The 56176-nt window shown below is 65.2% G+C and carries 60 protein-coding genes and 1 tRNA gene (2 of these 61 cut by a window edge); 42 read left to right on the plus strand and 19 right to left on the minus strand.

The window, feature by feature from the left end; translation table 11 throughout:
* From EV580_RS06105 to EV580_RS06115, 4 genes are all read left to right on the plus strand, one after another.
* Nucleotides 1-219, plus strand: partial view of a PaaI family thioesterase gene (locus EV580_RS06105; protein WP_047333248.1) — the final stretch only. 303 nt of this gene lie to the left of the window's left edge; 219 of the gene's 522 nt are visible here — the last part of the coding sequence; the start codon falls outside the window, past its left edge; its stop codon occupies nucleotides 217-219.
* Between the two features lie 112 nt (nucleotides 220-331).
* Nucleotides 332-643 carry a TetR/AcrR family transcriptional regulator gene (locus EV580_RS34175; protein WP_225509265.1) on the plus strand — a complete coding sequence of 104 codons (312 nt, stop codon included), beginning with the start codon at nucleotides 332-334 and terminating at the stop codon, nucleotides 641-643.
* Nucleotides 579-863, plus strand: coding sequence for a hypothetical protein (locus EV580_RS34180; RefSeq protein ID WP_225509175.1), 285 nt, complete (start codon nucleotides 579-581; stop codon nucleotides 861-863). The genes EV580_RS34175 and EV580_RS34180 overlap by 65 nt, the downstream gene beginning before the upstream one ends.
* 165 nt (nucleotides 864-1028) lie before the next feature.
* A complete protein-coding gene (locus tag EV580_RS06115) occupies nucleotides 1029-1571 on the plus strand; it encodes an HD domain-containing protein (RefSeq protein ID WP_036339723.1) in 543 nt (180 codons plus the stop codon).
* Between the two features lie 16 nt (nucleotides 1572-1587).
* Here EV580_RS06115 and EV580_RS06120 read toward each other — a convergent pair whose 3' ends face one another.
* Together EV580_RS06120 and EV580_RS06125 are read right to left on the minus strand one after the other, a co-directional pair.
* A complete protein-coding gene (locus EV580_RS06120) occupies nucleotides 1588-2058 on the minus strand; it encodes an NUDIX hydrolase (RefSeq protein WP_036339726.1) in 471 nt (156 codons plus the stop codon).
* Nucleotides 2059-2078: 20 nt separating this feature from the next.
* On the minus strand, nucleotides 2079-2798 hold the full coding sequence (locus EV580_RS06125) for a helix-turn-helix domain-containing protein (protein WP_047329669.1): 720 nt from the start codon (nucleotides 2796-2798) through the stop codon (nucleotides 2079-2081).
* Nucleotides 2799-3041: 243 nt separating this feature from the next.
* Between EV580_RS06125 and EV580_RS06130 the strand changes: the two genes are divergently transcribed.
* The 5 genes from EV580_RS06130 (at nucleotide 3042) to EV580_RS06150 (ending at nucleotide 8050) form a co-directional block, all read left to right on the plus strand.
* Nucleotides 3042-3425 (plus strand): hypothetical protein, encoded by a 384-nt coding sequence (locus tag EV580_RS06130; protein ID WP_036339731.1) that lies wholly within the window; start codon nucleotides 3042-3044, stop codon nucleotides 3423-3425.
* Between the two features lie 12 nt (nucleotides 3426-3437).
* Complete coding sequence (locus EV580_RS06135; protein ID WP_225933664.1) at nucleotides 3438-4964, plus strand: FtsK/SpoIIIE domain-containing protein; 1527 nt, start codon at nucleotides 3438-3440, stop codon at nucleotides 4962-4964.
* Nucleotides 4965-5044: 80 nt separating this feature from the next.
* The gene (locus tag EV580_RS06140; protein ID WP_168214926.1) at nucleotides 5045-6442 is read left to right on the plus strand and encodes a replication initiator; all 1398 of its coding nucleotides are present in this window, start codon (nucleotides 5045-5047) and stop codon (nucleotides 6440-6442) included.
* A gap of 151 nt (nucleotides 6443-6593) precedes the next feature.
* Nucleotides 6594-6785 carry an excisionase family DNA-binding protein gene (locus EV580_RS34465; RefSeq protein ID WP_036339733.1) on the plus strand — a complete coding sequence of 64 codons (192 nt, stop codon included), beginning with the start codon at nucleotides 6594-6596 and terminating at the stop codon, nucleotides 6783-6785.
* Nucleotides 6785-8050, plus strand: a complete 1266-nt coding sequence (locus EV580_RS06150; protein WP_036345900.1) for a tyrosine-type recombinase/integrase — start codon at nucleotides 6785-6787, stop codon at nucleotides 8048-8050. Before EV580_RS34465 ends, EV580_RS06150 begins: the two co-directional genes overlap by 1 nt.
* A 128-nt stretch (nucleotides 8051-8178) precedes the next feature.
* On the opposite strand, the gene EV580_RS06155 is transcribed toward EV580_RS06150, so the two are convergent.
* From EV580_RS06155 to pgm, 7 genes are all read right to left on the minus strand, one after another.
* Complete coding sequence (locus EV580_RS06155) at nucleotides 8179-8649, minus strand: hypothetical protein (RefSeq protein WP_125477408.1); 471 nt, start codon at nucleotides 8647-8649, stop codon at nucleotides 8179-8181.
* Nucleotides 8553-8939, minus strand: a complete 387-nt coding sequence (locus tag EV580_RS34470; protein ID WP_036339737.1) for an ATP-binding protein — start codon at nucleotides 8937-8939, stop codon at nucleotides 8553-8555. The genes EV580_RS06155 and EV580_RS34470 overlap by 97 nt, the downstream gene beginning before the upstream one ends.
* Nucleotides 8923-9474, minus strand: coding sequence for an ABC-three component system middle component 2 (locus EV580_RS06165; RefSeq protein WP_051659897.1), 552 nt, complete (start codon nucleotides 9472-9474; stop codon nucleotides 8923-8925). The genes EV580_RS34470 and EV580_RS06165 overlap by 17 nt, the downstream gene beginning before the upstream one ends.
* Nucleotides 9467-10465, minus strand: a complete 999-nt coding sequence (locus EV580_RS06170) for an ABC-three component system protein (RefSeq protein ID WP_051659898.1) — start codon at nucleotides 10463-10465, stop codon at nucleotides 9467-9469. Before EV580_RS06170 ends, EV580_RS06165 begins: the two co-directional genes overlap by 8 nt.
* A 497-nt stretch (nucleotides 10466-10962) precedes the next feature.
* A tRNA-Ala gene (locus tag EV580_RS06175) sits at nucleotides 10963-11038 on the minus strand.
* A 52-nt stretch (nucleotides 11039-11090) separates the two neighbouring features.
* A complete protein-coding gene (locus tag EV580_RS06180) occupies nucleotides 11091-12353 on the minus strand; it encodes an MFS transporter (protein WP_133690183.1) in 1263 nt (420 codons plus the stop codon).
* Nucleotides 12350-13984, minus strand: a complete 1635-nt coding sequence (gene pgm / locus EV580_RS06185; RefSeq protein WP_133690184.1) for a phosphoglucomutase (alpha-D-glucose-1,6-bisphosphate-dependent) — start codon at nucleotides 13982-13984, stop codon at nucleotides 12350-12352. The genes EV580_RS06180 and pgm overlap by 4 nt, the downstream gene beginning before the upstream one ends.
* Nucleotides 13985-14052: 68 nt before the next feature.
* Between pgm and crcB (EV580_RS06190) the strand changes: the two genes are divergently transcribed.
* From crcB (EV580_RS06190) to EV580_RS06200, 3 genes are read left to right on the plus strand one after another with little or no spacing between them, the layout of a single operon-like run.
* Nucleotides 14053-14451, plus strand: a complete 399-nt coding sequence (crcB, locus tag EV580_RS06190) for a fluoride efflux transporter CrcB (RefSeq protein ID WP_133690185.1) — start codon at nucleotides 14053-14055, stop codon at nucleotides 14449-14451.
* Entirely contained in the window at nucleotides 14448-14813 is a 366-nt protein-coding gene (gene crcB, locus EV580_RS06195) for a fluoride efflux transporter CrcB (protein WP_133690186.1), read from the plus strand. The genes crcB (EV580_RS06190) and crcB (EV580_RS06195) overlap by 4 nt, the downstream gene beginning before the upstream one ends.
* Nucleotides 14810-15871 carry a DUF190 domain-containing protein gene (locus tag EV580_RS06200; protein WP_133690187.1) on the plus strand — a complete coding sequence of 354 codons (1062 nt, stop codon included), beginning with the start codon at nucleotides 14810-14812 and terminating at the stop codon, nucleotides 15869-15871. The genes crcB (EV580_RS06195) and EV580_RS06200 overlap by 4 nt, the downstream gene beginning before the upstream one ends.
* Here the strand turns inward: EV580_RS06200 and EV580_RS06205 are convergent, their stop codons facing one another.
* Genes EV580_RS06205 through EV580_RS06215 form a run of 3 tightly spaced genes read right to left on the minus strand, consistent with a single transcriptional unit; the run spans nucleotide 15872 to nucleotide 17521 of the window.
* Entirely contained in the window at nucleotides 15872-16204 is a 333-nt protein-coding gene (locus EV580_RS06205) for a cupin domain-containing protein (protein WP_133690188.1), read from the minus strand. It abuts the gene before it with no gap.
* A 15-nt stretch (nucleotides 16205-16219) separates the two neighbouring features.
* Nucleotides 16220-16603, minus strand: a complete 384-nt coding sequence (locus EV580_RS06210; RefSeq protein ID WP_133691063.1) for a hypothetical protein — start codon at nucleotides 16601-16603, stop codon at nucleotides 16220-16222.
* A 60-nt stretch (nucleotides 16604-16663) separates the two neighbouring features.
* Complete coding sequence (locus EV580_RS06215; RefSeq protein ID WP_133691064.1) at nucleotides 16664-17521, minus strand: LLM class F420-dependent oxidoreductase; 858 nt, start codon at nucleotides 17519-17521, stop codon at nucleotides 16664-16666.
* A gap of 34 nt (nucleotides 17522-17555) precedes the next feature.
* Between EV580_RS06215 and EV580_RS06220 the strand changes: the two genes are divergently transcribed.
* Complete coding sequence (locus EV580_RS06220; protein WP_133690189.1) at nucleotides 17556-17747, plus strand: hypothetical protein; 192 nt, start codon at nucleotides 17556-17558, stop codon at nucleotides 17745-17747.
* On the opposite strand, the gene EV580_RS06225 is transcribed toward EV580_RS06220, so the two are convergent.
* Nucleotides 17744-18088 carry a hypothetical protein gene (locus tag EV580_RS06225; RefSeq protein ID WP_133690190.1) on the minus strand — a complete coding sequence of 115 codons (345 nt, stop codon included), beginning with the start codon at nucleotides 18086-18088 and terminating at the stop codon, nucleotides 17744-17746. The genes EV580_RS06220 and EV580_RS06225 overlap by 4 nt on opposite strands.
* Nucleotides 18089-18136: 48 nt before the next feature.
* On the opposite strand from EV580_RS06225, the gene EV580_RS06230 reads away from it, so the two are divergent.
* The 13 genes from EV580_RS06230 (at nucleotide 18137) to EV580_RS06290 (ending at nucleotide 32268) form a co-directional block, all read left to right on the plus strand.
* Nucleotides 18137-18637: a hypothetical protein gene (locus EV580_RS06230; protein WP_133690191.1), complete on the plus strand. Its 501-nt coding sequence runs from the start codon at nucleotides 18137-18139 to the stop codon at nucleotides 18635-18637.
* Between the two features lie 110 nt (nucleotides 18638-18747).
* Nucleotides 18748-19956, plus strand: coding sequence for a PP2C family protein-serine/threonine phosphatase (locus EV580_RS06235; protein WP_133690192.1), 1209 nt, complete (start codon nucleotides 18748-18750; stop codon nucleotides 19954-19956).
* Nucleotides 19956-21545 (plus strand): sensor histidine kinase, encoded by a 1590-nt coding sequence (locus EV580_RS06240; protein WP_133690193.1) that lies wholly within the window; start codon nucleotides 19956-19958, stop codon nucleotides 21543-21545. The genes EV580_RS06235 and EV580_RS06240 overlap by 1 nt, the downstream gene beginning before the upstream one ends.
* Nucleotides 21542-21991: a response regulator gene (locus EV580_RS06245; protein WP_133690194.1), complete on the plus strand. Its 450-nt coding sequence runs from the start codon at nucleotides 21542-21544 to the stop codon at nucleotides 21989-21991. Before EV580_RS06240 ends, EV580_RS06245 begins: the two co-directional genes overlap by 4 nt.
* A 345-nt stretch (nucleotides 21992-22336) precedes the next feature.
* Entirely contained in the window at nucleotides 22337-23050 is a 714-nt protein-coding gene (locus tag EV580_RS06250; RefSeq protein WP_133691065.1) for an MlaE family ABC transporter permease, read from the plus strand.
* Between the two features lie 10 nt (nucleotides 23051-23060).
* Complete coding sequence (locus tag EV580_RS06255) at nucleotides 23061-23915, plus strand: ABC transporter permease (protein ID WP_133690195.1); 855 nt, start codon at nucleotides 23061-23063, stop codon at nucleotides 23913-23915.
* A gap of 2 nt (nucleotides 23916-23917) precedes the next feature.
* A complete protein-coding gene (locus EV580_RS06260; RefSeq protein ID WP_133690196.1) occupies nucleotides 23918-25306 on the plus strand; it encodes an MCE family protein in 1389 nt (462 codons plus the stop codon).
* Nucleotides 25303-26331, plus strand: a complete 1029-nt coding sequence (locus EV580_RS06265; RefSeq protein ID WP_133690197.1) for an MCE family protein — start codon at nucleotides 25303-25305, stop codon at nucleotides 26329-26331. Before EV580_RS06260 ends, EV580_RS06265 begins: the two co-directional genes overlap by 4 nt.
* Complete coding sequence (locus tag EV580_RS06270) at nucleotides 26316-27629, plus strand: MCE family protein (protein WP_133690198.1); 1314 nt, start codon at nucleotides 26316-26318, stop codon at nucleotides 27627-27629. Before EV580_RS06265 ends, EV580_RS06270 begins: the two co-directional genes overlap by 16 nt.
* Complete coding sequence (locus EV580_RS06275) at nucleotides 27626-28945, plus strand: MCE family protein (RefSeq protein ID WP_133690199.1); 1320 nt, start codon at nucleotides 27626-27628, stop codon at nucleotides 28943-28945. Before EV580_RS06270 ends, EV580_RS06275 begins: the two co-directional genes overlap by 4 nt.
* A complete protein-coding gene (locus EV580_RS06280; protein ID WP_133690200.1) occupies nucleotides 28942-30087 on the plus strand; it encodes a virulence factor Mce family protein in 1146 nt (381 codons plus the stop codon). The genes EV580_RS06275 and EV580_RS06280 overlap by 4 nt, the downstream gene beginning before the upstream one ends.
* Nucleotide 30088: 1 nt before the next feature.
* Nucleotides 30089-31558, plus strand: coding sequence for an MCE family protein (locus EV580_RS06285; protein WP_133690201.1), 1470 nt, complete (start codon nucleotides 30089-30091; stop codon nucleotides 31556-31558).
* A gap of 95 nt (nucleotides 31559-31653) precedes the next feature.
* On the plus strand, nucleotides 31654-32268 hold the full coding sequence (locus tag EV580_RS06290; RefSeq protein WP_133690202.1) for a TetR/AcrR family transcriptional regulator: 615 nt from the start codon (nucleotides 31654-31656) through the stop codon (nucleotides 32266-32268).
* Here EV580_RS06290 and EV580_RS06295 read toward each other — a convergent pair.
* Entirely contained in the window at nucleotides 32200-33054 is an 855-nt protein-coding gene (locus EV580_RS06295) for a hypothetical protein (RefSeq protein ID WP_133690203.1), read from the minus strand. The two genes, EV580_RS06290 and EV580_RS06295, sit on opposite strands and share 69 nt — an antisense overlap.
* Nucleotides 33055-33193: 139 nt before the next feature.
* On the opposite strand from EV580_RS06295, the gene EV580_RS06300 reads away from it, so the two are divergent.
* On the plus strand, nucleotides 33194-34237 hold the full coding sequence (locus EV580_RS06300) for an LLM class F420-dependent oxidoreductase (RefSeq protein WP_133690204.1): 1044 nt from the start codon (nucleotides 33194-33196) through the stop codon (nucleotides 34235-34237).
* On the opposite strand, the gene EV580_RS06305 is transcribed toward EV580_RS06300, so the two are convergent.
* Nucleotides 34228-35472 (minus strand): acyl-CoA dehydrogenase family protein, encoded by a 1245-nt coding sequence (locus tag EV580_RS06305; protein ID WP_133690205.1) that lies wholly within the window; start codon nucleotides 35470-35472, stop codon nucleotides 34228-34230. The genes EV580_RS06300 and EV580_RS06305 overlap by 10 nt on opposite strands.
* 217 nt (nucleotides 35473-35689) lie before the next feature.
* Here EV580_RS06305 and EV580_RS06310 point away from each other — a divergent pair, with 217 nt between their 5' ends.
* Genes EV580_RS06310 through EV580_RS06330 form a run of 5 tightly spaced genes read left to right on the plus strand, consistent with a single transcriptional unit; the run spans nucleotide 35690 to nucleotide 40183 of the window.
* Nucleotides 35690-36142, plus strand: coding sequence for a ketosteroid isomerase-related protein (locus tag EV580_RS06310; RefSeq protein WP_133690206.1), 453 nt, complete (start codon nucleotides 35690-35692; stop codon nucleotides 36140-36142).
* Nucleotides 36143-36156: 14 nt separating this feature from the next.
* Nucleotides 36157-36660, plus strand: a complete 504-nt coding sequence (locus tag EV580_RS06315; RefSeq protein WP_133690207.1) for a ketosteroid isomerase-related protein — start codon at nucleotides 36157-36159, stop codon at nucleotides 36658-36660.
* Nucleotides 36661-36677: 17 nt separating this feature from the next.
* Nucleotides 36678-38249 carry an AMP-binding protein gene (locus EV580_RS06320; RefSeq protein ID WP_133691066.1) on the plus strand — a complete coding sequence of 524 codons (1572 nt, stop codon included), beginning with the start codon at nucleotides 36678-36680 and terminating at the stop codon, nucleotides 38247-38249.
* Between the two features lie 15 nt (nucleotides 38250-38264).
* Nucleotides 38265-39767 carry an aldehyde dehydrogenase family protein gene (locus EV580_RS06325; protein WP_133690208.1) on the plus strand — a complete coding sequence of 501 codons (1503 nt, stop codon included), beginning with the start codon at nucleotides 38265-38267 and terminating at the stop codon, nucleotides 39765-39767.
* Nucleotides 39764-40183 carry a hypothetical protein gene (locus EV580_RS06330; RefSeq protein ID WP_133690209.1) on the plus strand — a complete coding sequence of 140 codons (420 nt, stop codon included), beginning with the start codon at nucleotides 39764-39766 and terminating at the stop codon, nucleotides 40181-40183. Before EV580_RS06325 ends, EV580_RS06330 begins: the two co-directional genes overlap by 4 nt.
* A gap of 5 nt (nucleotides 40184-40188) precedes the next feature.
* Here EV580_RS06330 and EV580_RS06335 read toward each other — a convergent pair whose 3' ends face one another.
* The gene (locus EV580_RS06335; protein ID WP_133690210.1) at nucleotides 40189-41358 is read right to left on the minus strand and encodes a helix-turn-helix transcriptional regulator; all 1170 of its coding nucleotides are present in this window, start codon (nucleotides 41356-41358) and stop codon (nucleotides 40189-40191) included.
* A complete protein-coding gene (locus tag EV580_RS34045; RefSeq protein ID WP_286171468.1) occupies nucleotides 41355-42329 on the minus strand; it encodes a LuxR C-terminal-related transcriptional regulator in 975 nt (324 codons plus the stop codon). Before EV580_RS34045 ends, EV580_RS06335 begins: the two co-directional genes overlap by 4 nt.
* 254 nt (nucleotides 42330-42583) lie before the next feature.
* On the opposite strand from EV580_RS34045, the gene EV580_RS06345 reads away from it, so the two are divergent.
* From EV580_RS06345 to EV580_RS06380, 8 genes are all read left to right on the plus strand, one after another.
* Nucleotides 42584-43519 (plus strand): NAD(P)H-dependent flavin oxidoreductase, encoded by a 936-nt coding sequence (locus tag EV580_RS06345; RefSeq protein WP_133690211.1) that lies wholly within the window; start codon nucleotides 42584-42586, stop codon nucleotides 43517-43519.
* Nucleotides 43520-43678: 159 nt separating this feature from the next.
* On the plus strand, nucleotides 43679-45277 hold the full coding sequence (locus tag EV580_RS06350; RefSeq protein WP_133690212.1) for an acyl-CoA carboxylase subunit beta: 1599 nt from the start codon (nucleotides 43679-43681) through the stop codon (nucleotides 45275-45277).
* A gap of 5 nt (nucleotides 45278-45282) precedes the next feature.
* Nucleotides 45283-47265 (plus strand): acetyl/propionyl/methylcrotonyl-CoA carboxylase subunit alpha, encoded by a 1983-nt coding sequence (locus EV580_RS06355; RefSeq protein ID WP_133690213.1) that lies wholly within the window; start codon nucleotides 45283-45285, stop codon nucleotides 47263-47265.
* A complete protein-coding gene (locus EV580_RS06360) occupies nucleotides 47262-48020 on the plus strand; it encodes an enoyl-CoA hydratase/isomerase family protein (RefSeq protein WP_133690214.1) in 759 nt (252 codons plus the stop codon). Before EV580_RS06355 ends, EV580_RS06360 begins: the two co-directional genes overlap by 4 nt.
* A complete protein-coding gene (locus tag EV580_RS06365; RefSeq protein ID WP_133690215.1) occupies nucleotides 48020-48805 on the plus strand; it encodes a TIGR03084 family metal-binding protein in 786 nt (261 codons plus the stop codon). The genes EV580_RS06360 and EV580_RS06365 overlap by 1 nt, the downstream gene beginning before the upstream one ends.
* Nucleotides 48802-50559 (plus strand): acyclic terpene utilization AtuA family protein, encoded by a 1758-nt coding sequence (locus tag EV580_RS06370; RefSeq protein ID WP_133690216.1) that lies wholly within the window; start codon nucleotides 48802-48804, stop codon nucleotides 50557-50559. The genes EV580_RS06365 and EV580_RS06370 overlap by 4 nt, the downstream gene beginning before the upstream one ends.
* Entirely contained in the window at nucleotides 50559-51695 is a 1137-nt protein-coding gene (locus EV580_RS06375) for an acyl-CoA dehydrogenase family protein (RefSeq protein WP_133690217.1), read from the plus strand. Before EV580_RS06370 ends, EV580_RS06375 begins: the two co-directional genes overlap by 1 nt.
* Nucleotides 51696-51702: 7 nt before the next feature.
* Nucleotides 51703-52743: an LLM class F420-dependent oxidoreductase gene (locus EV580_RS06380; protein ID WP_133690218.1), complete on the plus strand. Its 1041-nt coding sequence runs from the start codon at nucleotides 51703-51705 to the stop codon at nucleotides 52741-52743.
* A 1-nt stretch (nucleotide 52744) separates the two neighbouring features.
* Here the strand turns inward: EV580_RS06380 and EV580_RS06385 are convergent, their stop codons facing one another.
* On the minus strand, nucleotides 52745-53599 hold the full coding sequence (locus EV580_RS06385; protein WP_166654594.1) for an extracellular catalytic domain type 1 short-chain-length polyhydroxyalkanoate depolymerase: 855 nt from the start codon (nucleotides 53597-53599) through the stop codon (nucleotides 52745-52747).
* 39 nt (nucleotides 53600-53638) lie between these two features.
* Nucleotides 53639-54097, minus strand: a complete 459-nt coding sequence (locus EV580_RS06390) for a hypothetical protein (protein ID WP_133690220.1) — start codon at nucleotides 54095-54097, stop codon at nucleotides 53639-53641.
* A 172-nt stretch (nucleotides 54098-54269) separates the two neighbouring features.
* On the opposite strand from EV580_RS06390, the gene EV580_RS06395 reads away from it, so the two are divergent.
* Together EV580_RS06395 and EV580_RS06400 are read left to right on the plus strand one after the other, a co-directional pair.
* On the plus strand, nucleotides 54270-55664 hold the full coding sequence (locus EV580_RS06395) for a glycoside hydrolase family 183 protein (protein ID WP_286171470.1): 1395 nt from the start codon (nucleotides 54270-54272) through the stop codon (nucleotides 55662-55664).
* A gap of 47 nt (nucleotides 55665-55711) precedes the next feature.
* Nucleotides 55712-56176, plus strand: partial view of an ANTAR domain-containing response regulator gene (locus tag EV580_RS06400; protein WP_133690221.1) — the 5' portion only. It continues 363 nt past the right edge of the window; only the first 465 of its 828 coding nucleotides appear in the window; its start codon is at nucleotides 55712-55714; the stop codon falls past the right edge of the window.

The following is a 56176-nucleotide window of genomic DNA, read 5'->3' on the forward strand; positions in this document are numbered from 1 at the left end:
AGGATTACTGCCCAGATCACCGGCCGCCAAGGACGTGCTCTTCACGTCAGCGGAACGGGAGTCAGTCACGATGGCATCACCCGGTTCACCGCCAGCGCAGTCTTCGTGACGGTGGGTGTCGATCATTTCGCTGCGCACGGCGACGTGAGCGGATTCGAGGACCTGTTTGATCGGCTAGCCGGCGCGCTTCACCAACCAATTGGTGATCACAGCGTCTGAGCGTGGCGTTGGCAGCATGGCTTCGAAGTTGAGGCAGCATCGCCCCGATAGGGCGGCCGACCTTGGCGGTGTCGACACGTACCGCCGTAACAGTGCAGTAGATGCCGCGATGATGCTGGCAGTTAGCGGCGGTTACGAGGCTGTGCACGTTCGCGCGGTGGCCGCGCAGGTCGGAATCGGCGTCAGCACGCTGTACCGGTACTTCCCCTCCAAGATCCACCTCTTGGTGTCGGCGTTGACCCGCGAGTTCCAAGAGTTTGGAAACAGCCGCGATTGGACCGTCACCGCGTCGACACCGCGCGAACGCCTTCGCTTGCTCGTCGACTGCCTGCACACCGAATGGCAACCAAGACCCGCGCTTGACCGAGGCGGTGACGCGCGCCTTCGTCCTCGCCGACCACACCGCCGCCGCAGCCACCGATGAAGCGATCGACGTCATTGAAGGTCTGCTGGCAAGGACTTTGAGCGGCGGCGAGCCCACGGTCAGAGACCAGCGACTAGCGGGGCTGATCGCTGATGTGTGGCTTGCCAATTTGGCGGCGTTCAGCAGTGGGCGAATATCGGGTGAAGTCGCTCGGGATCGAATCGATAGGGCCATCGACCGCTTTGTGGACGCCACTCATGGCGATCCCGAAGTGGGCTGAGAACCTGTTCTTGATAACAGTAGAGAAAGTTCTCACAGCCTCGATCCGATAGGCATTTTTCGGTCCGTGGTGGCGGACGGGAGCGCCAGCGGACGGGAGCCGCCGCGGCGTGGATCTTTCGCCCAAATCGCGTCGGTGCTGTGTCGGGCACATTCGTAGACTTGCATCGTGGTGACGGACGCGGCACGTGCACGGGCGATCGCCGAGGAGCGACTGGCCGATCTGCCGCATCGGTGGGCCCATGTCTGCGGAGTCGCGGCGACGGCGGAGCGATTGGTCGTCGGCTTGGGCGCCATGGATGCCGACGCGGTGGTGGCTGCCGCGTGGCTTCACGATGTTGGCTATGCGCCGTCAGTTCGATCGACTGGTTTCCACCCCGTCGACGGCGCAGTGTTCGTCCGCGACGAGGGCTTTCCCGCAGTGGTGGTCTCGCTGGTGGCCTATCACACGGGCGCGGTGTTCGAGGCGCGGGAGCGCGGCCTCTTAGACGCGCTGGCCGAGTTCACGGCACCTCCGTCGTTGTTACTAGACGTGCTGACGTGCGCGGACTTGACCACTGGCCCGCAGGGCTCGCCTGTGCGAGCTGAAGATCGAGTCACGGAGATCCTGTCGCGTTACCCCGATGGGGATCCTGTGCATCGTGCGATCGAGCGGGCGGCGCCGAGCCTGTTGGCGGCGGCAGCACGAGTTAGTGCCTCCGCCGGCTAGAGACGACCTTGCCGGGCTACCCGAGGTATGGGCTGTCGCGGCGTTGAAGGTAGTGCTGAATGCGCAGCCGCATCGAGGGGTGGACGTCCAAAGATGCAAGTTCGCCTGGTGACGTCCAGGCGATGTCGGTGCTTTCCGAGTCGACTCGCAACTGTCCACCGAGCAGCCGGGTGGTGAAGCACAGCGAGAACTGTTGACGGACTTCACCGTCGGCGTAGGCCATAACGTGGCGAGGATTGGTGTAGACGCCGATGAGTCCGCTGATCTCGACGTCGAGACCGGTTTCCTCTTTCACTTCACGAACCGCCGCGTCGACGATGGATTCGCCCAATTCCATTGCGCCACCCGGCAATGCCCAAAGGTTATTGTCGCGGCGGCGAATTAGCACGATGCGATCATGTGAATCGGTGACGACGGCGGTAGTGGAGGGCACCACACTGTTTGCGGCTGGCGCGTGGGGATCGTTGTAGTAGTCGGTCCGGGCCATACGGTTCTCCAATCGGCAGGTCAGGCGTGCGTGGGTAATGGTTGGGCGGTGTTCCACACCCGTTCGAAAGAGAGTTGGTGATCGCGCCACAGCTCGGGCGCGTCGTCACGTCGAATAAAGAGGACGGGATTGTCGCTGGCGGGAGCACCGTATAGGTGCGGGTTGGCAATCAGGGTGTTGTCCGCGCGGAACATCGACGTGTACAGCGGTGTGGCGTGTGTGCGCACCTCCAAGCCTGGGGCGTCGGCGAGTGAAGCCAATCGTGCGAGTGTGATCTGGCAGCGAGCTGCTAGAACTGAGCCAATCGTCTCCTCTTCCCCGCGTTGGCTTACCGCAGCGCAATCGGGATCACCCACGATGAAGCGAATGGCGACTCCGCGTTCGGCCGCGACTGCGAGCGTTGAGCAGAACCTGGGAATGCCGTCGAAGAGGAAGGTGCCCCCGTAGACCAGGATGTCGATCTGCTCGGCGGCGCCGCCGAACAGTTGGGTCCACACGGCGACAGGGACGTCCGCGCGGCTTCGGTACACACTGACCGCGACCGTGCCGGTACCAGGTGGGCGCAGGGTGGGAAAGATGTCTGGCCACAGCGTCTGCGGATCACAGCCCAGTGCGTCGGCGGTGGCGCGCGCGTTGACCGCCTGGGGCAGTGATTCACCCCTGACCCAGCGGCCCACCGTCTTGACGTCGACACCGGCGGCTGTTGCGAGTCTGGCTTCGCTGAAACCCTTTTCACTCATTCGCGTCGTCAGTGCGTGGTTAGGAACAGGTAGCTTCTCGATCTGCTCATGCTAGGAGCGCGGTGCCAGCGTTAGCGACGCCCAAAGCACAAAAGTTGGCGCGCGATTGTCGTCCGAGTGTCCGCGTTGTCCAGGCGTCTGTCCGCTTTGTCTAACTGATGCCCTGGGAATGTCCGAGTTGTCCGCCTGAACTGGTGGTCGCGGCCGAGCGGTCGCGAGAAAACAGCAGGAAGGACAGTTGGAATGAAACTACGTATTAACACCGGCGGTGTGTCATTTGTGTGCACGCGGGCACCCGAACAGCGGATCGCGTTTGACACCGGCCAGCCGAAGCTGGATCGCGAGACGGGTCTGCCGCTGTGGCAGGTCCAGGTGATGGCGCTGGACTCCACGGGCGGCGACGTCATCACCGTGACGGTTGCCGGCGACCCGAATGTGACGGTCGGGCAGCCGATCCACATCGAGGGCTTGGTTGCCCTGCCGTGGAGCCAGGACAGTCGCAGCGGAGTCGCGTTCCGCGCTGAAGCGATCCGCGCTTCAGGTGCACCACTGGCGGGAGTCGTTGCCGCACCTCGGAATGCGTCACCGAGCGGCGTACCCGGCGGCACGAGCAAGCCGGCCGCCTGACCCTTTCGTCGAGTGGGCGCAGCACCGCAACACCAAGAGACGGTGGTGCTGCGCCCGCTCGGCCGAAGCCTCTCCTTACCCCGATCCCGCAAGCCTGCCGGAAGGTCTGCCATGCCTGGCCACCCACGAGCTCACCGCTCCAACCGCTCTCTTCCGAACCACTCGGACTCCGATGACATTGCCCTCCGTGCAGCCACGGCGCTTGGCAAAGCGACTGCTGCGCTGGTATGGGCGTCGGTGTTGTTTCCGATGATCAGCATTCCGGCCATCACAAGCGTCTGGATGGCCGTCACTTGCGGTCCCTTGGTCGGCCTCTTGGCGGCGATCTGGTCGGCTCTCGCATTGTTCAGCTGGTTTCTGTTATCCCCCCAAACGTTCCGTCAGTGGGTGACGGTACGTCTGCGGGTCCAGTGGCGCACATGGGGTATCTATCGAGGCCGATGGGCCACGGTCTGCACGCTGTGTGGCCTGACCGCCGGTCTCGACGGTCACGTCATGGTGCCGATTCTGCGTTCGGTGACGATCGGTGTCACGAGCGACGTTCTCGAGGTACGCATCCTCACGGGCCAGTCGTTGGCCGACTGGCAATCCCGAGGTGACGCGTTAGCCGAAGCGCTGAGCGCCCAGCGGGTGACCATTCGCTCGACCCGACCGGGCTCGATCCGCATCACCGCCCATCACGGCGATCCGCTGACGACACCCATCCAACTTCCTCGTCCGGCCAGGGGCACCACACCGGACCTGTCCCGCCTGTGGGTGGGGCTCACCGAGGCCGGTGAGCGTTGGCGCCTACCGCTACTGGGACAGCACATCTTGGTCGCAGGCGCGACCGGCTCGGGCAAGGGCTCGGTGCTTTGGTCAATCATTGCCGCCGTCGGCCCCGCCGTGCGGGCGGGCTGCGCACGCCTCGTCGTCGTAGATCCCAAGGGAGGGATGGAGTTCGGGCGCGGACAAGTGTTGTTCACCTCGCTCGCCCATGACAACGGTGAACAGACACTCGCTGCGCTGCGGGCGGTTGTCGCGGTGATGCAGAAACGTGCGCAACGGCTGCGGGGGAAGACTCGGCTTCACACTCCGAGTGTCTCCGCACCACTGATTGTATTGATTATCGACGAAATCGCCTCGCTGACTGCCTATCTCGGGGACCGCAGAACACGCGCCGAGGTTGAGCAGCTGCTGGGGCTGCTGCTGTCCCAGGGCCGCGCAGTCGGTATCTCGGTGGTCGCCGCGGTACAGGACCCGTCTAAAGATGTTTTGCCCATCCGGCAGCTCTTCTCCATCCGGGTCGGGCTGCGCATGAGTGAAGCCACCCAGACCGCGATGGTGCTCGGAGCCGCCGCCCGAGAAGCCGGCGCCTTGTGTGATGGAATCTCCACCGGTACTCCCGGTGTCGGTTACGTCTGCACTGACGGCAACGCTGAACCGTTGCGAGTTCGGGCCTTCCACGTCACCGATTCCGCCATTGATGATCTCGTCGCTCGCTTTGCCCCCACAAGAGCGCATCCTCGGACCGCCGAGACTGAAGGTCGCCAGTCGTGACCACTGCTGCGCTGGGCATTGCGGTTTCGACACTGCCAGGCCTTCCGGCCGGTACCGACACCATCGGCGTGGTGGCGCAGATGGTGCGTCGCGCCGCCTCCCGCGACTTCGAGACCTGGTGGAATAAAGCGGAGAATGCTGGGTTCTGTGCGAATCCGATCCGTCTGACAGGAACCGACAGCTTCGGTCGCGAGCTTCGGGTGTGGACCCGATGCAACAACCGACGCGCTGTCGCCTGCCCGTCCTGCTCTGATCTCTATGCCCGCGATACCTGGCAACTCGTACACGCCGGCGTGCACGGTGGCCATCACGATCTGCCGCCCACAGTCGCCGAACACCCTCAGGTGTTCGTCACGCTGACCGCGCCCAGTTTCGGGGCCGTGCACACCACACGCGATGACGGCCAGCGAGGCCAGGCTCGGCGGTGCCACGACCGGGGCCGGAATGCCCACCAACGTTGCCAGCACGGGAGACCCCTGTGGTGCAGCTCCATCCACCACGAGGGCGATGCTCATGTCGGTCAGCCGCTCTGCGAGGACTGTTACGACTACATGGGGCATGTCCTGTTCGCCTGGCATGCCCCTGAACTGTGGCGGCGCTTCACCATCGCCCTGCGCCGGCTGTTGCGTAGACGCTTACGCGCGCTCGGCGAATCCCCCACCGCTGCCCGAATCAATTTCGTGAAGGTGACCGAGATGCAACGTCGGGCGATCCCGCACTTCCACGCCGTAATCCGCCTCGACGAGCCGCCACAGCCGGGCCAAGCCCCAACACCACCCAAGTCCTCAATCACAGCCACCGACCTGGCCCTCCTAATCCATCAGGCCGCAAGCGGCGTCGCACTCACTGTCGCCGCCCCAGCACACGGCGCTGAAATCAGTAGCCGTGTAATACAGTTCGGCACTCAGACGGATGCGCGGCCATTGCGGTCGGACAGTAGTGACTGCGGCGGGGCAACACCTCGCCAGTCGCGTCGGTCGGTCCCGGCCTACCTGGCCAAGTACGTGACCAAATCCGTCGCCGACTTCGGCGTTGGGGTCCGACGGATGTCACCGCTCGCCGTTCCCGATTTAGACGTCCCCACACATATCCGGGCGATTCTGACCACAATTCTCGATCTAGCCGATCATGGCGCCTACTCGGAGATAGACCGCTGGCTGCACACTCTCGGCTTTCGTGGGCATATCACCACCAAATCCCGGCTGTTCTCCACCACGATGAGTGCGCTGCGCGAGCATCGAGCTGAGTGGACTCGGGAGCAACGCCACCGCTCAGACCTCGCGACCGACGAACATGATCGGGCGCTTCACGGTGCCGAAGAAGAAGTGGAATGGACATTCGATCGAGCCGGGCTGGGCAATCTCGGTGAACGCACTTTGGTCGTGTCTGCGGCGCACCGAATGATCGAACATCGCCACATCGTCCGTGCGAATCGCTGGACGCACGATCAATCCTCGCCACCAGACTGGTCGACATGACTACGCCCGTATTCGATCGCGAGAAGACCGGTCCCGGGACCCTGCGAATAGCTGAAATTGCCTCGCCCGCAGCACAACCCGTATGTGTTACTTCACCCCCACAAGCCGTACGCCGGCATTCCGAATTACTTCCACACGGAGAGGAAAACGGATGCATACTGAATTCAGTGCTGAGCTGATCACCGTGCAGGCCGCGGCGGATCGTCTCGCAGTCAGTCGATGGATGGTGTACCGGCTGATCTGGGACGGACGTGTCAGATCGGTACAGATCGGTAGGTGCCGGCGGATCGTGCGGCAGTCTTTCGACGACTACCTATCCGGCTTGATTGAAGGAGCCGCGTGATGGCTGCAGGTGGGAAAGCACGTCGCAACGCGAACGGCCAGGGCGGCGTGTACCGACGAGGTGATGGGCGCTGGGAGGCGAAAGTCTTCGTCGACACGCCGGACGGACGACGGAAGCGCATCAGCGTCTACGGCGATAGTGAGCGTGCCGCCTTGGACGAACTCGGCAAGGTTCTCGATCAACAGCGACGCGGCATACCCACTGCAACAACGACGTTGACGGTCGCTGAGTACATGACCTACTGGCTAGAGCACATTGCGGAGCCTAGCGTTCGGCGCACGACGTATGCGACCTATGAGGGCGACGTGCGCCTGCACATCATCCCGGGAATTGGCAATCGGAAGCTGAAGTCACTGCAGGCCTCGCATATTCGCGCATGGCTGACCGGATTGCAGACCCGATGCCAATGCTGCGCCCAAGGGAAGGACGCAGCGCGAGGGCGCAAGTCGCAGGCACGGTGCTGCGCTCTCGTGCCTGCCAAGTGCTGCAACGACGCGTTGTCTGCCAGCTCGATTCGCCACATTCTGCGCGTTTTGCGGGCTGCTCTGCAGGATGCGGTCGACGAAGAGATGTTAAGCCGCAACGTCGCCCGACTCGTTCAGTTGCGCGTGACCGATGACCGGAAGGTGCGCTCTTTCACGCGGGCTGAGGCGATGCGCTTTCTCAAGACCGCTGAGACGACGCGACTTTATGCACTGTGGGCAGTCGCGCTGTCGATGGGACTCCGTCGTGGTGAGGCGCTCGGGCTGCAATGGTCCGACGTCGATCTAGACGCTGAGCGGATTACAATCAGGCGAGCGTTGCACCGCGTGGACGGCCAGCTGAAGCTTGAGAACGTCAAAACTGAAGGATCCGTCGCAGTTCTGCCAGTACCTCGGACGCTTGTGCCGATTCTGACTAACCACCGCCGGCGCCAGCTGGAGGAGCGCCTGGCCGCCGGATCAACGTGGCGCGACACGGGACTGGTTTTCACGACCCCTAAGGGCGGCGCGTTGGAGCCGCGCAACGTCAACCGAATGTTCCACAGCCTGTGCGCGAAGGCGGAGGTGCCGCAACTTCGCGTCCACGACCTCCGACACTCGTGCGCCACCCTGCTCTTCACAATGGGAGTTCAGCCGGCGACGGTTCAGAAGATTCTGCGCCACAGCTCAATCACGGTGACGACGGGAACCTATGTCGAGGTCATCGAAGCCGTTCAACGGGATGCTTTGGACTCGATGGGCTCACTGTTCGCCTCCAACAGCCTCGGCGACGAAACCGGGTAGCGTTCGCCTGATGGAATTCAGCGGATACGTTCAGCTTCGAGTCCGTACAAGTCGACCGCAACGACGCGCGATCGAGTGCCGCAAGCCGACGATGACGTTGCCGTTGTCGAAATATCAAAGGTCTCTGGTTACGACGGCAACGGCTGAGACGGAAAAAAGCCGAATCGGCCTTCCCCCGCAACGCCTGTGAAAAATACGTCGGTTGACTCCTTCCGGAGTCCAGATGGTGGATCCATGTTCTCCATGATGATGACCTGCCCACCAACCGACTGCTGAATGTCGTCGTAGAACCGCGCAGCAATGCCGATGTCGAGAACCTCACGATCGACGGCTTCGCCAGGCTTCGGTGGGCGATAGGTCACCAATGGTGAATCCAGAACGACAAATCCAGGGTGTGGAAGATCATTTTCAAAGCAATACTGAGCAAGGCCAATGGTGAAGGCGGAGTGGAGGATTGCGCGAACGCCTTTACCGTGAGCAGAGCGTAATTGATCGCCCGCTATCAGATCCTGCTCATCCCGGTCATAACGGACCTCATCACCATCAGGGACCTGCCACGCGGAAAGCCTCTCACCGATCGCTTTAGAGAAGCGCCGCACAGTACTCCCTCCAGCAAGCCAAAACTGCCGCCCTCGACCCCCCTGGTGAGCGTGACGTCTTCACCAGTCGGCGTCCGAATTCCCAATAGGACTGTGCTGTAGCCCGCGCGCTGCGGAATCTCCCGAAGAGTGGAACCACGAAGCATGAAGTCAATGGCGTCGACAATGAACGACTTCCCTGTGTCAGAGGGACCATGGATGACAGTCGTTCGTGGCCCGAAATCAACCGTCGCTGGAGCCTTGCCGGGCCCCACGAAAGTCAGATGCGTCAGGCTAATGCGGTTTGCCATTGTTCCCGTCCGTATCGGGCCAGTGAAATTCTTCGGACCAGGAATCGAATATCGCCTTTGTCTGCCGTCGCAGATTCGCTTCGTCCAGATCGGGAAAACTTCCCAACACCCATCCGACACGATCGCGCAAGCGATGTGAGTACGACGAGCCCAAGACTCCCACGAAGTGCAGGGCGCCGTCGCCGGCAAGAAACCGCACCCCGTTCATTCCAACCGCAATCTCGGCGAGATGCAGCCTCAGCAGAAGACCAATTCCTGCCTCGATAGATTCACGCTTGGCCGCAATCTCGCCTGCACGGATCGGCAGAGCCGGATGCAGACTTTCAGGGCCACCGACGTCCCTGCTGTGGAGCACGAAGTGATCAAGCAGGACAAGCTGATTCAGGTCGAGTTCAGCTGGGAAGGCCTGGGTCAAGATCATCAACACGCGGATGCCGACCTCCAAAGGGCCGTTCAGCGGCGATTCATTGATGCTTTGCGGCCTCCGACGGTCGCCCGCTGGACCGTTCGGTGCCCGATTGTCGTAGTCATTCATTGCGCGACATCCATTGAATCCGATCGACGTTCGCCAGCTGGTGGCACATGCCCTGTCGATCATCGATCTCGACCACCGAAATCAGACGATGCCGACTCAGATCCAGCTGTCCAACTAGCGAAAGCACACTCGTCAAACGTCTCAGGCCCGTGGCGTGGTGGTCCTCGACTACATCGATAACACCCGAATGAATGTCATCCTGCAATCGCTCAAAAGTCCCCGGCGGCACTGAATCCCGCGCGTACACTCGTAGCGCCTCCGCCTTGTAGAAGTTCTCGCGGTGGCGGCGAAAGCGTTCGCCCACTCTGGGATTTGATGCCACTGATTCGGGTTGGAGGCTTTCCTCGGGGTGTGCTTCGGCGTAAACATCAACCAGTTGTTGTACGTATCTCCGTTCGTGTGTCGCCAAGTCACCGGGAGCTGGCACATGAGCGGGTCGCGGCTGAAGCGCTGTGGCGAATCGGTCGCTGTACCAACAAGTTGTCTTATGCAGTTCAAGCACATCAGTCAGCTCGACGGATCGGAACATCGAGAAATCCGTGACCGACGCCAGTTCCTGAACCGAAGAGACGAGGTCCGACTCAAGGCCCCTCGCGAGGGTGCTGTCGTCGTCGGCCAAGTGGTCGAGGAACTTTTTCCTCAACTTCTGCGGGCTGCTGAGCATCCGACCGCAGTTTGTACTGCAACCGCGGGGAGCCAAGATCTGGTAGCTGTCCGGCAGAACGCACTCTCCGACAACAGTTGCCACGAAGATCTTCAGAATCTCGGGAAGTATGTCTCCTAGGGCGAGAGGTTCTGCATAGTGCTTGCACTGGAAACAGTCCCAAGCACCTTCTAGGCCGTTTGCAGTCTTGAACGCCGCAATGTCCGCGCCCCTGTCACCGGCTCCACCGAACCGCTTGACCTGAACGTAGCCGGATCTCAGGGCATGCACCCATTCAAGGATGAATAGTTCCCATTGGACGTCGTCGTACAGGGAAATGCGTGCCATGGGCGATATTGGTGGCCCGGACAGCGCGACACCAGTCTCTCCATGTAGGGGTTCTGGTATGTCGCGAAGACCACTAGAGGGACCCCCAGGAGCCTGGCTATCTCCGCTCTGAGCTGCGTTCAACCGACTCTTGCCTCCCGGCGGTCAGGATACGACAAGTCGTAGGATCGCCAGCCGAGACACGACATGCCCCGGCCGGGAGGCTCACGGTTCGCGAGCAGGCATCATGCTGCAGCGTGACGGAAATTCGACGATCGGAGCGGGGACGCTGACCGCCGCTGGTTGGTTGGGACCAATGGCATGGCCATCACCCCGCCACACCGCAGGGGCCGTCACGCCGCAGGGGCGGACTGTGTTGACCGACAGCGCCGTGGCGGCCATCCGGGAGCTGATGAGAAGGGGGCGATGCGCTCCTGCTCACGGCTGAGATGAACCGAACTGTCGTCAGAACTGTCGTCAAACGACCTTCTGAGCACTCAATCGAGTGCTGTTTTGCCTGGTGGAGCTAAGGGGATTCGAACCCCTGACCCCCACACTGCCAGTGTGGTGCGCTACCAGCTGCGCCATAGCCCCAGGTGTGCCCACCGAAGTTACACCACCGGCACGTGCGCTTCAAAATCGCTGGTCAGGGCAGCTCGCCAGCGGCCTCCGGACCTAGCGGACGCGGCGGGGTGTGCTCCAACGGCGGGGCATCCCGCGTTTCGGGTGCCAGCAGCCATCCGACCGAGGCCAGGACGAGGATCGCGCCGCTGATCGCGAACGCCGACTCGAACGAGAAGTGCTGGGCGATCTCCCCCACCCCGAGAGACCCCACGATCGACCCCAGGTCGGACATCATCTGGAACGTCGCCACCGCCGTCCCGCCGCGCGCCTTGCCGATGATGTCGGCCACCGCGGCCTGCTGGGGCGAGGTGAACACCCCGGTGCCGGCGCCTGCGATGAACGCACCGACGAGAAAGATCGGCAGTGACGTCGCCGCTCCGACCACCGCCGTCGTCAGCCCGGACGCCGCCAGCCCCGCGATCAGCAGCGGGCGGCGGCCGGTCCGGTCGCTCAGCCGCCCTGACGGGATCACCGCCGCGACGTTGCCGGCTGCGAATGTCGCCAGTGCGGCTCCCGCAACCCCGGGTCCGCGATGCAACGCCTCAGTGATGAACAACGGCACCAGCGCGACCCGCAAGCCGAACGCCGACCATCCGGTGGCGAAGTTGGACAACAGCGCCGCCCGGTAGGCCCGGTGTTTCAGCGCCACCCGCAATGTCACCGTGAGCTCGTCGGCCGGGGCGGGTGCGGCCAGGTGCGAATGCCGCAGGCTGATGAACACCACCGCCGCGGCGATCAGTAGCGCCAGCCCGTAGATAAGGAACGGCGCGGCCAGGCCCAGCCCGGCGGTCAGGCTGCCCATCAGCGGGCCGGCCACCGAGCCGACCAGAAACGCGCTGGAGAACATGCCCGCCACGCGGCCACGGGCATCGTTGGGACTGATCCGGATCATCAGCCCCAGTGCGGAGACGAAGAACATCGTCGAGCCGATCCCGCCCAGCGCCCGGAACACCAGTAGTTGCCAGTAGGTGTGGGCGAACGCGCAGGCTCCGGTCGACAGCGCCACGATCAGCAGGCCGCTGACGTAGATGCGGCGCTCCCCCAGCCGCTGCACCAGCATGCCGGAGGCCGGGGCGAAGACCAGCCGCATCACCGCGAAGGCGGTGATCACGAACGTCGCGGCGCTGATGCTCACCCCGAAATTGCGGGCGAACTGCGGAAGCACCGGCGCAACCACGCCGTAGCCGAGGGCAATGACCGCGTTGGCGGCGATCAGCACCCAGACTTCGCGCGGAAGCTTGGCTTCGGCTTCCGAGGGACAGTCGCCCTCCGCAACAGAACTCACGAGATGACTGTATTCACCACTTCCCGAGCCGCATCCTGGACCTCCGCCAGATGCTCGGGGCCCTTGAACGACTCGGCGTAGATCTTGTAGACGTCCTCGGTGCCCGACGGCCGCGCGGCGAACCAGCCGTCGGCGGTCGTCACCTTCAGCCCACCCAGCGACGCGCCGTTACCCGGCGCGCTGGTCAGCTTGGCGGTGATCGGCTCGCCGGCCAGCTCGGTGGCGGTCACCTGCTCCGGCGACAGCTTGGCCAACCGCGCCTTCTGCTCCCGGTTGGCCGGGGCATCGACGCGGGCATAGACCGGCGCCCCGTACTTGTCGGCCAGCTCGGCGTAGCGCTGCGACGGCGACGATCCGGTGACCGCCAGGATCTCCGAGGCCAGCAGGGCCATGATGATGCCGTCTTTGTCGGTGGTCCACACCGAACCGTCGCGGCGCAGGAACGACGCTCCCGCCGACTCTTCACCACCGAAACCTATTGTGCCACTGATCAATCCGTCGACGAACCATTTGAAGCCGACCGGCACCTCGATGAGCTTGCGGCCCAGGCCGGCCACCACCCGGTCGATGATCGACGAGCTCACCGCGGTCTTACCGACCGCCACGCTGGCCGGCCAGTCCGGCCGGTGTGAGTAGAGGTAGTCGATCGCGACCGCCAGATAGTGGTTCGGGTTCATCAAACCGGCGTCGGGAGTGACGATGCCGTGCCGGTCGGAGTCGGCGTCGTTACCGGTCGCGATCTGATACGCGTCCCGGTTGGCGATCAGCGACGCCATCGCGTTCGGTGAGCTGCAGTCCATCCGGATCTTGCCGTCCGTGTCCAGCGTCATGAATCGCCACGTCGCGTCCACCAGCGGGTTGACCACGGTGAGGTCGAGGTCGTGCCGCTCGGCGATGGCCGCCCAGTAGTCCACGCTGGCCCCGCCGAGCGGGTCGGCACCGATGCGGATCTTCTGCGCGCGGATGGCATGGATGTCCACGACGTTGGGCAGGTCCGACACATAGGCGTCCATGTAGTCGTGACGCTGGGCGCTGCCCAGCGCCCGTGCCAGCGGTATCCGCTTCACATCCTTGAGGCCGCCGCGCAGAATCTCGTTGGCGCGCTTGGCAATCGCGCCGGTGGCATCGGTATCGGCCGGTCCACCGTTGGGCGGGTTGTACTTGAATCCGCCGTCGCGCGGCGGGTTGTGCGACGGGGTGACCACGATCCCGTCGGCCAAACCAGAGGTCAGCCCCCGGTTGAACGTCAGGATCGCGTGGCTGACCGCCGGGGTCGGCGTGTATCGATCAGCCGAATCGATCATGGCCACAACGTCATTGGCGGCAAGCACCTCCAGCGCCGACACCCAGGCCGGTTCGGACAGCCCGTGGGTGTCGCGGCCGATGAACAGCGGCCCGGTGGTGCCCTGCTCAGCTCGGTATTCCACAATCGCCTGTGTGGTGGCCAGGATGTGCGCCTCGTTGAAAGCCCCGTCCAGACTGGAGCCCCGATGCCCCGACGTTCCGAACACCACCTGCTGGTCGATGTTCTCCGGGTCGGGGTTCACCGTGTAGTACGCGGTGACCAGATGGGGCAGATCGACGAGGTCTTCGGGGAGCGCCGGCTGTCCGGCGCGGGGGTTAGCCGCCATGGCGCCAATTCTGCCTTCTCAAGCGGGATACTTGCTCGCGGATTCATCCACGGTTAAGGGGGTTGCCGATGTTCGGCCATGACAACCGGGAACTGGCGGCCGTGTTCGTCGGCGGCGCGGTGGGCACCCTGGCGCGCGCGGTGCTGGCGACGGTCTTCGTCACCGACCCGGCACGCTGGCCGTGGGCGACGTTCATCGTCAACATCGTCGGCGCATTCCTGCTCGGCTACTTCACCACCCGCCTTCTGGAACGGCTGCCGCTGTCGAGCTATCGCCGTCCCCTGCTAGGCACCGGGTTGTGCGGCGGACTCACCACGTTTTCCACCATGCAGGTCGAGACGCTGAAGATGATCGAGCATCACCACTACGGATTGGCCGCCGGCTACACCGTGGCCAGCATTGCCGCGGGCCTGATGGCGGTCTACGTCGCGACGGCACTGGTGCGCCGGGTCAGGATCCGCGCATGACCATCGCGATCTGGGCCGGCGTCATGTTGATCGGCGGGGTGGGCTCGGTGGCGCGGTTCATGGTCGACCGCGCGGTCGCCCGCCGTGCGGCGCGGTCCTTCCCGTTCGGCACGCTGGCGGTCAACATCAGCGGCGCGGTGCTGCTCGGCTTCATCAGCGGGCTGACCCTGAGCCACCAGGCCGCGCTGCTGGCCGGTACCGCCTTCGTCGGCGCCTACACCACCTTCTCGACCTGGATGCTGGAGACCCAGCGCCTGACCGAGGAACGCCAGATCTGGCCCGCGGTCGCCAATCTCGTCGTCAGCGTCATCCTGGGTGTCGCCGCGGCGATGCTCGGCCAGTGGATTGCGAGCCTGCTGTGAGCGATACCTACCTCAAGCTGACCGCCTTCTTCGGCGAGCGCCAGCGCGACGGCTCCCGCTTCCTCGCCGAAGCGATGCTCGATCTCTACGCCGAGCGTCAGGTCGCCGACAGCGTGATGCTGCGCGGCATCGCCAGCTTCGGCCCGCGCCACGTCATCCGCAGCGACGAATCACTCACCCTGTCCGAGGATCCGCCGATCGCGATCGCCGCCGTCGACACCGCGGAGACCATCGGCGCTCTGATCGACGACGTCGTGGCCATCACCCCGCGCGGGCTGATCACCCTGGAACGGGCCCGGCGCTATGGCGGAGAGCTGCCCGAGAGTGACGACGGGGTCAAACTCACCATCTACGTGGGGCGCCGCCGCCGGATCAACGGCGCGGCCGCCTTCTACGCGGTGTGCGATCTCCTGCACCGCCATCACTTCGCGGGAGCGACGGTGTACCTCGGGGTGGACGGCACCGCCGACGGTCGACGGCGCCGCGCGCGTTTCTTCAGCGGCAACACCGATGTGCCGATCATGATCGTCGCGATCGGCTCGGCCGCGCAGGCCCAGCGCGCCTTGCCTGAACTCGAGGCATTGATGAACGAGCCGCTGGTGACGGTCGAACGCGTCCAGGTCTGCAAGCGCGACGGCGAGCTGCTGACCCGCCCGCCTGCGTTGCCTGCTGTCGACGCCCACGGTCGCGAACTGCGCCAGAAGCTGACGATCCACACCGACGCGGCCACCCACTACGACGGGGCGCCCATTCACCGAGCACTGGTGCGCCGGCTGTGGGAATCGCAAACCGTCGGCGGAGCCACCGTGCTGCGCGGCATCTGGGGTTTCCACGGAGACCATAAGCCGCACGGCGACAAGCTGATTCAATACGGACGCCAGGTGCCGGTGACCACGATCGTCGTCGACACTCCCGAAGCCATCGCACGGTCCTTCGACATCATCGACGAGGTGACCGGCCACCACGGCCTGGTCACCTCCGAGATGGTGCCCGCTCTGCTGATGCTCGACGGCGACATCCGCCAGGGCGCGACCGATCTGGCCGACTACCGCTACTGATCAGCTGTCGGCCAGGACCGTCAGCAGGATCACCGAGTCGTCGACGGCGTGCAGGCCGTGCCGTTCGCGCGGGACGACCAGTAGATCGCCTTCGGAACCTTCCCAGGTTTCCTCGGCGGTCGTCAGCCGGACGTTGCCGCGCAAGACCTGCAGCGTGGTCTCCCCCGGACTGTGGTGCTCGCTGAGGTCGCGGCCGCCCGCCAAGGCGATCAACGTCTGGCGCAGTTGGTGATCGTGGCCGCCGTGCACGGTGTGCGCGGCGCGCCCACTGTTCGACGATCGTGCCGCGGCCAGGTGTTCGTCGGCGAGCTGGGACAGCGAAACCGAATCCATGACATCCTCCAATTCTCAAAAATCAAGCAACAGAACGCCACCCACGAGCAGCGCCACCACTTTGACAACTTCCACCACTACGTAGACGTAGTGCGCGTTCGACCGCCCGGCCTCGGCCTGGCTCGGGTCGGCCAGCACCGCATCGGAGCGCCGCGTCAACGCCGGCCGCACGAGCAGCACCTGGATCAGCAACGCGGCGATGGCCACCAGGGCGGCGGCGATGACTCCGGTACTGGGCGTGCCGATCACCAACGCAACGACGACGACCGCGGCCAACACGGCTTCGCAGGTGTTGAGCGCGCGGAAGACGAGCCGGCCGATCCCCAAGCCGAGCGCGATGGTGACTCCCGGAGCGCGAAACTTCAACGGCGCCTCCAGAAACGAAATGGCCAGCACCATTCCCAGCCAGACGAACACCGCCGCCGCCGCCACCGCAGTCCAGTGCGCCACCGTCTCTCCCTACTGCCAATCGCTCGCGAGCTCGGCCACCCAGGCACCGGCATCTGCCGGATCCTGCGGTGGCGACGCCACCAGCACAAGCTCGTCGACACCCAACTCTTCCAAACGGCCCGCCTGCGACCGATCCGGTTGGCGCAGTGCGACCGCCACCCGAAGCTCGCCGAGGTCACGCCCGGACTCCGCACACAGCCGGCGCAATGTCGTCACCTTGGCCGCGACATCGTCGACGTCGAGCAGGTTGAAGCCGTACCAGCCGTCACCCCAGCGTGCGACGCGGCACAGCGCGGCGTCGCTGTTGCCACCGCAGACGATCGGGATCGCACCCGCCTTCGGTCTGGGATTGACCCGGATCTTCTGGAAGGTGGCGAATTCTCCTGCGTGAGAGGCGATATCGTTGGACCAGATGGACCGCATCGCGACCACGTAGTCGGCGGTACGAGCCGAGCGCTGCTCGAAGGGGACCCCGAGGGCGTCGAATTCCTCACGCGACCAACCGATTCCGATGCCGAGTGAGAATCGGCCACCGCTGAGCTTGTCCAAGCTGGCAGCCTGCTTGGCCACGATCACCGGGTTGTGCTCGGGCAACAGCAGCACACCGGTAGCCAGACCGATGGTCGTCGTTGCGGCCGCGGCGAAGGACAATCCGATCATCGGGTCGATCCAGTCGGCGTCCGCAGGCACCGCGATCTTGCCGTCGTCGGCGTAGGGATATCGCGATGCGGAGTCGTCGACCATGACGACGTGCTCCCCCGCCCACAACGTGGCGAAACCGCTGTGCTCGGCAGCAGCAGCCACTGCCTGGATCACCGCGGGTTCGGCACCCGTGCCGATACCCAGAGCGTGCAACCCGAGTCGCATACTGCGCATCATCCCACGCGTCATGATGGTCGCCATGAACGATGACCCGGTCGCGGCGCTACAGCGGTGGGAGGACGCCGGCGCGCACTGGGCGGTGATCGATCGTCATCGCGACTCGGTCACCGTCGGCCTGTATCGCTGCGACGGCGGTGAGGAGGTCGACCGATTCACCTCAGCCGATCCCGCACTGCTGAGCTTCGTCCGCGATCGCGACAGCAGCTTCTAGAGCTGGATGAAGCCGCCGTTCCACCAAACACCCCAGGCCGGCAGGTCGGCGTTCCAGACCACCGGTAGCCACGGCGCCCACGGGGGCGGAGGCGGCGCCGGCGGCGCCCAGACGGGCACGACGTCGTCGACGACGCCGATATGGCCGGGAGGGGGCAAATAGCCCTGTCCGGGCGGTAGGGGGTTACCAGGCCTGCCAACGTTGGCACCCGGCCCACCAGGAACCCACGGCGGCCCTGGTGGAGGGTGCGGATCGGCCTGGGCCACGCCCGCCCCGGCGCCCAGCGCGACGGCCCCAACCACGGTCGCGAAAGCCACCTTGGCAGTCATCAAGATCGTCATAGCGAGAACACCTGTACCCGGCCGACGCTGTCCGGTAAACACAGGGAGATGCGCACCACGGCCTGGGCGGCGGTGGCCGGACTCGCCCTCACCACTGTGGCGGCCTGCGGTGGGAGCAGCGACACCACACCCACGCTGACCACCACGAACACATCCACCACCACCACGATCGCGGCCGCACCGGCACCGCAGCCCAAGACCGTCAAATGGGTGGAGCTCAAGGCCGGGGACTGCCTCGCCGATCCGCCGCCGGACGATCCCGCGGTCGTGCTGGTCACGGTCGTCGACTGCGCTCAGCCGCATCTGGCCGAGACGTATCTGCGGGCGCCGATCCCGGTGAATGCGGCCCTGGCCGACGTCGCCACCGGCGAATGTGCGACCGGCTTGCAGCACTACACGGGCGCTGGACCGGGAACGGCCCCCTACACCACCACCTATCTCATCGATTCCGAGCAGGATCGGACGTCCGACAACCCGTATCCGAGCACGGTGATCTGCCTGTTGGAGGGCATCGACGGGAAACCACTGACCGGCTCGGCGCGACACTGATGACGCCCCGCTACCTGCACATGCCAGGTCCAACCGGTAGGGTCGTTATGTTGTCTACTCAATACCCAGGTCAAAGCGCGGCCGATCTCAAGATGAGGATCTGATGGCCCATGCGCGCCCCCTATCACCCTGAGGTGCTCAACCCGTCCGGCTTTGCCGGCGCCAACAAGCGACCGATTTCGCTGCTGCTGATCGAAGACGATCGCGGTGACGCCATCCTGGTCGAAGAGTTGATCGACGACGCGGGCGCGGACATCACGGTCGAGTGGGCAGCCTCGATCGCCATTGCCGAGGAGAAGCTGGCCGTTGGCCGGCCGGACTGCGTCCTGCTGGATCTCAACCTGCCGGACGCGAACGGTATCTCCGCGGTCGACCGCGTCACCAAACTCGACGCCACACTGCCGATCGTGGTGCTCACCGGTCTCAACGACGAGCACTTCGGCATGTCGGCGATGGCCTCCGGAGCCCAGGATTACCTCGTCAAGGGTCACGTCGAGCCCGAGACCCTGCACCGCTCGCTGCTTTATGCCATCGAGCGCAAGCGGGCGGAGTTGACCGCGGTCGACCTGCACACCACTCAGGTGCGAGCCCAGGAGAACGCCCGGCTCGAGCGGGCCCTACTTCCGCTGCCGCTGCTCAACGAGGACCCCGGGGTCGAGATCGTCACCCAGTACCGGCCCAGCCGGGAGAACGCCCTGCTGGGCGGCGACTTCTACGACATGGTCCAGACGCCCGACGGCACCGTGCACGTCATGGTCGGTGATGTGGCCGGCCACGGCCCCGACGAGGCGGCGCTGGGTGCCGCATTGCGAATTGCGTGGCGCGCCTTCACTTTCGCCGGACTTCGCGGCAATGAGCGGATGCGCCGACTCGAGCAGATCCTGCGGGCCGAGCGAGCCGGCGCGGGTATCTTCGCGACGGTGCTCAGTGTGGCGCTGTGGCCCGATGGTCGGGGCTTCACCGCGGTGCGCGCGGGCCACCCCGGCATGCTGCTGCACGGGCCGGGCACCGTCGAATGGCTCGAACCGCCGGCGGGACCGGCGTTGGGACTCGGCGCGCAGCAATGGCCGCAGAACGAGTTGGAGTTGCCCGACGGCCACGCGCTGGTGCTGCTCACCGATGGCCTGTTCGAAGGCTATTCCGGTGTCGGCAATCAGCGTCTGGGCGAGGACGGTCTGCTGGAGCTGGCCCGTTCGATCGCGACGCTGCCCGGTCCCGAGTTCGTCAAGTCCCTGATCGAGGCCGCGGAAGCCTGCGCGCTGTCACACGGCGGGATCAGCGACGACATCGCGGTGCTGCGCGTGGAGCGGACTCGCTGATGAAAGAGGTGGCAGGCACCCGCCTGTCTGGTCTGACAGTACGAGGCTGGCTCAGCGTCGTGCTGGTGGTGGTCGGGGTCGTAGTACTCGGCGGCGCGGTGATCGCGGCGGTGCTGCTCAACCGCACCGACGAGACCAGCCGCCAGCTCATCGACAACATTCAGCCCGCCCGCGTCGCCGCCTATCGGCTGCAGGCTGCACTGCGCGACCAGGAGACCGCGGTACGCGGTTACGTCATCGCCGCCGACGGACAGTTCCTGACGCCGTACTACGACGGCCAGAAAGCCGAACAGACTGCTGCGCAAGCCATTCGAGGCCAGCTGGCCGGCCGCCCCGAGCTGATCGGCGATCTGGACGCGATCGAACAAGCCGCGGCGACGTGGCGTTCCGGGTATGCCGAACCGCTGATCGCCAGCGTGACGCCGGGGTCACCCAGTGTGGTGACGAAAGCGGATGCCGAGGCCGGGAAGTCGAAATTCGACTCTCTGAGAGCCCTTTTCGATTCCCAGAACACTCATCTGGCGACCGCCCGAAACGACGCCGTGACACAGCTCGACACCGCTCGGGCCTGGCGCGATCGGGCCTTGGGCGTGGTGATCGCGACCTTCATCATCACCGGGTTGGTGATCACGATCCTGGTGCGCAACGCGGTCACCCGTCCGCTCGACGCGCTGGCCGCGGCGTGCCGCCGGATCACCAACGGCAGCTTCGGTCAGCACATCGTTCCCGAGGGCCCCAAGGACATTCGTGCCATCGCCGCCGACGTCGAGGACATGCGGCAACGGATCGTCGACGAACTCGACGCGTCCAGCGCGGCCCGCGCAATGCTGGACGAACAGGCCGGCGAGCTGCGTCGGTCGAACGCCGAACTCGAACAATTCGCCTACGTCGCCTCGCACGATCTGCAGGAGCCACTGCGCAAGGTCGCCTCGTTCTGCCAGCTGCTGGAGAAGCGGTACGGCGATCAGCTCGACGAACGCGGCCAGCAATACATCGATTTCGCGGTCGACGGCGCCAAGCGCATGCAGATCCTGATCAATGACCTACTGACGTTCTCCCGCGTCGGCCGGCTCAACGCCACCCAGGTGAAGGTGAACCTCGACACCGTGCTGGACGAGGCGATCGCCAATGTATCCACCTCGATCGAGGAAACCGGTGCCGAAATCACGCGCCCACAGCCACTCCCACGGGTGATGGGCGATCCGACGCTGCTGATCATGCTGTGGCAGAACCTCGTGAGCAACGCCGTCAAGTTCCGCCGCGAAAACCAGGCCCCCCGCATCGCCATCACCTGCGAACCCGCTACGGGAGAACAGGAAGGGCAGTGGATGTTCACCTTCTCCGACAACGGAATCGGCATCGCCGACGAGTTCGTCGACAAGGTGTTCGTGATATTTCAGCGACTGCACGGCAAGGATGCCTACGCCGGCACCGGAATCGGACTGGCACTGGTCAAGAAAATCGTCGAACACCACGGCGGCAGCATCTGGATCGACACGTCCTACGAGGACGGAACGCGCTTCCGGTTCACGCTGCCCGCCATCACCGCATCCGAGCTTCAGCCCCAATTGGAAGGAACCGCTTCATGACCGACAACGGTCGCGCGATCGATGTCCTACTCGTCGAGGACGATCCCGGTGACGAATTGATCACCCGGGAGGCGTTCGAGCACAACAAGCTCAAGAACACCCTGCACGTCGTGCACGACGGCGAGGAAGGGCTGGACTACCTGTATCGGCGCGGCCAGTTCACGAACGCCACCCGGCCCGATCTGATCCTGCTCGACCTGAACCTGCCCAAGTACGACGGGCGCCAACTCCTCGAGAAGATCAAGTCCGACGACGACCTGCGCTCCATTCCCGTCGTGGTGCTGACCACCTCGTCGGCGGAAGAAGACATCCTGCGCAGTTACAAGCTGCATGCCAACGCGTATGTGACCAAGCCGGTCGACCTCGACCAGTTCATGAGTGCGGTCCGCCAGATCGACGAGTTCTTCGTCCAGGTGGTCCGTCTGCCGGGCGGCCAGCCCCGCTGACGTTCAGCAAACCCCAAGGTGATTCGGCCGGGGGTTGCGGTGGGCGCCGGCGCTAGGGATTCGGCCCTCCCCCGGGCCCAACGCGATTCCACGGACGAACGGCGCCGTGGTGCTGGTCAAACCCGAGTCAGGCGGGCGAAGTGATCGGCCGCTAACTCTTTGGGGGTAGAAATTCGCCCCCATCGAGGAGCAGCAGGTGTAGCAACGCTCACGATAGCGTTCCGCCATGCCGTCGGTCGTCATCGTTGAACCCGGGCCGCCGACTCCATCGGCACCTGGCGGCATCTCGTGACCGCGACATATCCCCTAGCCAAGCCCGTGCGCGCGTTCGGCGGGTTCATCGGCATGTCGCTGGACACCTTGATGGCGATGTTCCGGCCGCCATTCGCCTGGCGTGAGTACTTGTTGCAGACCTGGTTCGTCGCGAGGGTGTCGGTGCTTCCCGCTCTCATGCTCACGCTGCCCTACTCGGTGCTGCTGGTGTTCACGTTCAATATCCTGCTCGGCGAATTCGGGGCAACCGACTTCTCCGGTACCGGCGCCGCAATCGGCACCGTCAACCAGATCGGCCCCATCGTGACGGTGCTGGTCGTCTCCGGGGCCGGAGCCACCGCAATGTGTGCCGACCTCGGCGCCCGCACCATTCGCGAAGAACTCGACGCGCTGCGGGTGATGGGAATCAACCCGATCCAGGCCCTGGTCGTTCCCCGAGTCCTGGCGGCAACCACTGTGGCACTGGCACTTTCGGCGACGGTCATCCTGGCCGGACTGACCGGTGCCTACATCTTCTGCGTGTACATCCAGCACGTCTCACCCGGCGCGTTCGCGGCGGGGTTGACCTTGTTGACCGGCATGGGCGATGTGATCGTCTCGCTCACCAAGGCAACACTTTTCGGCCTCGCCGCGGGCCTCATCGCCTGCTACAAGGGCATTTCCGTCGGTGGCGGTCCGGCGGGCGTGGGGAACGCCGTCAACGAAACCGTCGTGTTCACGTTCATGGTGCTGTTCGCGATCAACGTCATCGTGACAGCCGTCGGCATCCAGTTCACCGTCTCGTGAGGGCCGACCGGTGAGTGCCAATGCGCCAAGCAGATTGCATCCCAGGCTGGCGGACAGCCTGCAAGGTGTAGCCGGGAGCTGGAACCGCATCGGAGCCCAAACCCGGTTCTACGCCACGACACTGGCGGCGATCCCGGAAGCGGTGACCCGCTACCGCAAGGAGCTGCTGCGGTTGATCGCGCAGATGGGGCTCGGGGCCGGAGCACTCGCAGTCGTCGGCGGCACCGTGGCGATCGTGGGCTTCTTGACGATGACCACCGGCGCTCTGGTCGCCGTTCAGGGCTATAACCAGCTGTCCTCAGTCGGTTTCGAGGCCCTGACCGGTTTCGCGTCGGCGTTCTTCAACGTGCGGCTCATCGTGCCCGGCACCGTCTCAGTGGCTCTGTCGGCGACCATCGGCGCCGGCGCCACGGCCCAGCTCGGCGCGATGCGGATCAACGAGGAGATCGACGCACTGGAGGTCATCGGGATCCGCTCCGTCACCTACCTGGCCTCCACCCGGGTGCTGGCCGGGGTCATCGTGGTGATCCCGCTGTACTGCATCGCGGTCATGATGGCTTTCCTCGCCGCCCGGACCGGGACTGTCGCCATCTACGGACAGGGATCGGGTGTCTACGACCATTACTTCAACACCTTCCTCAACCCGACCGACGTCATCTGGTCGTTCATGCAATCAGTCGCGATGACGATCGTGATCATGCTGGTGCACACCTATTACGGATTCACCGCCAAGGGCGGGCCCGCGGGTGTTGGCGAGGCGGTTGGCCGCGCAGTCCGAACGTCCATGGTGGTGGCCGCGGTGGAGATCGTGATGATCTCGCTCGCCGTGTACGGCCAGTCCGGCAACTTCAACCTCGCCGGGTAACGATGGAAGACCGACCTGGTGAGAGCCGCCTTTCGGACGGCTGGTGGACCGTCATCCTGCTGGTGGCCATCGGCGCGTTCTTCTTTGTGACGACAACGGCATTCGCGGGAACGTTCCGGTCTTACGTTCCTGTCACGCTGACATCGGACCGGTCCGGGCTGGTGATGGAAACCGGCGCGAAGGTGAAGATGCGTGGGGTCCAGGTCGGCCGGGTCAGCGGTATCGACGGCGGGCAGGGCGACACCAGCCTGCGCCTGGAGATCGAGCCCGACCAGATCCGCTATATCCCAGCCAATGTCGGAGCTCAGATCAAATCCACAACGGCGTTCGGGTCCAAATTCGTCGACCTGGTCTATCCGTCCGAGCCCAGCCCGCAGCGGCTGGCCGCCGGAACGGTTCTGCGGTCGGCCAATGTCACCACCGAGGTCAACACCGTCTTCGAGAATGTGGTGAACCTTCTCGACATGGTCGACCCCGCGAAGCTGAACGCGGTGCTGACTGCCGTTGCCGACGGCGTGCGCGGGCAGGGACCACGCATGGGTGAGGCCACCACCGACCTCAATCAGGTACTGAAGGCACTCAACGATCGCAGCGACACCATCCGCGACGACTGGAGATCGTTCAAGAAATTCAACGACACCTACGCAGCCGCAGCCCCCGACATCGTGGCAATCCTCAACTCCGGAACCACGGTCAGCAAGACGATCGCCGATCGCGCCCAGGCACTGGACACGTTGTTGCTCAACACGATCGGCTTCACCCAGTCCGGCCAGGAGCTCCTCGGTACCAGCGGCGACAAACTGGTGCAGGCGGTGAACACGCTGGAGCCCACGACCGCACTGCTGATGAAGTACAACCCCGTCTACACCTGCTGGCTGCAAGGCGCGACCTGGACGCTGGACCACGGCGGCTATGAAGCGTGGGGCGGGAAAGACGGGAAGTCTGCCGTGTACGACATCGCCCTGCTGCTGGGCAACGACCCGTACCAGTACCCGGACAACCTGCCGATCGTGGCGGCCAAGGGCGGGCCGGGCGGCAAGCCGGGCTGCGGATCGATGCCCGATCCCACCAAGAACTTCCCCGTCCGCCAACTGGTGACCAACACCGGCTGGGGCACCGGCCTGGACATCCGGCCCAATCCCGGCCTCGGACATCCCTGTTGGGCCGACTGGTTCCCGGTCACCCGCGCCACACCGAAGCAGCCGAGCATTCGTCAGTGCCTGCCGGGGCCCGCTCCCGGTCCGGTCGTGCCCCCGGGCATGCCGCCCTACGGCGCGGCCTGGTACGGGCCGGACGGCACCCCGCTGTGGCCGGGTGTGCCACCGGCACCAGCACCGGATCCTGCTGCAGCACAACCACAGCCGGGGCCACCGACAGGAGATCAGCCGTGAAGGACGACCTCAAGGGCACAGTCTGGCGACTCGGCATCTTCCTGACGGTCTGCCTGTTCGGGGCTTTCGCTCTGCTCGCGGTGTTCGCACAGTTCCGGTTCGGCGGCGGTACCACCTACAACGCCGTGTTCACCAATGTCACCGGCCTGAAGAAGGGTGACTTCGTGCGTATCGCCGGAGTCGAGGTGGGCAAGGTCGAGGACATCGCGATCGAGCGGGACGCGACGGTGCGTGTCGAGTTCTCCGCCAACGACGCGGTGATGCTCACCGAGGGAACGCGAGCAATCATCCGCTACGACAACGTGATCGGCGGCCGCTTCCTCGCTCTCGATGAGGGAACCGGCGGGGTGAAGCGCCTGCAGCCCGGCCAGACCATCCCGGTGGACCGCACCGCGCCCGCCCTGGATCTGGATTCCGTCATCGGCGGATTCAAGCCCTTGTTCCGCGCGCTCAGCCCCGAGCAGGTCAATGCGCTGAGTGGCCAACTCAATCAGGCCTTACAGGGGCAGGGTGCCACCATCGGCTCGTTCCTGAGCCAGGCCGCCGTGTTCACCAACACTCTGGCCGACCGCGACAAATTGATCAGCGAGGTGATCACCAACCTGAACGCGGTGTTGGGCTCCCTGGGTAGCCAAAGCGCGCAACTGGACAAGGCCGTCACGAATCTGTCCGGGTTGGTCGACGGGCTCAACGCCCGTCGTACGGATATCGCCAATGCCTTCGCCAGTACCAACGCGGCCGCCGCGACGGTGGCCGACCTGCTGACGCAGGCGCGCGGGCCGTTCCAGAAGGTGGTCCAGGAGACCGACCGGGTCTCCTCGATCGCCGTCGCCGACCATGAGTACCTGGAGAAGCTGATCGACACGCTCCCCGACAAGTACCGCGCGTTGGGTCGCCAGGGCATGTACGGCGATTTCTTCAGCTTCTACTTGTGCGATCTCGTTCTCAAGGTCAACGGCAAAGGCGGGCAACCGGTTTTCGTCAAGGTGGCCGGCCAGGACACCGGGCGGTGCACGCCCAAGTGAAATCCTTCTCCGAACGTAATCCGTTTGTTCTCGGCGTCATTGGCGCCGTCGTCATCAGCGGCGTCGTGATGGCGGCGCTGAACTGGCAGAAGTTGCCGTTCCTCAATCCTGGCCACAACTACTCGGCGTACTTCGCCGACGCCGGCGGATTGTTCACGGGTGCAGGGGTGGAAGTGTCGGGGCTTCCTGTGGGCAAGGTGTCCGACATCGAGCTGTCCGGTCCGCAGGTTCTGGTGACCTTCCGTATCAACGGCGACGTGCATCTCGGTGAGCGCACAGTGGCGGCGATCAAGACCAAGGGTCTGCTGGGCACCAAGATGCTCGACGTCATCCCCCGGGGCGATGGCGAGCTGTCCGGCCCGATTCCGCTCGATCGCACCACCTCGCCCTATCAATTGCCGGACGCGCTGGGCGATCTGACGACGACGATCAGCGGCCTCAATACCGACCAGCTGTCGGATTCGCTTGCCACGATGGCAGAAACGTTTGCTCATACTCCACCGGATCTGCACAACGCGGTGGCCGGGGTGGCCCGATTCGCCGACATCCTCAACAAGCAGGACGCCCAATTACGCAACCTGCTGGCCAATGCGGCCAAGACCACTGATGTGCTGGCCAAGCGCACCGACCAGATCGTCGACCTGGTGCGACAGACCAACTCACTTCTGGTCGCCCTGCAGACACAGAGCCAATCGCTGGATCGCATCTGGCGCAACATCTCCGGAGTCTCCCAGCAGCTCAAGGAGTTCATCGCCGAGAACCGCACCACGCTCAAGCCAGCACTGGAGAAGCTCAACGGGGTGCTGACCATCGTCGACGACCGCAAGGCCAAGGTGCAGGACGCCATCAAGCGCCTCAATGCCTACGCCATGTCGCTGGGTGAGTCGGTGTCCTCGGGCCCGTTCTTCAAGGCCTACCTCGTCAACCTCTTCCCCGGACAGTTCGTGCAGCCGTTCATCGACGCCGCCTTCTCCGACCTCGGCCTCGATCCGGCCACCCTGCTACCGTCGCTACGCACCGATCCTCAAGTGGGCCAGCCGGGTACGCCCGCGCTTCCGGTGCCGTATCCGCGGACCGGCCAGGGTGGCGAGCCGCATCTGAACCTGCCGGACGCGATCACCGGCAACCCGGGCGACCCGCGCTACCCCTATCGTGAGCCGCTGCCCGCGCCGCCCCCTGGTGGACCGCCGCCGGGCCCACCGGCCGTGTCACCGCCCGGGATCGCTTCTGTTCCCGACCCCGTCCAGGCGCCCTTCTTCGTGCCGGCACCCGGTGAAGGACAAGGAGGACAACAGTGACGAAGCTGCGTAAGCCGCGCACGGTGCTGGCGGCCGTTCTGGTACTCGTCCTTGTCGCGGGGTCGCTGCTGGCCCTGCGCGCATACAACCGGGCCGACCGGATCGAGGTGGTCGGCTACTTCGACAACAGCACAGCGCTTTTCCCCGGTGACGATGTGCGCATCCTCGGTGTGCCGGTCGGTCAGGTGGCCAGTGTCGAGCCACAACCCGACGGGGTGAAGATCTCATTCTGGTACGACCGCAAGTACAAGGTTCCCGTCGATGCCAAAGCGGCGATCCTGTCGCCGATGTTGGTCACTGGGCGTGCTATTCAGTTGACTCCGGTGTACACCGGCGGTGCCGCCATGCGCGACGGTGCCGTCATCCCCCGCAATCGCACGGTCGTTCCGGTGGAGTGGGATCAGGTGCGCGTCCAGTTGCAGCGGCTCACCGAGCTGCTCAAGCCCACGGCGCCGGGCGGGGTGAGCACACTCGGATCGTTCATCAACACCGCCGCGGACAACCTGCGCGGCGAGGGCGGCAACATCCGCGACACGATCATCAAACTGTCCCAGGCGATGTCAGCGCTGGGCGATCACAGTGGCGACATCTTCGCGACATTCAGAAATCTCTCGATCCTCGTGACAGCGCTGCGTGGCAGCAGCGACCTGCTCGGCGCGCTCAACGAGAACCTGGCTTCGGTGACGGGCCTGCTCGCCAATGACCCAACCAAGATCGGGGACGCCTTCGCTCAGATGAACGCGGTCATCGGGGACGTGAAGACATTCATCGACGACACCGGCGAGACCATCGGCACCACTACCGACAAACTGGCCTCGATCAGCACCGCGCTCAACGAGAGCCTCGACGACATCAAGCAGACGTTGCACATCGCGCCGACGACCGTGGCCAACTTCACCAACATCTACGAGGCGTCCAACGGCGCGTTCACCGGCGCGCTCGCGGTCAACAACTTCGCCAACCCGATCTCGTTCCTGTGCGGTGCAATTCAGGCCGCGTCCCGGCTGGGCGCCGAGCAGTCGTCCAAGTTGTGTGTGCAATACCTGGCGCCGATCATCAAGAACCGGCAGTTCAACTTCCCACCGATCGGCGAGAACTTCCTCGTCGGCGCGCAGGCCCGGCCCAATGAAGTGACCTACAGCGAGGACTGGCTGCGCCCGGACTATGCCCCGCCTCCGGCCGCACCTGCGTCGCCGGCACCGGCCCCGCAGACCCCGCTGGCCGCGGAAGGCGCGCCCCCGGATACGACGACCGTCTCCACGAATCCGTCTGCCGGATTGACCGGAATGATGGCCCCGACCGGCGGTGGCTCGTGAGGCGGCCGTATCGCGCAGCGGTCGCCGTCTCGGTGATCCTCGCCCTGGCGGCGGGCACATCGGGCTGCGGGCTGAAGAATTGGCAGGGTCTGAACTCCCTGTCGCTCCCCGGCACTGAGGGCAACGGGCCCGGTTCGTTCACCATCGAGGCAGAAATGCCCGATATCAACAACATTCAGCCCAACTCGCGGGTTCGTGTCGGTGATGCGACGGTCGGCCATATCACCAAGATCGAACTCAAGGGCTGGCACGCGCTGGTCACAATGCGCCTCAACGGCGATGTCGTGCTGCCGGCGAATGCGATTGCCAAGATCGGGTTGACCTCGATCCTCGGCTCCCAGCACATCGAGCTCAGCGCACCGGCCACCACACCCCCGCAGGGCCGGCTTCACGACGGATCGCTGATCCCGCTGGCGAACTCGCAGTCCTACCCCACTGTCGAGCAAACCCTCGCCGCCGTGTCCACGGTGCTCAACGGTGGCGGACTCGGCCAGATCCAGGACATCACCGAGGCGTTCAGCACGGCATTCCGGGGGCGCGAGCAGGACCTGCGCAGCATCATCGGCGAAATCGACCGGTTCACGGCCAATCTCAACGACCAGACCGACGACATCATCGCCGCCACCGAGAGCCTCAACACACTGGCGGGTACGTTCGCGGCCAGCCAACCGGTGCTGGACAAGGCTCTCAAAACTGTCCCCGAGGCACTCGCCGTCCTCAACAACGAACGCGACAACCTCGCCAACGCAGCCGACGGGCTGGGCAAGTTCGCCGACTTGGTCATCACCACCGTCGACGGGAGCAAGGCGAATCTGGTCAAGGAACTCAAGGACATTGGCCCGGTGCTGGAGTCACTGGCCAATGCCGGTCCCAGCATGACCCGCGCCCTGTCCCTCATTCTCACGTTCCCGTTCCCCAACGAGACCATCGAGAAATGGCAGCGCGGCGACTACGCGAACATGACGGCCGTCGTCGACCTCACGCTCAGCCGCATCGACCAGGGTCTGTTCACCGGCACCCGCTGGGAAGGCAATCTCACCGAACTCGAGATGCAATGGGGACGCACGATCGGCCAGTTCCCCAGTCCGTACACCAAGACCAACCCGTTGGTCGCGCCGTACCGCTTCGACCAGGGGCCCTGATATGCATCTCAGCCGGCGAATACTGTTCCAACTCGCCATCTTCACCGTCATTGCCTTGAGCGCGGTGGCCCTGATGAGTCTGTACTTCCTCAAGCTGCCGGCAAAGGTCTTCGGCGTCGGCCGCTACACCGTGAGTATGCAACTGCCCGAGACCGGTGGACTGTACGGCACCGGGAACGTCACCTACCGCGGTGTCGAGGTGGGACGCGTGCAGTCGGTACAGCTCACCGATACCGGTGTGGAAGCGCAATTGTCACTGAAATCCGGCATCGACATTCCCTCCGACCTCAGCGCGGAGGTGCACAGCCAGTCAGCCATCGGCGAGCAATACGTCGAGCTGATCCCCCGCAACGGCACGTCCCGCCCGTTGAAGGACGGCGACATGATCCCGCTCTCCGAGACGTCGGTTCCGCCGGACATCAATTCGTTGCTCGACGCCGCCAACTCCGGGCTGCACGCGATTCCGAGGGACAACCTCAAGACCGCGGTCGACGAGGCGTACACCGCCGTCGGCGGACTGGGTCCGCAGCTCGCCGATATCGTCAAGGGCTCAACAGCTTTGGCGATCGATGCCCGCAAGAATCTCGACCCGCTCATCGCGCTCATCGACAACTCCAAACCCGTTCTGGATTCCCAGGTCCAGACCTCTGCCGCCATCCAGGCCTGGGCGTCACACGTGGCGACGGTGACGGGCGAGTTGGAGAAGGAGAACGACGCCGTCGCCGGATTCATCGACCAGGGCGGCATCATCGTGAGTTCTCCGGAAACGCAACGCCTGCTCGACCGGATCAAGCCGACCTTGCCGATCATCATGTCCAACCTCTCCAGCGTCGGCCAGGTTGCGGTCACCTATCAGAACGACATCGAGCAGTTGCTCGTGTTGCTGCCCCACGCCGTATCCGAAGGCCAGGGAACGTTCCTGGCGAACGCGAACACCAATCAGGCCTACCGGGGCGAGTACTTGTCGTTCAATCTGAACATCAATCTTCCGCCGGCCTGCACCACCGGCTTTCTGCCCGCCCAACAGGCTCGGGTTCCCAGCTTCACCGACTATCCGGAACGACCCGCAGGCGACTTGTACTGCCGTACTCCGCAGGATTCCCCGTTCAATGTTCGTGGGGCCCGCAACATTCCGTGTGAGACGGTTCCGGGTAAGCGGGCGCCGACGGTGAAAATGTGTGAGAGCAACGAGCAGTACGTCGCGCTCAACGACGGCTACAACTGGAAGGGCGATCCGAACGCCACCAGCACCGGTCAGGCGATCCCCCAGTTACCGCCGGGATCACCGGAATCGCCACTGGGAATGCCGACCGCTCCACCACCGCCGGCGCTGGTGGGTGTGGCCGAATACGATCCCGCCACCGGAACGTACGTCGGCCCCAACGGGCGTGAGTACACCCAGTCCGACCTGGCCCAACCCGCCAAGCAGGACAACTCGTGGCAGTCGATGTTGTTGCCGCCGGGCTCCTGACCTCGCCCAGCCAGTAGCGCGCCGGTATTCACCTCAGCCGATGCGATTGCAGAGGTGAATGGCCATGCATAATGAATCGGCATACACATTGGGAGGTGAGGACGATCGGCGCTGACTCGCGTGGTGTGGCACCCGCCCACGTTCGCACTCGCGACCCCGAACGCAAGACCCGCATTTTGACCGCCGCGGCAGACCTCGTCGCCCGCAAGGGCTACCACGCGGTGTCCATCGCCGAAATCGGCGCTGCCGCAGGAATCACCGGCTCCGGGGTATACCGCCATTTCGACAGCAAGTCAGCCGTCCTGGTGGCGCTCTTCGACCGGGTCATCGACGACTTACTCCGCGACGAGCAGGAGATCCTCGACGCCACCCGCGACCTGGGTGACGCGCTGAGCCAATTGATCGCCGGTCAGGTCGAATTCGTGGTCGGCGACCGGGAATTGGCGCAGGTGTATCACAACGAGATCAACAATCTCCCCGAGGAGGATCAGCGCAGGCTTCGCCGCAAGCAACGCCTGTATCTCGAGGAGTGGGTCCATCTGGTCGACGAACTGCGCGACGATCTCAACGACGCCGAGGCACGGACCGTCGTGCACGCGGCGATCGGGGCCATCCAGTCAACGCTGTTCCACGGCGTCGGCCTAGCCGAGGACCGGTTGCGGATGCTGCTCACCGAGTCCGCCCGCGCGGTGCTCGGCATCGGCGGCTGACGCCTCGTCGGGCAGAAACCTACTCAGCCCGTTGACGACAACGGCGCACAACACGATGGACAGGATCGTCGCCAGACCGATCACCGTCCGGGTCGCCAGGCCGTTGTCGAGATGCATCGCGATGATCACCGGGGCGCCCAGGCCGAAGTTCGCGCCGAAGAATGTCATGGGGAAGACGATGAACAACCCCAGCAGTCCCCAGTTCGTCGCGGCCTTGCGCCAGACGAGAACCGCGACGACGGTGAACAGCACAACCTGGGTACCTTCCAGGACACCAATCACCAAGGGGTAGTTCCAGATCCGTCCCAGGTAAGGGCCGTAGTAGGTGTAGACGTTGGTGGCGGTGCCGGTCACTTCGAAGACACACGAGCCAACGATCTCGATCCCCCATACGGTGAACAATCCGCGCCGGCTCAACCGGCCGTCGTAGATCAGCCGTCCGGCGTAGAGGCACGCGGTGGCGTACAGGATGATGTAGCCGCTGTGCGTCCAGTTCGGTTGGGGTACCGCGAATGCCGAGAAATGCACCAGGCCCGCACCCGGTGTGCCGTCCGCGTGCGCGTCGTAGAACCAGAGATCGAAGGCGACGTCATAGAGCGGTTCGGCGAATGCCGCCAGACCCGCCGCCAAGCAGGCGATCAGGTAGAACGGGGTGCGCTGTTTGAGCCCCATCCACACGGCGATCATCAGCATCGTGAGCACGATTACCCAGCTGGCCCAGGTGAATACGTTCTGCCACACCAGGCTGAGCTCATGCTGCATGACATCGGTCGGCGTTCGGCCCATTCGACAGCTCCTCAGTGAGTGTTTCCTCACTAAGCTATGACCGCGATGGCCGCCACCACACATCCACCGAGGAGGATTTACCTCCCCACTCGGGGGTGAGGAGCACGTTTGGGACCGCAGGCCATGCCAGGCTGCGGGCGTGTACGTAGACAGCAATATCGGCGGCGGTACCGATGGAACCGGCGGTGCCGATTTCGGCGTTCTCACCGGACAAATCACAGAGGCGGAACGAATCGGTTTCGACGGCGTGTGGTCCACCGAGGTGAGTCGAGATCCATTCCTGCCCTTGGCCATCGCTGCGCAGACAGCTCCCGGACTGCAGATCGGCACCGCGGTCGCGGTCGCCTTCGCCCGCAGCCCGATGACCATGGCCGCGGTGGCCAACGACCTGAACACCTTCAGTCAGGGTCGGTTCGTCCTGGGCCTCGGCTCCCAGATCCAAGCTCACATCGAGCGGCGGTTCAGCATGCCATGGTCGGCACCGGCGGAGCGGATGCGGGAATACCTCCAAGCGCTGCACGCGATATGGGCCAGCTGGCAGAACCACGAGAAATTGGACTTCCGCGGCGAGCACTACCGCCACACGCTCATGACACCGATGTTCAGCCCGGAGCCCAACCCCTTCGGCACTCCCCGGGTCGTCCTGGCGGCTGTGGGGCCGAAGATGACCGCCGTAGCAGCCGAGCTTGCCGACGGCCTGCTGGTGCACGGGTTCACCACCACCCGCTACCTCGCCGACGTGACTCAGCCGCTGATCGACGCCGGCCTGCGGGCGACCGGTCGACAGCGCACCGACTTCAGTGTCTGCTATCCAGGTTTGATCGTCACCGCTGCCGACGAACAGAGCTATGTCGCTGCGCTACAGCATGTTCGGCGCCAGATCGCGTTCTATGGCGCCACTCCGGCGTATCGGACGGTGCTCGACCTGCACGGCTGGGGCGAGCTGCATACCGAATTGCACCGGTTGTCCAAGGCCGGCGACTGGATCGCAATGGCCGAACTGATCGACGACGAGGTGTTGTCGACCTTCGCGGTCTGCGGCGAGCCCAAGCAGGTCGGTGCCGAGATCGTGCGCCGCTTCGGCTCCCTGGTGGACCGGTTCACCGTGTACACGCCCTATCCCCTCGACGAGGCCACCCGCGCGGCCGTCGTCGAGGGGATCAGGCGAGCCGATCAGGCCTGATTGGCGGCCGCGGCCGTATTCAGCAGGAATTCGCCGATGTAGGTCTGGGTCTGGTCGGCGTTGAGCGGCTGGAACATCGACGCGGCCGAGTCCCGGTAGAGACGCTCGAAAATGGTTCCCTTGCGGAAGGATTCACCACCCACCAGGCTCATCGCCTTCCGCGACATGTACAAGACGTTCTCGGAGGTGAAGGTCTTGGCGATACCGAGGTAGGGGAATCGCAGCTCCGGCTGCCAGTCCTTGTCGCGCCCGTTGATCAGGTCCTCACAGGTCTGGTAGACCACGCGCTTGGACAGCTGGACCCGGGTGGCCATGTCGCCGATGCCATCGATGATGTGGCCGACGTTCTTGACCTCGGTATCAGCCGCGACGATCGCGCCGAAGGTGGCGCCGAGGTGCTTCTTGGACAGTTTGGCCACCGACTCCTCGAGAATGCGGTACTGCATGCCGAGGTAGATGCTGGCGAACATCAGCGACGCCCACTCCAGGACACCGAATGCGCCGGCGCGCCAGGGTGATACAAAACCATCCTCAGGGATGAAGAACCCGTCGAAATGGATGACCTGGGTGCCGGTGGCGTGCATGCCGAGCGCGTTCCACGTCTTCTCGATGCGCACGCCGTCGCCGATCCCGTTCTCGTCGACCTTGAAGTCACCGATGAAGAGCTTCTCGGCGGCGACCCGGCCTTCGAACGTGTCCGGCAGGTTCCCGTCGGCGTCGGTCTCGGTGGCATTGGTGGTGATGATGTCGGCGGCCTCGCTCAGCGTGCCCCACGTCTTCTTGCCGTAGAGCTTCCACCCACCGCCGGGCTGCGGCACGGCCCGCATGTCGGCGAGCCCGGAGAACCCGGCACGTTTCTCGGAAAACGGGCCGAAGACCAAGTCGCCGTCGGCGACCCGTCCCATCCAATACTTGTTCTGCTCCTCGGACATCAGATTCCCGGCGATGCCGACCATGATGTAGTGCATGTTGTAGGCCAGCGTGATCGCCGAGTCGCCCCGCGACATCTCGGACACCACCTTCGACACGTGCAGGATGTTGCCGCCCGGGCCGCCGAACTCCTTCGGCACCGGAAGGGCGGCCAAGCCCGACTTCTTGAACACGTCGATCGACGGGTAGGCGAAGGTGTTCTCCTGGTCGTACTTCGGGCCGATCTCCCGGAAGAGCTGGGAGACCTCCTGAGCCTTGGCGAAGTAGGGGGCGAACTCCTCGTCCGTCATGTCCTGGTTCAGCATCACGTTCTCCATATCCGATTGGCGCTGTGACGCCGATGCTGCCTCCGCGCAGGCCGTGGGCACACCCCTCACTGGGGGTAACTCGCTCCAACGACAGGGGAACCTCTCCCCCCTTGGGGCAGTCGGTTTCCTCCCGGTGGTAGTCGTCCGCATCTCCCGCACTGCCTAGCGTCGGATGGGTCGTTGCACCTGCTTCCAGCCGCAAGGAGACCCGTCCATGAGCCACGCATTCGCCGTCAAATGGCTGAAGGCGTTCCGGGAGAGCGCCGAAGCTGTCGTCGCTCTCTACGCCGACGACTTCCTGTTCGAGGACCCGATCCTCGGCCAGTCGATCACATCCAAGGACGAGCTGCTGCGCGTGTTCGCGCCCTACGCTAACGCCGACACCGAGAACGGCATCGGCATCAACAACTTCCGCATCGACGAGGTCGTCGGAGATGAGAAGGCCGCCATCTACCGCTGGACCTGGCGAGCACCGACCGCCGGGGCGTTCATCGGCGTGCCCACCAACGGCACCGTTCCCGGGGCCCGTGGCATCACCTTCCACATCTACGACACCGACGGACGGATCAAGCGCGAAGAGAGTTTCTGGGACGCCGCCACCGCGGTACGCGACCTCGGACTGCCCGTCGATCCCACCGCCGTCGCCAAGTCGCCGGCGCTGGTCTGAAAGGAACACCTGACATGAGCCTGGCCACCGACCACGCCAACCGCTGGGTCACCGCGCTGACCTCGGATACCGCCGCGGCGGTCGCCCTCTACGCCGACGACATGGTCTACGACGATCACGCCGACTCCGACCACGTGATCGACACCGCGATCACCAAGGCCGAGCTGGCACCCCGGCTGGCACCCTTCGCCAACACCAACAGCGGTAACGGTGTAGGGCGGCACCGATTCACCGCCACCGAGGCGTTCCAGCTGGCGGGCGTGAACGGCAACCCCGCCGTCGTCATCCTGTGGGACTGGGCCGGCGACGGTCTGGCCACCTATCGGGGTGTGCCAACCGACGGCAAGTCGCTGCACACCCGCGGGATCACCTGGCACCAGCTCGACAGCGACGGCAAGATCGAGCGCGAAACCACCTACTGGAACGACACTCCCGTACTGCAAGAGCTCGGGCTGCCGATCATCACGCCCGAGTACTGGGTCGAAGGGTTCGACCCGGCCTCGCTGGCTCCGCAGTGACCCGAGAACACCGCGGAATGTGGGGGGTGCTGCCCGACGTACTCGACCGGGCATGCACCTACTACGCCGACCAGACCGCGATCATCGACGCGGATCGCAGCATCACCTATCGGCGACTCCAGCAGTGGCGCAATCAAATTGCGCGCGCCCTCATCGATTGCGGCCTTCAGAAGGGCGAGCGGGTAGGGCTGCTGATGCCCAATTGCCTGGAGTTCATTCCCATCCAGCACGGCATCTGGGCGGCAGGAGGCGTGCTGGTGCAGATGCCGACCCGCGCCGCCGCCGAGGGATTTCGGTCTAATCTCGCCGTCACCGACGCGACCACACTGATCTATCACGCCAAGTTCGAGAGCGCGGTCGCGGCGATCAGAGCCGATCTGCCCAAGCTGCAGACCGTCATCCGGGTCGGTACCCCAGACCGGATCGAGGTGGACGCGATCGCGTTCGACGCGATTGTCGACGACCAGCCCGACGCTCGGCCCGATGTGGCCATCGACGAGCACGACGAGGCCTACGTCCTGTTCACCTCCGGTAGTACAGGAGAGCCGAAAGGTGTTGTCAATTCTCACTTCACCTGGAGCTACTACAGCATCTCCGCGGGGCTGGAGATCGGCGACATCGCATTCGGCGAGGTGTTCGCGCACGGCGCCCCGCTGACTCACTTCTCCCAGATCTTCGTGATGCCCACCTTCGTCCGTGGCGGAACCAACGTGATGCTGCCCGGGCTGGAAGTCGACGGCCTGATGGCCAACATCGAACGGCATCGCATCACCGCCACCGCCCTGGTGCCGACGATCATCTACCTTCTCCTTGACCACCGAGGCCGAGGTGATTTCGATCTGAGTTCGTTGCGGACGGTGGTCTATGCGGGCGCTCCGATCGCGCCTGAACGGCTGCGCGAGGCGCTTGCAGTGTTCGGCCCCATCTTCATTCAGACCTACGCGGGAACCGAGCAGGGCTACGTGTCGTGCCTGCGCAAGAACGAACACCGAATCGACGACGAACGCTGGACCGCCCGGCTGGCCTCGGCGGGCCGGCCGATGTTCCCGGTTCAGATCAGCATCCAGGATGACGAGGACCATCCCCTGCCCGTCGGTGAGACCGGCGAGATCTGTTCCCGTCAGCTCGGCCAGATGCTGAGTTACCTTGATCCGGACCGCAATACCGAAACGCTGCGCGACGGGTGGGTGCACACCGGCGATATCGGTTACCTCGATGAGAACGGCTTCCTCTTCATCGTCGACCGCAAGAAGGACATGGTGGTCAGCGGTGGGTTCAACGTCTTCCCACGTCAGGTCGAAGACGTTCTGTCCGCTCATCCCGCGGTGTCGCAGAGCGCGGTCATCGGAGTGCCACACCCGAAATGGGGTGAGTCCGTTCTCGCCGTCGTGGTCGCCAGGACCGGTGAGGTCACCGGTGCCGGCCTCGAGACCGAACTGATCGACCACGTGAAGGCCGCGCTCGGATCGGTACCCGCCCCCAAGACGGTCCTGTTCACCGACGAATTGCCGCTGAACCCGGCAGGCAAGGTCGACAAGAAGGCCATCCGCAAGCCCTACTGGCAGGGACGAACCCGCCAAATCGGTTGATACAGAGGAGTTGTCATGCCCAACCATTACTCGATGTACATCGACGGAAAATGGGTCGAGGCCGACGAGCTTTACGAGATCCGCAGCCCGGCAACCGAAGAGCTGGTTGCGACCGTGGCCAAGGGCGGCATCGAACATGTCGACGCCGCCGTCGCGGCGGCCAAGGATGCGTTCGACGAGGGCACTTGGCGCCGCACCCCGCCGGCCGAGCGGGCGGCACTGATCAATACCGTCGCCGAGAAACTCGCTGCCCGCACCGACGAACTGGCCGCGTTGCAGACCCTGGAGAACGGCGCCACGATCCGCATCACCGGTGCGTTGCATGTCGGACTCTCGGTCGGTCAGCTGCAGTACCTGGCGGCCATCGCCCAGCAATACCAGTGGGAGACGCCCGGCCCGGCGATCGAGCCGATCGCGGCCGACGGCATCGTCGTGCGTGAACCGATCGGGGTCGTCGCCGCGATCGTGCCATGGAACATCCCGTTGCTCACGACGGTGTGGAAGGTGGGACCGGCTCTGGTGGCGGGCAATTCGGTGGTCCTCAAGCCAGACGAGCACGCTCCCCTGCTGGCGCTGGAACTCGCTCGCGAGTTCGAGTCCGCCGGGTTGCCGCCCGGGGTGCTGAACGTGGTCACCGGCGATGGTGAGCCGGTCGGCGCCCACCTGTCCGGGCACCCGCTGGTTCGCAAGGTCGCCTTCACCGGTTCCACCGCGGTGGGCAAGAGCATCCTGAGGCAGTCGGCTGACTCGGTCCGTCAGGTGACTCTCGAACTCGGCGGCAAGGGCGCCAACATCATCCTCGACGACGCCGATATCGACATGGCGGTCGACGGTGCGTTGTTCGCCTGCATGGCCAACAACGGTGAGGCCTGTGAGGCCGGCACCCGCCTGCTGATCCCGGCGAGCCGCAAGGATGAGATCGTCGACAAGCTGGTGCGCCGCGCCGCCACGCTGACGCTCGGAAATCCCCTCGAGCCGACGACGAATGTCGGGCCGATCATCTCGGCGACACAGCGCGATCGCATCCTCGACTACTTCCGTATCGCCGCCAACGAAGGGGCGACGACGGCGATCGGCGGTGGCGCGCCGTCGGGACCGGGCTTCGACAAGGGCTATTGGATCGAGCCGACGATCTTCGTCGACGTCACCAACGACATGCGCATCGCCCGCGAGGAGGTCTTCGGTCCGGTGCTAGTGGTGATCGCTTATGACTCGGTCGAGGAAGCGATCGCGATCGCGAACGACACCAAATATGGTCTGTCGGCCGGTGTTTGGGGTAGCGACGAGCGCGCGCTCGCCGTCGCAAGGCAGTTGGAATCCGGCTCGGTGTGGATCAACAACTGGCACATCATCCATCCGGCGTACCCGTTCGGCGGCTATAAGGAGAGCGGCTTGGGCCGCGAGGGTGGTCCGCACGCGATCGACGAATACGTCGAAGAGAAGTTCATCGCACTGGACCGCTCAGGCGGGATCGAGAACAAGGCGTTCGCGATCGTCATCGATCCGGCTGTCCAGTGACCATGGTCGGGATCGATATCGACATCACCCAGAATCGGCCCCTGCGCTTGGGAGTGCTCCTGGCCGGCGGGGTCGTCTGGGACACCGACGGCGCCGTCGAGCGGGTCCGGGCAACTGATCTCGGCGAGATGGGGCGCATGTCGGCTCGGCTGCGGCGCGCGCATCCCGGGGTCGACGTGGTGGCCGATATCGACGTCGTCATCGCTGCTGACGCGCGCACGGCACGGGCATTGGCGGGTGGGGCACATGACAGTGCCGGCCACACACTGCTTTACATCGGAACGCCCTCGGGCTTGGCAGGGCTGATCGCCGATATCCATGCGCTCGGCATCGCGGACGGCGCGGTGTTGATCCCGCGGGCAGCCGGGGTCGCTGAGCTCATTCGCGACGCTGTGCTGCCCGCGTTGAGCGCCTGAGGATCTCAGCGATCGCGCAGCGCCCAGGCGATGGCCTGCGCCCGATTGACCGCGCCGTACTTCCGCAGGATGTGCTTGACGTGTGATTTCACGGTGCCTTCGGTGATCACCAGCTGGTCGGCGATGGCCTGATTGGTCGCACCGGTCACCATCAGCTCCAGTACGTCGGATTCCCGGTCGGTCAACTCGACTCGTCCTGGCGCGCCTCCCGGCGAATCGATGTCGGGCTCGTCGCACGCCCGCGCCGACTCCAGGCCTGATTCGCAGAGCTGGTCGATCCTGTCGACCGTGCCGAAGAACAACTCCCGCACACTGTCACGCTGAGCACGCAGCCGCTCGAGAAGTACCGCCCGCTCGTAGATGTGGCTGAAGCCATCCGCGAACGCCCACAGGACATCTCGGTCGGACTCGTCGACCCTTCGAGGCAACGGGTGATGGTCGGTGTGCAGGAACCCGATGACGTCGTTGCCGAGAAGCAGTGGTGCGACGACGTAGGAACGGGACTGTCCGGCCGCAACGATGAGCGGACGGTACACCGGAGCATTCGCGGTGTCATAGACCAGCGATGGCCGTCGCCGGGACAGCATCTCCGCCTCGGGAGCCGTCTCGGAAAGCGGGACACGCTGATTGATCCAGGAGCTGAACCACGACGCATTCGCGCTGTCGCCGCGCTCGTGCAAGATCAGCGGCTTCCAGCTGCGACTCTCTACCTTGGACAGCACGGCCCGGTGAAATCCGCAGCGCAGCACCAATTCTTCGCACGCGCTGTCGACGAGCGCGGCCGAACCGGCCAGGCCCCGCAATCGGGTGAGACCCGCCGCGCAATCGGCCAGCCGCTGCCCGCGCATCGCGGTGTCATGCAGATACCAGTCCATGGCGAGCTGTTGCAGATTCAGGACCTGGTCGCAGAGCTGACGAGCAGCGTTGACCTCGCCATCAGGAGTTCGACGGAGTCGGTCGATGCAGGCATGGGTCAGTGCGGAGATCAATTCCGCTGCCCGCCATGGCACGTCCCATTCGACAGCAGGCAAGGTCAGCTGAGTATCGAGAATTGTCTGGGTGTGCTCACTGGCCACTCGCAGGCGCTCGACCAGTTCGATCTCTCGGGACCACCAGTCGGCCCTGGAACGTGCTGAACCGGAACGTGTTCCGTCACTGGCAAGGGACACACTCATCGCGGCCGCCGTTCGTCGAGTTTGGCCTCCCGCAGATAGCAGGCGATGGCGGCGGCGCGATTGCCGGCGCCAAGCTTGTGCAGGATGTGCTTGACATGGGACTTCACGGTGCTTTCGGCGACCGTCAGACGATCGGCGAGCTGAGCATTGGTTGCCCCGCGGGCCAACAGCGCCAGCACTTCCCGCTCCCGCGCGGTCAACCGGGACATCCTGCTGGATTCCCGGACTTCGCCGCGATCCCAAACAGCGCCACCCACACCATAATTCGACACCGGGCGCGGTGCCGCATCGAGAGCAAGGCTGGGCACCTCGTCGATCTCGGCCAGCGCACGAACCGCCGCATCGCAGACCTCGGCGACACTGCGCCGTTGTTGATCAGCACGATCGGCGAGAACCGCCCGCTCGTAGGCCACCCCGACACCATCGGCGTAGAGGCGAAGCAGATCGCGATCCAGCGCGGCGACTGCCGGTCCCGCGACGCGGTCGGCGTGCACGAGCCCGACGACCGTCGACATCGCGATCACCGGGGCCACGACATAGTCGCGGGTGCCGGTCCGCTCGATCAGGGGCACATGGGCGCGCGGCTCATTCTGCGCATCGTTGACCAGGGCAGGCACTCGGCGCCGAACCACCTCGGCCTCGACCAGCGGGGAGGCCAGCGCGACCTCGAGATCCTCGATCACGCCGTCGATCTGAAGGCTCACCTGCCCGTCGGCGTCCCTGACGTAGAGCGCCTGGGGTGACCACATCGACCCGCGGACCGCAGACAACATCACTCTGTCGAAAGCGCCACTGGCGCACAGCTGCCGCGGCGCTGCACCCAGCACCGAAGCCGTCGTCGACTCCTGGCGCACGCGATCGAGAGCGTCCAGTACGCCCCTGAGCGCCCCGGCAGAGGCATCGCTGGATTGCTGCACCGACGTCAGGCGGGCAGCACTGACCTCCGCCAGCTCATCCGCAAGCTGAGCCACGCCCAGCGAGTCGGGCCAAACATCCGTGTCGATGGGGTGCGCTCCTCGCATGTCTCCGGACCAATGCGGATCCAGATTAACTAATCCAGACATCATTCGTGAGCTGCATCACTTTTGTCAACTGCCCTTTCGCTCAAAAATATGCCCGCAATCAGCGTCCAACCGAGCCCACGGACCGCGTCGGCCGCACCACCCGAGTTGACCCGTTAGTTATTGTTCATTCACTAAATCCCGACAATCGGTAAAGGTGACCAGTGCACACTCCCCGACCATGGCAGAACCGGCTCGCCCTGCCCGCGATCGCAGCCCCCATGACTGCGGTATCCGGGCCGGATCTCGTCATCGCCGCATGCCGTGCCGGAGCGATCGGCGCCTTCCCCACCCACAACGCCCCCAGTTCGGCCGCGCTCGACGACTGGCTCGGGCATATCCGCGCCGCCCTGGCGCCCGACTGCGCGCCGGTGGCCGCCAACCTGGTGGTCCATGGCTCCAATCGGCGACTGTCGGCCGACGTCGAGATTCTCCAACGGCATGGCATCGAGCTGGTCATCACCAGCGTGGGGTCACCGGAGCCGGTCGTCGGACCGCTGCACGACGCGGGAGCGCAGGTCTATGCCGACGTCGCCAGCATCGATCACGCCCGGCGCGCGCTGGCGGCGGGCGTCGACGGGCTGATCCTGCTGACCGCCGGCGCAGGCGGGCAGACCGGATGGGCCAACCCCTTCGCGTTCGTGCGGTCGGTCCGGGAGTTCTACGCCGGGCCGGTAGTGCTCGCCGGCGGCATCACCGACGGTCGATCGATCCTGGCCGCCGAGATCCTCGGTGCCGATCTCGTGTACCTGGGCACCCGATTCATCGCCACCCACGAGAGCATGGCCGACGACGCCTACCGGGCTGCCCTGGTCGCCGCCAGCCTGGACGACGTCAGGCTGTCCACCCGCGTCGGCGGAATCCCCGCCAGCCTGCTCGCCAGTTGGCTCGACAAGGCCGAGCAGGACGCGCCGCCGGAAGCTTCACCCGACACCGGCTTCAACCAGGATCGGTTGCTGTCCAACAGCACTGCCTGGAGTGCCGGCCACAGCGTGTCGGGTGTCGGCGCTGTGACATCGGCGGCCGAGCTGATCGCCACCCTCGTCGGGCAATACACCGCCGCACGCCACGATTCGGCAGGCCTAGTGACCAATGACTAGCACCAGCGCCAAGCGTCTACCCCCGTCGGATCGTCTATCTCACCAGATAGAGGTGACTATCGGGATTCCGTTGGAGTTCCGCCCACGCACACTTAGTGTTTCATCGTTCACTATCCGACTGCGGCCCTTCCGATACCGCCGCCGCGACAAGGAATTCTGATGCCGGCCTTGAGTACCGAAGTCGACACCGCTTCGCCCGCCTACCTGAGCAACCTGGAAGCACAGTCGGCCGCCGTCGCCGCGCTCAACGAGCAACTCGAACTCGTTGCTGCCGGCGGCGGTCCGCGCTACGTCCAACGACACCACGAGCGCGGGCGACTGCTCGCACGCGAACGCATCGAACTGCTGGTGGACCGCGACGGTCCGTTCATGGAGCTGTCCGCACTGGCGGCCTGGGGCACCGAATTCAACGTCGGTGCGGCGATCGTGACCGGCATCGGGGTGATCTGCGGTACCGAGTGCATGATCATCGCCCACGACCCCACCGTGCGCGGCGGCACGATGAACCCCTACACGCTGCGAAAGAACTTGCGGGCCTTGGAAATCGCCCGGATCAACCGGTTGCCGGTGGTCTACCTCGTCGAATCCGGCGGCGCAGACCTGCCCACCCAGGCGGAATTGTTCGTTCCCGCGGGGCGGATCTTCCACGAGCTCACCGAGCTGTCCGCCAAGGGGATCCCCAGCGTCGCTTTGGTATTCGGCAATTCCACCGCAGGCGGGGCATATGTGCCCGGCATGTGTGACTACGCGGTGCTGGTCGACCGGCAGGCGAAGGTCTTCCTGGGCGGGCCTCCCCTGGTGAAGATGGCGACCGGCGAAGATGCCGACGACGAGGATCTCGGCGGGGCCGATATGCATACCCGGGTCTCAGGCCTGGGCGACTACTTCGCCGTCGACGAAGTCGACGCGATCAGGATCGGCCGCGATATCGTCACCCACCTCAACTGGCACAAGCTGGGTCCCGGGCCGACCCGTCCCGCCGACGAACCCCTCTACAGCACAGAGGAATTGCTCGGCATCGCCTCGGGCGACTCCCGGGTTCCCTTCGATCCGCGGGAAGTCATCGCCCGAATCGCCGACGGCTCCCGCTTTTCCGAGTATAAGCCCCGCTGGGGCACCAGCATCGCGACGGGTTGGGCATCGATCCACGGGTTCCCGGTGGGGATCCTGGCCAACACCCGCGGTGTGCTCTTCTCCGAAGAGTCCAAGAAGGCAACCGAATTCATCCTGTTGGCCAACCAGACGGACACTCCGCTGATCTTCCTGCAGAACGTCACCGGCTATATGGTCGGCACCGAGTACGAGCAGGGCGGCATCATCAAGGACGGCGCCAAGATGATCAACGCCGTCACCAACAGCACCGTCCCGCACATCACCGTCAACATGGGCGGGTCGTTCGGCGCCGGCAACTACGGCATGTCGGGCCGCGCCTACGACCCGCGCTTCATGTTCAGCTGGCCCAACGCCAAGCTCGCGGTGATGGGCGCCCAACAGCTCGCGGGCGTCCTGTCCATCGTCGGAAAAGCCTCGGCCGCGGCGGCCGGGCGCGACTTCGACGTCGAAGCCGACGCGGCCCGAACCGCTGAGATCGAAGAACAGATCGAACGCGAATCGCACTCGTTCTACGTGTCGGCGCGGATCTACGACGACGGTGTGCTCGATCCGAGGGACACCCGCTCCGCGCTGGGCATGGCCCTGTCCGCCGCCCATTCCAACGTCATCGAAGGACGCCGGGGCTTCGGCGTTTTCAGGATGTGAGGACCGTGTTCCACAAGCTGCTCATCGCCAACCGCGGGGAGATCGCCGCCCGCATCATCCGGACCGCTCGCGAGATGGATATCGCAACCGTCGCGCTGTACTCCGACGCCGACCGCAACATGCCGTACGTGGCCGCCGCCGACGAGTCGGTTCATCTGCCCGGCACAGCTCCGGGCGACACGTACCTGCGCGGTGATCTGGTCCTGGCCGCCGCCGCCCGCACCGGAGCCGAGGCGATCCATCCGGGATACGGATTCCTCTCGGAGAACGCCGATTTCGCTGCTGCGTGCGCCGCGGCCGGAGTCGTGTTCGTCGGGCCGAGCCCCGATGCGATCACCGCGATGGGCTCCAAGATCGCCGCCAAGGAGCTGATGGCGGCGGCCGGCGTCCCGGTGCTGCCCGGCGCGACCGTCCAGAGCGGTGGCGACCTCGATCCCGCGCACCTCACCGAGGCGGCAGCCGCCATCGGCTACCCGATCCTCGTCAAGGCCGCGTTCGGCGGCGGCGGCCGCGGCATGCGGATCGTCGCCGACGCCGGCTCGCTGGTCGAGGCAGTACAGAGCGCACGCCGGGAGGCCGCGTCGGCCTTCGGCGACGGGACGGTGTTTCTGGAGAAGTTCGTCGAGTCTCCGCGCCACATCGAGGTGCAGATCTTCGGTGACAGCCACGGCAGCGTCGTCCATCTCGGCGAGCGGGAATGCTCGATCCAGCGGCGCTATCAAAAGATCGTGGAGGAGGCACCGTCGACCGCGGTCGACGCCGCGCTGCGGGCCGAACTGGGGCGGGCTGCGGTGGCCGCGGGTCAAGCGCTGGCCTACGAGGGGGCGGGCACCGTCGAATTCGTGATGGCACCGGACGGGTCGTTCTATTTTCTCGAGGTCAACACCCGCTTGCAGGTCGAGCACCCGGTCACCGAGCTGGTCACCGGTATCGATCTGGTCCGCGCCCAGCTGCTGGTGGCCAGCGGGCAGCCGCTGCCACCCGAGATGCTGGACTCCGCACCGCGTGGACACGCGATCGAGGTTCGGCTCTACGCCGAAGACGTTGCCGCAGGCTTCATTCCGGCCTCGGGTACCCTGAGGACCCTCGAATTTCCCGACTTGCCCGGTGTCCGCATCGATGCCGGATTCGAGTCGGGGTCGGCGATCAGCACGTTCTACGATCCGATGCTGGCCAAGGTGATCGGCTACGGCGCCACCCGCGACGAGGCCTGCGCGCGGGTGGCGCGCGCCCTCAGTGAGACCCGAGTGCACGGCGTGGCCACCAACCGCGACCTGCTCATCGGCATCCTGCGTGAACCGGAGTTCCTATCCGGCGCGATCGACACCGGCTATCTCGATCGGCACACCCCGGCCGCCCTGGTCGGCGAGGGCGCTGCCACGGCACAGGTCCACGCCTTGGTGGCCGCCCTGGCCGCCCAGGCCGATCGTCGCTCCACCACACCGGTGCTGCCCGGGCTTCCGTCCGGATGGCGGACCCTGCCGTGCGCGGACCAGCGGGTGGCCTTCACCGTGGGCGAGACCGAGATCGACGTGTCGTACCGCTTCACCCGCGGCGAGGTCGACGCGTCGGTGGCGGGGGCGCGGTTGGCAGTCCGCTTGCACAGTCCCTCAGCCACTCTCGTCGATGCCGAGATCGACGGGGTGCGTAGGCAATACCGGGTCGTGCGAGATGGGCTTGATCACTACGTCGACAGCACGCTGGGTTCGACGGCGCTGCGCGAGACCGAGCGGTTCCCCGATCCGACGTCGGTCGCCGAAGCTGGCTCGCTGGTGGCCCCGATGCCGGGCGCGGTGGTACGCATCGAGGTCATCCAGGGCAGTCGCGTGCTGGCCGGTACACCGGTGGTCGTGCTCGAGGCGATGAAGATGGAGCACACCGTCCGTGCCCCGGCCGACGGTATCGTCGCGACGATTTCGGTGGCTGCCGGAGATCAGGTGGAATCGGGTCAGGTCCTGGCGGTCGTCAGCGCGGACGAACCGGCATGACCGTCGAGTACGACGTCCGAAACGGCGTCGCGTGGTTGACGATCAATCGTCCGGAGGCCCGCAACAGTCTCGACAAGTCGGTGCGCGACGGGCTCTTCGACGGAGTGCGCCGGTTCAACACTGATGACTCGGCAAAGGTCCTGGTGCTGACCGGAGCCGGAGACAAAGCGTTCTGTGCGGGCGGCGATCTCAAAGAGATGTCGGCGCAGCGACTCGGTATCCCGCCCATCGATTTCGTCCCTCAGTTCGGCCGCAACATCGATGTCGACAAACCGACGATCGCCGCCGTCAACGGAGTGGCGTACGCGGGCGGATTCTTGTTGGCACAGACCTGCGACCTCTGCGTGGCCTCCACGACAGCGTCATTTGCGATCACCGAGGCGCGGGTTGGCCGCGGCTCTCCCTGGGCAGCACCTCTTTCCGCGATGATCCCGCGGCGCATCGCCATGGAACTGATGCTCACTGCGGCGCCCCTGGACGCTCAGCGCGCCTACGAGATCGGATTCGTCAACCGTCTTGCCGAGCCCGCCGACCTCGTCGCCGTGACCCAGGCACTCGCCGAGCAGATCAGCACCAACGCACCGTTGTCCGTGGCGGCGGGAAAGCAGACCGCGGGCCTGATCGCGCAACATCCGCTCGACGAGGCGTTCGAGGTCGCGGAAAAGATCTGGGCGCCGGTCTATCTCAGTGACGACGCCCAAGAAGGTATGCAGGCCTTCAAGGACAGGCGTCAACCTGTCTGGAAGGGGCAGTGATGAGCCTGGACTATCCGGGTCTACTGGCCGACTTCCGCCAGGAGTCAGAAACCCTCATCGCCTGCCTGCGAGAGCTGGAGCGCGGTCAATGGGCGCAGCCCACCCCGGCACCCGGATGGACCATCCACGACCAGATCTCACATCTGGCGTTCTTCGACAAGGCCACCAGGCTGGCCTTGACCGATCCCGAACAGTTCCGCACTGAGGCAGACGATCTCATCGCAGGGGGGATGGACTTCCCCGACCGCATCGCCGATGACTATCGCTCCATCGCCCCCGACGAGCTCCTTGCCTGGTTCGTCGATGAGCGACGCAGCCTCATCGAGGAATTCACCCGCGACGATCCCCGTCGCCGTGTCCCCTGGTTCGGGCCCGACATGAGCGTCGCATCCTCGGCGACCGCACGCCTGATGGAAACGTGGGCACACGGCCAGGACGTCTATGACGCCGTGGGCCTTACCCATCCGCCCAGCCCCGGCCTGCGCAGCATCGCCCACCTGGGTGTGGCCACCTTCCACTTCGCACATGTATTGCATGGATTGCCCGTTCCCGACGAGCAGGTTCGCGTGGCACTGCAGTCCCCGCAGGGCGACATCTGGACGTGGGGGCCAGACGCCACCGCCAACCACATCACCGGTACCGCTGAGGATTTCGTCCTCACTGTCACCCAGCGGCGCCATTGGACGGAGACCGGCCTTGTCGTCGAAGGCGACGTGGCACGTGGCTGGTTGGATATCGCGCAGGCATTCGCGGGCGCACCGAGCCGGCGCGGAGCATCCCGATGAACCGACCCGTCCGTATCGGGAATGCCTCGGGGTTCTACGGTGACCGACTCACCGCCATGCGCGATCTGGTCGCCAAGGCCGATATCGACGTGATCACCGGCGACTACCTGGCCGAGCTGACCATGCTGATCCTATGGAAGGCGCGCCAGAAGAATCCCGAAACGGGCTATGCACGAACGTTCCTGACACAGTTCGAACAGGTCGCCAAGGCCTGCGCTCGGCGAGGCATCAAAATCGTTGTCAACGCCGGCGGCCTGAATCCCGCCGGACTCGCCGACGCGGTGCGATCGGTCGCCGCCGAGGCAGGCGTCAACCTGAATGTCGCCCACGTCGAAGGCGATGACCTCATGCCCCACCTGGTGGAACTTCGCCAGTCCGGTGTGCCCTTCGCCCATCTCGACACCGGACAGAGTTTCGATGACGCCGGCGTACAGCCGGTTTCGGCCAACGCCTATCTGGGCGGTTGGGGCATCGCCGCGGCGTTGGCATCCGGAGCCGATGTCGTGGTCACCGGCCGGGTGACCGATGCCGCCCTCGTCGTCGGAGTGGGTGCCTGGTGGCACCGCTGGAATCGGACGGACTACGACGCCTTGGCAGGCGCCGTGGCCGCCGGTCACATCATCGAGTGCGGCCCGCAAGCCACCGGCGGCAACTACTCGCAACTGCGGGAGATCGCCGACCGCCGTTACCCCGGCTCACCGATCGCCGAATTGGCCTACGACGGAAGCTTTGTCATCACCAAGCCGGTCGGCACCGGCGGGCTGGTCTCCCCCGGCACCGTGATCGCACAGCTCCTCTACGAGGTCGGCTCCCCGCGGTACCTCAACCCGGATGTGGTGGCGCACTTCGACACCATGACGGTCACTCAGGAGGGTCCGGACCGGGTCCGGGTCAGCGGCACCACAGGATCGCCACCACCGTCGACCCTCAAGGTCGCGATGAACTACGTGGGCGGCTACCGCAACGCCATGACCATGGTGGTCACGGGACTGAACATCGAAGAAAAGGCCGAGTGGGCTGTCGAGGAGCTCTTCGAATTGCTCGGTGGACGTGACCAATTCGACGAGGTCGACATGCAACTCCTGCGTTACGACAAGCCGGATCCCACGTCGATGGCGGAAGCGACGGCGCACCTGAGGGTTACCGTCAAGGACCGCGAGCGAACCAAGGTCGACAGGGCGTTCTCCAATGCGGTGGTGGAACTCTATGTGGCCGGCTTTCCCGGCTTCCACACCACATCACCGCCGTCCTCGGCGAGCGAGTTCGGCGTCTACTGGCCGACCGTGGTGCCCGCCACGGCCGTCCAGCATGTCGTCGTGCATGCCGACGGCTCGCGCGAAACCATCCCGCACAGCGGTCCCGCCGACGGCACGCTGCCTGAGGTGATTCAACCGGAGCTGCGCCACAGTGACTTTGGGCCGACGACCCGACGTCCTCTGGGAACCATCGTGGCCGCGCGGTCGGGTGATAAGGGCGGCAACGCCAACGTCGGGGTGTGGACGGACTCCGAGGAGCGATGGGAATGGCTGCGCAGTCATCTCACCGTGGACCGCTTTCGTAAACTGGTGAGCGAATCGGCCGACTTCACGGTGCTTCGTCATGAATTCGCCAACCTGCGCGCGCTCAACTTCGTGATCGTCGGCTTCCTCGGCGAGGGCGTGGCCTCGTGTACGCGGCCCGATCCGCAGGCCAAGGCGCTCGGCGAATACCTGCGCGCCCTGCACACCGACATTCCCGACGCATTGGTGCCCTGATGGACTTCACCGAGCCAGAAGAACATCAGGACCTGCGCAAGGCGGTCGCCGCAGTCACCGACCGTTACAGCGCAAGCTACTTCGCCGAGCGTGCCGTCGCCGGGGAGCCGACCACGGAGCTGTGGCGCGATCTCGGCGCCCACGGGTTCATCGGGATCAACTTCCCCGAACAGTACGGTGGCGGCGGCGCCGGGATGGCCGAGCTCGCGATCGTGTGCGAGGAGACCGCCGCCCGCGGCTGCCCGCTGCTGCTGTTGCTGGTCTCCAGCGCGATCTCGGGGGAACTGCTCAGCCGCTACGGCAGCGACGAGCACCGACGAGAGTGGTTGCCGCGGATGGCATCCGGTGAGACGAAGGTCGTCTTCGCCATCACCGAACCGGACGCGGGATCCAACAGCCGCCAGATCAGCACCACCGCGGTCCGCGACGGCAACGACTATCTGCTGAACGGCACCAAGTACTACATCTCCGGCGTCGACGAGGCGGGTGCCTTGATCGTCGTCACCCGCTCGGCACCGGAGCGCCTATCACTTTTTCTGGTCCCAACCGATGCACCGGGATTGGTCAAGCACCGACTGCCGGTCGGGATCAGCGTTCCCGAAAAGCAATTCACGCTGCACTTCGACAATGTGCGGGTGCCGGCCTCGAGTCTGATCGGCGACGAGCACGAGGGTTTCCGGCAGGTGTTCGACGGTTTGAACCCCGAACGGATCACCGGCGCCGCGGTGTGCGTGGGCGTCGGGCGCCACGCCGTCGAGCAGGGCGCCGAGTACGCGCGCACGCGGACGGTGTGGGGGCCGCCGATCGGCTCGTATCAGGCCATCGCGCATCCGTTGGCCAAGGCCCAGATCAATGTGGATCTCGCCGCGATGATGACGGCGAAAGCCGCGTGGCTCTTCGATCAGGGGCTGCCCGCGGGCGAAGCGTCCAACATGGCGAAGTACGCGGCCGCCGAAGCCGCGGTGGAGGCCGTGGACCACGCCATCCAGGTGCACGGCGGCAACGGACTGGCCACCGAGTACGGGCTGCTGCCACAGTGGGGTTTGGCTCGGTTGTTGCGCATTGCGCCGGTGAGTCGCGAGATGATCCTGAACTACGTGGCCCAGCACACCCTGGCGCTACCTCGATCGTATTGAGGATGGTATGAAACTCGGTCTGCAGCTTGGCTATTGGAGTGCTCAACCTCCCACCAACCATGCGGAGTTGGTGGCGGTGGCCGAAGAAGCCGGCTTCGACACGGTGTTCACCGCCGAATCATGGGGTTCGGATGCGTTCACCCCGTTGGCCTGGTGGGGGCGTGAAACCACCCGGATGCGGCTGGGCACCTCGGTCGTCCAACTCTCGGCGCGCACCCCCACGGCGTGTGCGATGGCCTCGCTGACCCTGGACCACCTCTCCGGTGGGCGCCACATCCTCGGCCTGGGTGTCTCGGGCCCGCAGGTCGTCGAGGGCTGGTACGGGCAGAAGTTCCCCAAACCCTTGGCCCGCACCCGCGAATACATCGACATCATCCGCCAGGTCTGGGCCCGGGAAGCCCCCGTCACGTCAGCGGGCCCGCACTACCCGCTGCCCCTGGCCGGCGAGGGAACCACCGGACTGGGTAAGCCGCTCAAGCCGATCGTGCACCCACTGCGCGCCGACATCCCGATCATGCTCGGCGCCGAAGGCCCCAAGAACGTCGCGCTGGCCGCCGAGATCTGCGACGGCTGGCTGCCGATCTTCTACTCACCGCGGCTGGCCCCGATGTACAACGAATGGCTCGACGAAGGCTTCGCCCGCCCCGGCGCCCGGCGCTCGCGCGAGGACTTCGAAATCTGCGCCACCGCCCAGGTCGTCATCACCGACGACCGGTCCTCGATCCTGGACCTCATCAAGCCGCACCTGGCGCTCTACATGGGCGGAATGGGTGCTGAGGACACCAACTTCCACGCCGACGTCTACCGCCGCATGGGCTATGCCGACGTCGTCGACGAAGTCACCCGACTGTTCCGCAGTGACCGTAAGCACGGAAAAGAACTAGCCGCCAAGGCTGTTCCCGACGAACTGGTCGATGACTCCGCGATCGTCGGCGACATCGACTACGTGCGCAAACAGATCGTCGCCTGGGAAGCCGCCGGCGTCACCATGATGGTCATCGGCGCCCGCACCCCCGAACAGATCACCGAAGCGGCAGACCTCGTATAGCTCAGCGGGCGTGGGCGGCGAAGAACTGCCCGATGGCCGCGGAGGCGTCGAACCTGGCGGCAGGCGACGTCGGCCAGGTGTGTCCCCAGCCGTCGATCGTGACGAAGGCGACCTCGGTGCCGGCCGCACAACCCGTGGTGGACAGACGTTCCCCGCCGGGGATCGGCGCCTGGACCGCCGGCGGGCAGTGGTCGAAGGCAAGCCAGCGGTCGGCCATCGTCGGCGCCGCCACGACGGTGCTCGCGCCGCCACGGCCGATCATCCGCCCGCCGGTATAGCGCACCACCGAGTCTTTGGTGCCGTGAACCGCCAGCACCGCAACAGGTTTCGACGGGTTGCACTGCACAGTGCTGCCCAGTGTGCCCGACACCGGCGCGATCGCGGCAACGAGATCGGCACGCTCGCAGGCCAACCGGTTCGTCATGAACGCTCCCGCCGACATCCCGGTGACGAACACCCGGCCGGCCGGGACGCCGTAGGCCTGAGACAGCCGGCCGATGAGCGCGGCCAGGAAGCCGACGTCGTCGACACCCTGCCGGTCGGGCTTCGACGCACCGCGGCCGTCGGCCCAGCTGAGATCGACGCCGTTGGGGTAGGCCACGATGAAGCCGTACTTGTCGGCGACAGCATTGAAGTTGGTCTCCGCCGACTGCTTGGGCCCCGTCTGGCTGCCGCCATGCAGGTTCAGTACCAGTCCATTCGGCTTCTGCAGGCCCGCGGGCACATGCAACAAATAGGTGCGCTGGATCCCACCGAATGTGAAGGCACCGGGCGGATCGGGACTGGCAGGAGCCTGCGTGGCAGGCAAGGTGAACAGGAGCAAGACAGCAACGGCAAGCGCTACCACACGGCGCATCACGCGAATCCTTCTCGGGAAAGAACTGAATTCGCGCGATCAGCTACGCGTGCAATTGGGGTCGGCCGGCTTTGACGGCCAGACGCAGACGTTGATGAACGTCGTGGTGTTGAAGCCACCTCCGTCGAACACGCCGTAGGCGGCGCCGTTGGTGCCCGTGTACGTGGCACCGCCACCACCCGGGCCACCCGAGGTGACGATGGTCGTCACCGCCCAGCCCTTGTCGGTGAGCGCCGACTTGAACGCAGCCATCGCGTCACTCGGCGGTGAGTTGACTTCGAAGTGCAGGTGAATTCCGTTGTCGCCGATGCTATCCGGACCCTTTTTGTCTCCGGTATTCGCCGGCGTGGGCACCAGACCGGGGAGCTGGTCGGCCGCCACCGGCGCCGCGCTCGACGTGGATGTCGCGGTGCTGCCCGTGTCAGACTTGCCGCAGGCGGTTCCGGTGAGTCCGACCGCCAGCGCGACGGCCGCTATCGCGCACAGTCCACGATTCATTGCTCCCCCTCGTTCGTCATGGGCAGATTAGCCCAAAGCCGGTCTCCCAGGTTGCGACACGGTCACGGATGAATACCTATCGATGCAGGACTGGTCACAAGGGGCTCACGGCTCCCTATCGTCACATGGGATAACAGACGTCACAGCGACGTCCCGCCCCGAAAGGTGTGCCGTGTCGCCGCGCCCCCGTATGTCTCCGCTGCCACTGGCGTCGGCGCTCGTCGTCGGGCTGTGCGCGGCCACCGGCATCGCGGCGCCGGCAGCCAACGCGGATCCCTGTGAGGGCGCCTCTGCCGCAGCACAACCCGCGGCGAACCAGGCCTTCCAGATTCCGAACCCGTCGGCGATCGCACCCTTCGACCGCCCTATCGGGCACAAACCCGTCGGCGCGAATGACCAAGCGCCCCTTCCCGCATTGGGCAAGATGCTCATCAACGCATTCATGCCCAATGCCGGGCAGGTGCAGAAGCAGGCCGCCGTCGCGCCGTCACCGAAACCGGCGCCCGCGCAGCCCGCCCCCGCGCCGGCCGCGGCGCAACCGGCACCGTCCACCGCCCCGCCGGGGACCTCGGTCGTCGGCTGGGTGACCGGACCGGACAGTCCGAACCAGACCATCCAGAAGTTCGCGGTCACCGGAACCGACCTCGGAATCATGTGGGACAACGGCGATCCCGCTCGCCGGCAGGTGCTGATGGCCTTCGGCGATACGAACGGGTTCTGCGGGATCCCGGGTAAGCAGTGGCGCTACAACGTGCTGATGCGCAGCACCGACGGCTCGCTGGCCAACACGGTCGCGGTGCCCGACGGGGCCGTCGGCAACAAATACTCCGGCTCGCCAGTGTGGCGACCCGGGATCGCCAAGCAGGTGATCAACAGCATCAACCGTGCGCCGGAAGAGACGGGCATCATCCCGACCTCGGGTGTCGCCGTCGGGCAGAACCAATTCATGAACTTCATGTCCATCAGGAGCTGGGACAACTACGGCGCATGGACCACCAACTACTCGGCGATCGCGACATCGACCGACAACGGTGAGACGTGGGGCGTCTACCCCAACACCGTGCGCCAACCGACCAACGGCAATGAGAAGTTCCAGATGGGCGCCTTCCTCAAGCCCGGCCCCGGAGATCCCTACATCTACTCGTTCGGAACCCCCAACGGACGCGGCGGGTCGGCCTACGTCGCGCGGGTGAGCCCGGGACTCATCCCGGACCTGACCAAGTACGAGTACTGGAACGCCGACTCCAACTCCTGGGTGCCCGGCAGCCCGGCGGCGGCGACGCCGGTGATCCCGGGTCCGGTCGGCGAGATGTCGGCCCAGTTCAACAACTATCTGAAGCAGTACCTGGTGCTGTACTGCAACGGAAACAACGACGTCGTGATGCGCACTGCGCCGGCACCGCAGGGACCGTGGGGCCCCGAGCAGATGCTGGTGTCCTCGATGCAGATCCCCGGCGGCATCTACGCGCCGTTCCTGCATCCGTGGTCGACGGGCCGGGAGCTGTACTACAACCTCTCGCTCTGGTCGGCCTACAACGTAATGCTCATGCACACTGTGCTCCCCTAGCGTCCCATTTACCCCCCGAACGGCCCAGTAGTGGGACACTCAGCGACATGGACGACACCAGCGATCCACGCGTCGAAGACTCCATCCCGACCGACGTCCTGGATGGCACCGAAACCGAACAGGCGGCCGAGATCGTGGTCGACGCCGCCATCCGCAAGACCATCTCGCCTGCCGCTCTGGGCCGGATGCTGGTCGATGCCGGCCGCAGCATCGCCGACGAAAACGACCTCCTGACCCTGTTGCAGCAGGTCGCGGCCATCGCGCACGAGGCGATCGAGGGTGCGGACTACACCGGCATCACCATCGACCTCGGCGGTCTGACCTATACCGCGGTCCACACCGATGAGCGCACGTTGCGCATCGACAGCGACCAGTACGAGGTCGGTGACGGCCCGTGCCTGCACGCCGCGCGCACCCGCAGTATCGTGCTGCTCGATTCCGAGGACGCGATGCAACGCTGGCCGGCCTTCGCGGCCGCCGCGCGCACCGAGGGCGTCCACAGCTTCCTGGCC

The sequence above is a fragment of the Mycobacterium sp. BK086 genome (assembly GCA_004362315.1).
In the GTDB taxonomy this organism is placed as follows: Bacteria; Actinomycetota; Actinomycetes; order Mycobacteriales; family Mycobacteriaceae; genus Mycobacterium.

Excerpts from the sequence above, each read along its gene's own strand:
- EV580_RS34175 (WP_225509265.1), top strand. The coding sequence starts at position 332 with ATGCTGGCAGTTAGCGGCGGTTACGAGGCTGTGCACGTTCGCGCGGTG.
- EV580_RS06120 (WP_036339726.1), bottom strand. The coding sequence starts at position 2,058 with ATGGCCCGGACCGACTACTACAACGATCCCCACGCGCCAGCCGCAAAC.
- EV580_RS06125 (WP_047329669.1), bottom strand. The coding sequence starts at position 2,798 with ATGAGTGAAAAGGGTTTCAGCGAAGCCAGACTCGCAACAGCCGCCGGT.
- EV580_RS06130 (WP_036339731.1), top strand. The coding sequence starts at position 3,042 with ATGAAACTACGTATTAACACCGGCGGTGTGTCATTTGTGTGCACGCGG.
- EV580_RS06140 (WP_168214926.1), top strand. The coding sequence starts at position 5,045 with ATGGTGCGTCGCGCCGCCTCCCGCGACTTCGAGACCTGGTGGAATAAA.
- EV580_RS34465 (WP_036339733.1), top strand. The coding sequence starts at position 6,594 with ATGCATACTGAATTCAGTGCTGAGCTGATCACCGTGCAGGCCGCGGCG.
- EV580_RS06150 (WP_036345900.1), top strand. The coding sequence starts at position 6,785 with ATGGCTGCAGGTGGGAAAGCACGTCGCAACGCGAACGGCCAGGGCGGC.
- EV580_RS34470 (WP_036339737.1), bottom strand. The coding sequence starts at position 8,939 with ATGGCAAACCGCATTAGCCTGACGCATCTGACTTTCGTGGGGCCCGGC.
- EV580_RS06165 (WP_051659897.1), bottom strand. The coding sequence starts at position 9,474 with ATGAATGACTACGACAATCGGGCACCGAACGGTCCAGCGGGCGACCGT.
- EV580_RS06170 (WP_051659898.1), bottom strand. The coding sequence starts at position 10,465 with ATGGCACGCATTTCCCTGTACGACGACGTCCAATGGGAACTATTCATC.
- pgm (WP_133690184.1), bottom strand. The coding sequence starts at position 13,984 with ATGGCGGCTAACCCCCGCGCCGGACAGCCGGCGCTCCCCGAAGACCTC.
- crcB (WP_133690185.1), top strand. The coding sequence starts at position 14,053 with ATGTTCGGCCATGACAACCGGGAACTGGCGGCCGTGTTCGTCGGCGGC.
- crcB (WP_133690186.1), top strand. The coding sequence starts at position 14,448 with ATGACCATCGCGATCTGGGCCGGCGTCATGTTGATCGGCGGGGTGGGC.
- EV580_RS06205 (WP_133690188.1), bottom strand. The coding sequence starts at position 16,204 with ATGGATTCGGTTTCGCTGTCCCAGCTCGCCGACGAACACCTGGCCGCG.
- EV580_RS06210 (WP_133691063.1), bottom strand. The coding sequence starts at position 16,603 with ATGGTGCTGGCCATTTCGTTTCTGGAGGCGCCGTTGAAGTTTCGCGCT.
- EV580_RS06215 (WP_133691064.1), bottom strand. The coding sequence starts at position 17,521 with ATGCGACTCGGGTTGCACGCTCTGGGTATCGGCACGGGTGCCGAACCC.
- EV580_RS06220 (WP_133690189.1), top strand. The coding sequence starts at position 17,556 with ATGAACGATGACCCGGTCGCGGCGCTACAGCGGTGGGAGGACGCCGGC.
- EV580_RS06225 (WP_133690190.1), bottom strand. The coding sequence starts at position 18,088 with ATGACGATCTTGATGACTGCCAAGGTGGCTTTCGCGACCGTGGTTGGG.
- EV580_RS06230 (WP_133690191.1), top strand. The coding sequence starts at position 18,137 with ATGCGCACCACGGCCTGGGCGGCGGTGGCCGGACTCGCCCTCACCACT.
- EV580_RS06235 (WP_133690192.1), top strand. The coding sequence starts at position 18,748 with ATGCGCGCCCCCTATCACCCTGAGGTGCTCAACCCGTCCGGCTTTGCC.
- EV580_RS06240 (WP_133690193.1), top strand. The coding sequence starts at position 19,956 with ATGAAAGAGGTGGCAGGCACCCGCCTGTCTGGTCTGACAGTACGAGGC.
- EV580_RS06245 (WP_133690194.1), top strand. The coding sequence starts at position 21,542 with ATGACCGACAACGGTCGCGCGATCGATGTCCTACTCGTCGAGGACGAT.
- EV580_RS06250 (WP_133691065.1), top strand. The coding sequence starts at position 22,337 with ATGTCGCTGGACACCTTGATGGCGATGTTCCGGCCGCCATTCGCCTGG.
- EV580_RS06260 (WP_133690196.1), top strand. The coding sequence starts at position 23,918 with ATGGAAGACCGACCTGGTGAGAGCCGCCTTTCGGACGGCTGGTGGACC.
- EV580_RS06285 (WP_133690201.1), top strand. The coding sequence starts at position 30,089 with ATGCATCTCAGCCGGCGAATACTGTTCCAACTCGCCATCTTCACCGTC.
- EV580_RS06295 (WP_133690203.1), bottom strand. The coding sequence starts at position 33,054 with ATGGGCCGAACGCCGACCGATGTCATGCAGCATGAGCTCAGCCTGGTG.
- EV580_RS06305 (WP_133690205.1), bottom strand. The coding sequence starts at position 35,472 with ATGCTGAACCAGGACATGACGGACGAGGAGTTCGCCCCCTACTTCGCC.
- EV580_RS06310 (WP_133690206.1), top strand. The coding sequence starts at position 35,690 with ATGAGCCACGCATTCGCCGTCAAATGGCTGAAGGCGTTCCGGGAGAGC.
- EV580_RS06315 (WP_133690207.1), top strand. The coding sequence starts at position 36,157 with ATGAGCCTGGCCACCGACCACGCCAACCGCTGGGTCACCGCGCTGACC.
- EV580_RS06320 (WP_133691066.1), top strand. The coding sequence starts at position 36,678 with ATGTGGGGGGTGCTGCCCGACGTACTCGACCGGGCATGCACCTACTAC.
- EV580_RS06325 (WP_133690208.1), top strand. The coding sequence starts at position 38,265 with ATGCCCAACCATTACTCGATGTACATCGACGGAAAATGGGTCGAGGCC.
- EV580_RS06335 (WP_133690210.1), bottom strand. The coding sequence starts at position 41,358 with ATGAGTGTGTCCCTTGCCAGTGACGGAACACGTTCCGGTTCAGCACGT.
- EV580_RS06350 (WP_133690212.1), top strand. The coding sequence starts at position 43,679 with ATGCCGGCCTTGAGTACCGAAGTCGACACCGCTTCGCCCGCCTACCTG.
- EV580_RS06360 (WP_133690214.1), top strand. The coding sequence starts at position 47,262 with ATGACCGTCGAGTACGACGTCCGAAACGGCGTCGCGTGGTTGACGATC.
- EV580_RS06365 (WP_133690215.1), top strand. The coding sequence starts at position 48,020 with ATGAGCCTGGACTATCCGGGTCTACTGGCCGACTTCCGCCAGGAGTCA.
- EV580_RS06370 (WP_133690216.1), top strand. The coding sequence starts at position 48,802 with ATGAACCGACCCGTCCGTATCGGGAATGCCTCGGGGTTCTACGGTGAC.
- EV580_RS06375 (WP_133690217.1), top strand. The coding sequence starts at position 50,559 with ATGGACTTCACCGAGCCAGAAGAACATCAGGACCTGCGCAAGGCGGTC.
- EV580_RS06380 (WP_133690218.1), top strand. The coding sequence starts at position 51,703 with ATGAAACTCGGTCTGCAGCTTGGCTATTGGAGTGCTCAACCTCCCACC.
- EV580_RS06385 (WP_166654594.1), bottom strand. The coding sequence starts at position 53,599 with ATGCGCCGTGTGGTAGCGCTTGCCGTTGCTGTCTTGCTCCTGTTCACC.
- EV580_RS06390 (WP_133690220.1), bottom strand. The coding sequence starts at position 54,097 with ATGAATCGTGGACTGTGCGCGATAGCGGCCGTCGCGCTGGCGGTCGGA.